Source organism: Kutzneria sp. CA-103260 (assembly GCF_018263855.1).
Classification (GTDB): domain Bacteria; phylum Actinomycetota; class Actinomycetes; order Mycobacteriales; family Pseudonocardiaceae; genus Kutzneria.
The window spans coordinates 6,473,199-6,529,674 of sequence record NZ_CP073318.1 but is presented as its reverse complement, the minus strand read 5'-3'; the positions used below and the strand labels follow the sequence as shown (position 1 = coordinate 6,529,674).

Below are 56,476 nucleotides of genomic sequence, written 5' to 3'. Positions count from 1 at the left end.
ATCCGGGCCAACTACGCGCTGGCGACGGCGCAGGAGGAGATCGCACGGCTGGCCGCCGCCGAGGAGCGGGCGCGGCTGGCCGAGGAGTTACGCGAGGACCTCGGCCACAGCCTGGCCGCGATCACCGCGCGGGCCGACGCGGTGTGCGCCGAGTTGGAGCGCGGCGGCGCACCACTGGCCCACGTGCGTGAGGTCGAGGGCCTGGCCCGCGAGGCGGTGACGCAGGTGCGAGCGACCGTTTCCGGCTACCGCACGGCTTCGCTGGCCGCCGAGGTAATCGGCGCACGGGCCGCGTTGGAGGCGGCCGGCATCACGGCCGACCTGCCGGCGGCGGTGGACCGGGTGGCCCCCGCTTACCGGGAGACCTTCGCGTACGCGCTGCGCGACGGGGTAACGGCGGTGCTGCGGCGCGCGGGCGGCGCGACGCGGTGCGAGGTCCGGCTGGGGGAATCCTGGCTGGAGGTCCGGGACAACGGCACCGCGGGCGGGCCGGTCGCGGATGGTTGCGCGATGGACAGTGGACTGGTCGAACGGGTGGCGGGCATCGGTGGTCGGATCGTCACCGGGCCGTGCGACGAAGGAGGATTCCGGTTGAGAGTGGCGGTGCCGTCGTGATCAAGGTTCTGCTCGCCGACGATCAGGCGTTGGTGCGCGGCGCGCTGGCCGCGATGCTCAGCATCGAGTCGGACATCGAGGTGGTCGCCGAAGTCGGCTCGGGCGACGAGGTGGTGCCGGCCGCGCAGCGCACCAGTCCGGATGTCGCGCTGCTGGATGTGCAGATGCCCGGCAAGGACGGGCTGACCGCGGCCGCCGAGCTGCGCAAGGCGATGCCCGGCTGCCGGGTGGTGGTGTGCACCACCTTCGGTCGGCCCGGCTACCTGGCGCGGGCGATGGCCGCTGGTGCGGCCGGCTTCGTGGTCAAGGATGCGCCGCCGGAGCAGTTGGTTGAGGCGGTCCGGCGGGTGCACGCCGGGCTTCGGGTGGTCGATCCCGCGCTCGCCGCGGAATCGCTGGCCAGCGGGGCGAGCCCGCTGACCGAACGGGAGAGGGAGGTGTTGCTCGCCGCCAGCGACGGCGGCACGGTGTCGGACGTGGCCAGGACGCTGCATCTGTCCGAGGGCACGGTGCGCAACCATTTGTCGTCGGCCATCGGCAAGACCGGGGCCAGGACCCGGGCCGAGGCGGCCCGCCTCGCGGAGGACCGCGGCTGGCTGTGACACGATGGGGCCCGTGACTGGGTCGACCGTGCGCCGGATGTTCCTGCGGGTCGTGCTGGGCGCGCTCTTGGTGGCCGGACTGGTGATCGGCGGCACCGCCGTGCGGGTCTGGCAGGTGGCGCGACTGGACGACCGCGCGCCGGTGGATGTGGCGATCGTGCTCGGCGCCGCGCAGTACGACGGCACGCCGTCGGACGCGCTCGAGGCCAGGCTGCAGCACGCGAAGACGCTGTACGACGACGGCGTGGTGAAGTACGTGCTCACCGTCGGCGGACGGCAGCCGGGCGACCACTACACCGAGGCCGAGTCTGGCCAGATGTGGTTGGCCGACAACGGGGTTCCGCAGGACCGGATTGTCTCGGTGGGCACCGGCAGCGACACGCTGGAGAGCCTGCGGGCGGTGGCCCCGGTGTACCGCAACCACGGCTGGACCTCCGCGGTGCTGGTGAGCGATCCGTGGCACTCGTTCCGGGCCCAGATCATGGCGCGGGACACCGGCATCGACGCCGGGGTGTCGCCCACGCACACCGGTCCGATGGTGCGCACCCGGGAGACCCAGTTCAGCCAGATCGTCCGGGAGACCGGGGCGCTGCTGTTCTATCGGCTGTCCAAGGCGCCCGCGGACGAGTTCGGGGCGAGCGCCAGTTGACCGGCGGCTACACCGGGCACGACACCGCGCGACTGCTGCCGGACACCCCGAAACGGGCGGCCCTTCCGGGATCGCTGGCCGAGCAGCGCAGCGCGTTCTCCCGGGACCGGGCCCGCGTGCTGCACTCGGCGGCGCTGCGCCGGCTGGCCGGCAAGACGCAGGTCGTCGGGCCGGGCGAGGGCGACGTGCCGCGGACGCGGCTGACGCACTCGCTGGAGGTCGCGCAGATCGGCCGAGGCATCGGCGCCGAGCTGGGCTGCGATCCGGACGTGGTGGACACGGCCGGGCTGGCCCACGACATCGGGCACCCGCCCTTCGGACACAACGGGGAGCGGGCGCTGCACGCGATCGCCGAGCCGTGCGGCGGCTTCGAGGGCAATGCGCAGACGCTGCGCATCCTGACCCGGCTGGAGCCGAAGGTGCTGGCCGACGGGCGTGGCTACGGGTTGAACCTGACCAGGGCGTCGCTGGACGCGGCCACCAAGTATCCGTGGCCACGGACCGCCGGCGTGGTCAAGTTCGGCGTGTACGGCGACGACCTGGCCGTCTTCGACTGGGTGCGGGAGGGCGCGCCGGAGCGTCGGCGTTGCCTTGAGGCACAGGTCATGGATTGGGCCGACGACGTCGCCTATTCGGTGCACGACGTCGAGGACGGCGTGCTGTCCGGACGCATCTCGCTCAGCGAGCTGGCCAGTCCGGTGGAGCGGGCCGCGGTGGCCGAACTGGCCGCCAAGCACTTCTCCGACGAGCCGGTCGGCGCGTTGGAGGCTGCCGCGACGGAGCTGTTGCGCCTGCCGGCCGTCGCCGAGCTGGCCGAGCACGACTACGACGGCTCGCTGGGCGCGCAGGTGGCGTTGAAGGTGCTGACCAGCGAGCTGGTCGGCCGGTTCGCCGCGGCTGCGATCACCGAGACGCGGCGGCTGCACGGCTATGGGCCGCTCAACCGGTACGCCGCCGACCTTGCCGTGCCGCCGCTGGTGGCGGCCGAGGTGGCGCTGCTCAAGGCCGTCGCGCTGCACTACGTGATGAGCGATCCGCATCGGTTGGCCTTGCAGCGGGTGCAGCGGCAGCAGCTCATCGAGCTGTCGGAGGTGCTGTCGGCGGGCGCGCCGGACGTGCTCGACCCGGCGTTCCGGCCGGCGTGGCTGGCGGCCGGCGACGACGCCGCCCGGCTGCGGGTGGTCGTCGATCAGTTGGCCTCGCTGACCGATGCTCAAGCAGTTGCCTGGTACGACCGGTTCTGCCTGGGGTGAACCGCCTGCCCGACGGGCATTTCCGATGGGACCCTCGGTCTCATGGGCATAGCTGGAGCAGTGCGACGGGGATTACGACGGGTGTTCCGCCGCCGGGTGCTGGTCGGCGGCCGTGGCCGGGGGGCGGGGGGCCAGCGGCGGGATGACGGTGGGGAGGGCGGCGGCTCGGCCGGCGTGCGTGAGCCGCGCGTGCCGCTGCCGAACGGGCCGCGCGGGGCCGGGGCACGTCCACTTCCGGAGGAATCTGCGGACGTCAAATTGCGCGACCCCCGGCGTTAGCGGCGGGTGGGTGGCAGACTCGGGACACCCCCCATCTCAGGAGGTGTCGTGGACCTGGCGTTCACCCTCGCCCTGCACCGCGCGGTCGATCCGGACCCGGACAACGACCTGTGCTGGTCGCCGTTCTCGGTGCTGAGCGCGCTTGGGCTGACCGCGGCGGGCGCCGAGGGCGCCAGCCGGGATGAGCTCGTCGGCGCGCTGCTCGGCGAGAGTCCGGCGGTGGTCGGGGGCAGCGGTGCGTTGGCGGGCGGCCTTGCGGGTGTGATCCCTGGGGACGGCCAGGCCGGCGCGGGGTTGGCGAGTGCCGGGACCGGTGACCGGGCGGACGAGGGCCGTGCTGGCTGGGATGGCCGGTTGACGGCGCAGGCGGCTCTGCTCGCGGCGGCCTCCGAGCTGGCCGACACCGGGCACGGCGAGGCGCCGGTGCTGGCGGTGTCCAACACGCTGTGGGCGGCGGAGGAGCTGCCGATCCGGCGGGAGTTCGCCAACGAGCTGGCGCGGTGGCCCAGCGGCGCGGTGAAGGGGGCGCCGTTCGGGGATGCCCCGGAGGACGCCCGGAAACTGATCAACACGGACGTGGCGGAAACGACCAGGGGACTGATCCCCGAGCTGATTCCGCCGGGCAGCATCCGGCCGACGACGGTGGCGGCGTTGGTGAACGCGCTGTACCTGAAGGTGGCGTGGCAGCATCGGTTCGCGGACAGCGGGACGACGCCGCGGCCGTTCCACGCGCCGACGGGCACGTACAAGCCGGCGACGATGCGGCAGACCGAACGTCTCGGCTATGCGCACCGGGACGGGTGGCAGATTGTGACGCTGCCGGCGGCCGGCGCGGTGGACGCGATGGTGCTGCTGCCGGACGAGCCGCTGACGGTGGCGGAGCCGGCGCTGGACGCCGGCAAGCTGCGGGAGCTGCTGGGCACGACGTCTTCCCAGCGGGTGCAGCTGACCATGCCGAAGATCAACGTCAGCACCCGGGCCAGCTTCAAGCATCCGCTGCTGGACCTGGGGGTGCGGACGCCGTTCGTGGCCGGACAGGCGGGGCTGACCCGGCTGTGCCCGGATCCGCGGCTGTACGTGGACGACGTGCTGCACGAGTCGGTGCTCAAGTTCGACGAGCAGGGCCTGGAGGGCGCCGCGGCGACGGCCGTCACGATGCGGATGATGTCCATGGCGGTGCCGTCGGACCCGGTCGTGGTGGACGTGGACCGGCCGTTCCTGGTGGTCGTGCTGCACCGGGAGACGGGTGTGCCCTACTTCGTCGCGAGGGTCGTGCACCCGTAGCCAGGTGGGTGAGCTCGTCCGCTCGGGCGGCCAGGGGCCGACACGGTGTTCCCGCGGCGCGGTCGACGGACATGCGCTGATCCTGTCGCGAGGGTGGCCGCCTACACTCGGATGTTGTGGCAGGACGCATCCGGGACAGTGACATCGCCGAGGTGCGCGACCGCAACCGGATCGACGAGGTGGTCGGCGAGTACGTCGCCCTGCGCAGGGCCGGCGGCGGCGCGCTGAAGGGGCTTTGCCCGTTCCACGACGAGAAGACCCCGTCGTTCAACGTCCGGTCGACGCACGGCACCTTCCACTGCTTCGGCTGTGGCGAGGGCGGGGACGTGATCGCCTTCGTGATGAAGATCGATCACCTCAGCTTCGTGGAGTCGGTGGAGCGGCTGGCCGAGCGGGTCGGCATCCAGCTGACCTACGAGGGCGGCGGCGCCAGCGTGCAGCGCGACCGCGGCACCCGTAGCCGGCTGCTGGACGCGCACCGTGCGGCGTCGGAGTTCTACATGGAGCAGCTGCGCACGCCGGACGCCCTCAAGGCCCGGGAGTACCTGGCGCAGCGGGACTTCGACGAGGCGACGGCGAGCACGTTCGGCTGCGGCTTCGCGCCGGCCGGCTGGGATCTGCTGACCAAGCACCTGCTGGGGCGCGGTTTCGAGCTGGAGGAGCTGTACAAGTCGGGGCTGTCCCGGGAGGGGCAGCGCGGCCCGATCGACCGGTTCCACCGGCGGCTGCTGTGGCCGCTGAAGGACCTCGGCGGCGACGTGGTCGGCTTCGGCGCGCGGCGGCTGTTCGACGACGACCGCATCGAGGCGAAGTACGTCAACACGGCGGAGACGCCGATCTTCAAGAAGTCGCAGGTGCTGTTCGGCATCGACCTGGCCAAGCGGGAGATCGCCCGGCGGCACCAGGTGGTGGTGGTCGAGGGCTACACCGACGTGATGGCCATGCACGCCGCGGGCGTGCCGACGGCCGTCGCGGCGTGCGGCACGGCGTTCGGCAGCGACCACATCTCCGTGCTGCGGCGGCTGTTGATGGACGACGACGCGTTCCGAGGCGAGGTCATCTTCACCTTCGACGGCGACGCGGCCGGGCAGAAGGCGGCGCTGAAGGCGTTCGAGGACGAGCAGAAGTTCGCGGCCCAGACCTTCGTCTGCATCGCGCCGGACGGCATGGACCCGTGTGAGTTGCGGCAGAGCAAGGGCGAGACGGCCGTGCGCGACCTGGTGGCGCGGCGGCAGCCGCTGTTCACGTTCGCCATCAAGGCCCTGATCGCCGAGCACGACCTGGACACCGCCGAGGGGCGGGTGGACGCGCTGCGCCGCGCGGTGCCGATGGTGGCGCAGATCAAGGACGTCTCGCTGCGTGACGAGTACGCGCGGCAGCTCGCCGGCTGGGTCGGTTGGGAGGACACCAACACGGTCGTGCGGCGGGTGCGGGAGTCCTCCGGCGGCGGTGGCGGTGAGCCCGCGCGGCGGGGCCGTCGGGTGCAGGCCGACCCGAGCCAGGGCGCCCTCGGACTGGACGTTTCGGGGCCGGCGCGGCCGCGTCGGGACGACCCCCTGCTGTGGGCGCAGCGTGAGGCGCTCAAGGTCGCTCTGCAGGCGCCGGCGCTGGCCGGGCCGTACTACGACTCGGTTCCCGAGGAGGCGTTTAGCGATCCCTCCTACCTTGAGGTGCACCGGGCGATCATCGCTGCGGGCGGGGCCTCCTGCGGCATCTCCGGGCCGGCATTCGTGGACGCCGTCAGTCAGCAGCTGCAGCATCAGAGCCTGCGGTCGCTGGTGACGGAGCTGGCGGTCGAGCGGGTGCAGATGAAGTCCGAACTGGACATCCGCTTCGTGCAGGTGATCGTGGCGCGGCTGCAGGAAACGTTGGTGGCCAAGCAAGTCGCCGACCTGAAGTCTCGGCTGCAGCGGCTGTCGCCGGTGACGCACGAGGCCGAGTACCGGGAGCTGTTCGGCGACCTGGTGGCGCTGGAGGAGTACAAGAAGGCGTTGCGCGAGCAGGGGATCGGTGGCTTTTGAGCTGGTTGCGCCGGCGGTTGACCGGGATGCCCGAGGGGTTCGCCGGTCCGCTCGCCGAGAACGAGAGCGTGGCGGCGAGCTGCACCTCCGGGGGTGAGCCGGTGGTGGCGACGTCGCTCGGGCTGTGGCTGCCGGGCGAGGAGCGGCTGGGCTGGCACCTGGTCAGCAAGGCCACCTGGGACGGCACCGCTCTGACCGTCATCGCCGCGGTGGAGAGCGGTAGCGCGGGGGCGGCGGTGCTGCTGACCGACCAGCCGCCGTGCCGGTATCCGCTGGAGCAGCCGGGCAAGCTGCCCGAGGCGGTGCAGCGGCGGGTCACGCAGTCGATCGTGGACCGGCACCGGCACGAGCTGCCGGGTGGCGGCGCGTGGTTCGTGCGGCGTCGGGTGCCCGGCCAGGACGGCACGATTCTCCAGGTCCGGGCCGATGCCGGCGTCGACCCGGCCGCGGTGGCGAAGCTCGCCGAGAAGGTGGCGGCCCGGCTGTCCTGAGGGGCGGCAAGGCGGTGGCGTGCCGGCCGGTTGTGGTGGCGTGATGGCCGCTGAGCTGGTGGGCGTTCGGCTGCACCATGGGGCATGGGGTCTGGCGGGGGACTCGTCTAGGCACTATAAAAGACGTACGTACGGTTTGTGTGGAGGTTGACGATGTGGGATCCCGCCAAGTACCTCGCGTTCGGCGATCACCGGGCGCGTCCGTTCCATGACCTGGTCGGCCGGGTGGCGGCTGAGAAGCCGCGCCGGGTGGTGGATCTCGGCTGCGGGCCGGGCAATCTGACCGCGACGCTGGGGCAGCGCTGGCCGGGGGCGGAGCTGGAGGCGTCGGACTCGTCGCCGGAGATGGTGGCGGCGGCGCGGGAGCGGGGAATCGACGCCGCGGTGGTCGATGTCAACGACTGGAAGCCGCAGCCCGACACCGATGTCGTGGTGACCAACGCCGTGCTCCAGTGGGTGCCGGGCCACGCGGCGCTGCTGAGCCGGTGGGCCCGCGAGCTGTCGGACGGCGCCTGGCTGGCGATGCAGGTGCCGGGCAACTTTTCGTCGCCGTCGCACACCACGATCCGCGAGGTCGCAGGCCGCCCGAGGTGGCAGCGTGAGCTGTCGGAGCTGTCGCTGCGCGAGCCGCTGGCGGTGCTCGACCCAGCCGGCTATGCGGATGTGCTTGTGGAGGCCGGCTGTGAGGTGGACGCCTGGGAGACGACCTACCTCCAGCGGCTGTCCGGACCCGACCCTGTCCTCGAATGGGTGACAGGCACCGCACTTCGCCCGATCAGGGCAGCCCTCGACGAGGGCGCGTGGCCGGAGTTCCGTGCGGAGCTGGCCGTCGAGCTGCGCAAGCAGTACCCGGCGCGGTCCGACGGCACCACCTGGTTCCCGTTCCGGCGAGTGTTCGCCGTGGCCCAGGTGCGACGTTGATCACGCCTCGGGACCGCCGAGCTTGGCTCTGACCACCCCCGCGACACCCTGCACCGCGGGGTGGTCCTTGAGTCGCCGGTAGGCTCGCACCAGCTCGTCGTACCGCTCTCGACCAGCGCGAGCGCCCAGCACGTAGCCCACCGCGACACCCAGCAGGAAAGTTTTCATGGTCGGGTCCTCCGCTTCGCCGCCCGCCGTCCTGACCCCTTGTGCGTACCCGCTGGAGGGGGGTGTGTGAAACCCCCTCGACGGCATGCGCTACAGTTATCACCAGTCGAGCGGGAGACCGCGAGACGAAGAACAACAGAACATTCCTCCATAGCTCAATTGGCAGAGCATGCGACTGTTAATCGCAGGGTTGCTGGTTCGAGTCCAGCTGGAGGAGCCAAAACCCCCGGGCCGATGGTCCGGGGGTTTTTGTTGTTACGGGTGCCGGCCGGTGCGAAAACGAATTCGCGGTGCGGCCGTGGAAGGCCCTGGCCGGGTGAGAACCGGGCCGTGTCGGACGGCGGGACCGACGTTGGCGCGGGAGAGAACGGGGCTTGGCGCGGGCCGCGTCGAGCGGGTCCGGTGGCGGTGCGTGCCGGGTCGGTGACGCGGCGGCAACCGGCGCTGAGCAGGGGTTCCCACCTTCGGGTTGAGCCAAGTAGACGTGTTCGCGCGGCAGGGCCGTGGGGCGTCATCCCAGCGTTTCAGTCCAGTGACCAGCCGGGATGCCCGGGCCGGGGGCCGGATGGGCAAGGCGTGTGACCGTCTGGGGTGACGTTCGGGTAGTCGGGCCCGCCAGCGCCGGTCAATGCCCCCCCGCACACTTTGAATCCGTTGCGGGGACGTCGATAGGTGATTGGGGCTCGACCGTGTCGGCCGGCCGGCGATCCGGGCGAACGGTCACGGAGGACGCGCACCTGCCGCGCGGAATCCGGCTGGGGAAAGGGGAACAGTCGGCCTGGGTTTGGACTCGTTGGCGGAATCGGTCCACCGGGTGATGCTCGCCGAGCCCGGCTGGGGGCCGGCCGGCCTCGCGGCGCATCTGGGCGTCACCGAGACCGAGATCCACCACGCCCTGGACACCCTGGTCGGCCTGGCCCTGATCCGGGAGTCGGTGGAGCACCCCGGCGCGCTGCGCCCGGTGGATCCGCAGTCGGCCCTGCAGTCACTTCTCCTGCGCCAGCAGCAGGACATCCAGCGGCAGCAGCAACAGATGCGCGAGAGCCGGCTGGCGTTCTCTCGGCTGGTGGCCGACGTCGCCAGACAGCAGCCGGACACGGGGTCGGACCTCGTGGAGACGGTCATCGGCCTGGACAAGGTGCACCAGCGGCCGGTGGACATGCACCACGGCCCCCCGACGGGTGGGTGCACCACGTCCGCTGAGCAGTCGACAACGCCGTCGCGGCCGGCCCGGATCTCTCACCGGGCCGCAGCGACGGCGTCGGCGGCTTGCGGCAGGCCCAGCAGGGCCAGGATCGCGTAGCTGATGTCCGGTTCGAGCGCGACCAAGCCGTCGGCCGGGTACAGCCGGAGATAGTCGGTGGCCAGGGTGTCGGCCGCGCCCATGGCGGCGGCGCAGGCGGTGGCCGGGATGGGGCGGTACTCGGGATGCCGACCGGGCAGGCTCGAATGCCAGATATGCAGCAGATCGGCGAGTTCCCGGCGACAGTCCAGCCGGCGCTCCCGGGCCTCCGGGCCGGCGCCGTATATCTCGACGAAAAAGGCCTTCGCGAACGCCGGCTCGTCGGCCACGGCCGACAGATAGGCCAGGTTCACGGCGCGCAGCTGCTCCACCGGATCGTCCAGCGGATGTTCGATGACCGCGAAGACAGCGGCCATCATCGCGTCCCGGCCCACCTGGTGAGCGGCCAGAAAACACTCCAGCTTGTCGGTGAAGTGCTGGTAGAAGGTCTTCCGGGAGACGCCGGCACGTTCGAGCACATCGGCCACGGTGGTCGTGGCGTAGCCGAGCTCGGCGGTCGCCACCATCACCCCGTACAGCAGGCGCTCGCGCTGCGACCCGCTCACCAGCTCACGGGCCAGGCCGTGCCGCCCCGCCGGCAGGCTCCACACGCTCGGCCGGAGCGGAGAGCTTGACTTCGCCTCCATGTTCAGAAACAGTACCGTTTATATCGGAAACTGTGGTGTTTATGGAGGTGTGCGGATGCCGGTCCAGGACGTCAACGCCACGCGCCGGCTCGCCGACGCCGTCACCCTGCCCTGCGGCCAGCTGCTGCCCAACCGGCTGGTCAAGTCGGCCATGAGCGAAGCTCTCGGCGGCCGCGACCACGGACCGTCCGAGCAGCTGGAACGGCTCTACCGGCGGTGGGGCGCGGGCGGCTACGGCCTGGTCGTCACCGGCAACGTGATGATCGACCGCCGGCAGCTGGGCGAACCGGGCAACGTGGTGATCGAGGACGACCGTCACCTGGACGGCCTGCGGCGCTGGGCTGGCGCCTATCGAGGCTCCCCGCTGTGGATGCAGCTCAACCACCCGGGTCGGCAGGCCAATCCGCTGGCCGGTCGCAGCCGGCCGGTGGCCCCCAGCGCCATCGCCTCCGGCATCCCTGGCATGGCCCGGCCGCGAGCCCTCGCCGAGAGCGAGATCCTGGCGATCGTCGACCGCTTCGGCACCGCCGCGGCCGTCGCCGAGGCGGCCGGCTTCGACGGCGTCCAGATCCACGGCGCGCACGGCTATCTCGTCACCCAGTTCCTCTCGCCGCGATCCAACCAGCGCACCGACGACTGGGGCGGTGATCCCGAACGCCGCCGTCGCTTCGTGCTCGAAGTCCTGCGCGCCATCCGCCGCCGGGTGTCGCCGGGCTTCGCGGTCGGTATCAAGCTCAACTCGGCCGACTTCCAGCGCGGCGGGTTCACCGAAGAGGAGTCGCGGGAGGTCGTCCGCGCTCTTGTCGCGGAGGGCATCGACCTGATCGAGATCAGCGGCGGCTCGTACGAGAAGCCGGTGATGATGGGCACCGTCCGCGAATCCACCGCAGCCCGCGAGGCCTACTTCCTCGACTACGCCCGAACTGTCATGGACTTGGCCGGTGATGTGCCCATCGCCGTCACCGGAGGCTTCCGGACCAGGCAGACGATGACGGCCGCCGTGGCCGCACGTGACTGCGACCTGGTCGGACTCGGCCGGCCGACGGTCGTCAACCCGGACGCGGCCGTCGAACTGCTCGACCGCGGCCGGGAACGCCTCGAAGCACCGCCGATCCAGTTCGGCGCCCGCTCGATCATGCGGCGCTTCGGAGAACTGTCCGCCCTCGACGGTGCCCTGAACCTCAACTGGCACACCGACCAGATGCATCGCATGGGTCGCGGACTGGAACCCGATCCGGCCCGCGGCTGGCGTCGGGCGGCCCTGGTCATGGTGGCCCGCAACGGATTCGGCGCGTTGCGACCCCGGCGAGGTCAGTGACGGAGCTGCTGGTCGCGGCGGAAGCGGGCCGGCGTGGTGCCGACCTCGGCCCGGAAGGCACGGGAGAACGCCGACTCGGACTGGTAGCCGACCTGAGCGGCGATCGTGGCCACGGTCGAGTCGCTGGTGTGCAACAGGTCGGCAGCGGCCATCACCCTGGCCCGGGCCAGGAAAGCGCCGACGGTCATGCCGGTCTGCTGCCCGAAGTGGCGCAGAAAAGTCGCCCGTGACATGACCGCCGCGCGGCTGAGCCGGTCGATGGACCAGTCAGCCCCGGGATCGGCCAACACTCCCTCAATCGTTGTGGCGATACGTGGGTCGGACGGCGCGGTCCACAGGGCAGCGGTCGCGGGGGAGGAGCGCAACACCATGGCCAGCAACACGGTGCACAACGCGGCCATGATCGCTGCGGTGCCGTCGCCCTCGCGTCTCGCCTCCCCACGCATCAAGGCGCTCAGCATCGGCAGCACTTCGCTCTGTCCAAACGAGACATGCACCGGACTGGGCAGGCTGCGGAACAGGACCGCGCCCGCGCCCGCATCGTACGAGTAGTGGCCGCAGAACAGATCGATGACCGGTTCGCCTTCGCTCCGCTTCGTCACGAAAGCGTTGCCAGGGATATCGACCGTCCCTTGTGGACGCCCCTGGCCGGGGGTGATCACCCGGTGTGGGACGCCGCTGGGGATCAGCACGACGTCCCCGGCCCGCAGGTCCAGCACCGTGCTGCCGAACTGCATCTGGCACTCGCCGTCGAGCAGGACGTGAAAGGCCGCCTCCAACTCGGGGGCGGCGGCCACGTTCATCCGGGTGGCCCCGCCCAGCAGGCAGCGCTCGTCGAGGCTGGCTCCGAGTCGGGCCATCCGCAACAGCCGGCTGATCGCATCCATGGTGAGACTCTCGGGCGGAAAAGTGAACCGAACGGGGCTGTTTGTATCAGTTGAAGCCTCGTACGTTCAAGGTATGACAACAACCGCACTCACCGCAGATGTCCTGGTCGTCGGCTTCGGCAAGGGCGGCAAGATCGCCGCGCACGCGCTCACCGACGCCGGCAAGAGGGTGATCCTGGTCGAGCGGTCGGCCGACATGTACGGCGGTACCTGCCCGAACGTCGGCTGCGTGCCGACCAAGATGCTCGTGCACTACTCGAACTCGCGGCGTGTCGAGGACGATGCCCAGGAGTTCTTCGCCAACTCCATCGAGGGCGTCCGGGCCCTGACCGCCACCTTCCGGGCCGGCAACTTCGCCTCCCTGGACGGCAAGGACACCGCCACCGTCATCACCGGCACAGCCGTCTTCGTGGACCCGCACACCGTGTCAGTCGGCGAGGGCGAGGACCGCATCACCGTGACCGCGCCGACGATCCTGATCAGTACAGGCGCCGAGCCGGTCATCCCGGCGATTCCGGGCCTGGCCGACAGCACGAACCTGGTCAGCAGCACCGAACTCATCCAGGCCGGCGACCTGCCGGAGAGCCTGGTGGTCATCGGCGGCGGCTACCTCGGGCTGGAGTTCGCCTCCATCTACCGGCACTTCGGCACGAATGTCACGGTCATCGAGGCCGCCGACCGGCTGCTGCCCCGGGAGGACGAGGACGTGGCCGAGGTGGCGACCGAGATCCTGGCCGGCGACGGCATCGGGATCGTCACCGGCGCGCGGGTGACCGAGGTGCGGGACAACGGGAACACCTCGACCGTGGTGTACACAAAGGACGGACAGCGGCACACCGTCGAGGCCTCCGCCCTGCTGCCGGCGACCGGTCGTCGTCCCGTCACCGCTGACCTCGGGCTCGACGCCGCCGGCGTGCAGACCGCGCCCAACGGCGCCATCGTGGTCGACGAGTTCCTGCGCAGCAGCCAGCCGCACATCTTCGCCCTCGGCGACGTCAACGGCGGCCCGCAGTTCACCTACATCGCCCTCGACGACTCCCGGATCGTCGTGGACCAGTTGCTGGGCCAGGGCAAGCGCACCACCACCGACCGCGTCGCCGTGCCGCACACGCTGTTCATGACGCCGCCGCTGGCCACCGTCGGCCTGACCGAGCACGAGGCCCGGGCCCGTGGGGTGAACATCAAGGTGGCACGGGAAAAGGTCGCCGACATCACCGCCATGCCCCGCGCCTACACCGTCGAGGAGACCCGTGGCGTGATGAAGTTCGTCATCGACGCCGACACCGACCTGATCCTCGGCGCCGCCCTGCTCAGCATCGACGCCCAGGAGATCATCAACACCGTGGCCCTGGCCATGCGGCACAACATCACCGCCACCGAGCTGCGCACCTCGATCTACACCCACCCCAGCTCGACCGAGGCGTTCAACGAGGTGCTGGGGAAGATCGTCTCCTGAGCGGGACCAGCGAAGGTGGTCACCATCAGGCGGGTCACCGAGGGGACAGCAGCGCCTCGCCGGCGCGTGCGTCAGTACACCGTGCCCATGGCCTGGCGCACCTCCGCGAGGGTCTGGTCGGCGATGGCGTTGGCCCGCTCGTTGCCGACCTGGATGATCTTGCGCACGTAGGTCAGGTCGGCGGCGTAGGCAGCACGGCGGGCGCGCATGGGGGCCAGGAACTCGTTGACGGCCTCGGTGACCGTGCGCTTCAAGGCCGCCGCGCCGCCGTTGCCGATCTCCGCGGCGACGTCGACCGGGTCGCGGTCCTGGCACAGGGCGGCCAGCAGCACCAGGCTGGATACCTCGGGCCGGTTGGCCGGGTCGTAGGTGATGTGTCGCTCGGCGTCGGTACGGGCACCCTTGAGCAGCCGGGCCGTCTCATCGTCAGAAGCACCAAGGGTGATCGCGTTGTTCCGACCCTTGCTCATCTTTGTGCCGTCGGTGCCGAGCAGCACCGGCGCGGCCGACAGCAAGGCGTCCGGCTCCGGGAACACCGGGCCGTAGCGCTCGGTGAACCGGCGCGCGACGAGCCGGGTGATCTCCACGTGCGGCAGCTGGTCCAGACCCGCCGGCACGAGATTTCCCTTGCAGAAAAGGATGTCTGCGGCCTGGTGCACGGGATAGGTGAACATCAGTCCGCTCACCGAGGCTTGCCGGGAGTGTGCGATCTCGTCCTTCACGGTCGGATTCCGTTGCAGCTCAGGCACGGTCACCAGACTCAGGAACGGCAGCAGCAGCTGGTTCAGCGCGGGCACGGCACTGTGCGTGAACACCGTGGCCCGCTCGGGGTCGATGCCGACGGCCAAATAGTCCAGCACCAGCCCCTCGACGGTCTCGGCCAGCCGGTCGGCCACGTCACGGTCGGTCAGCACCTGGTAGTCGGCGACGATGACGAACAGGTCCACGCCGAGGTCCTGCATCCGCACCCGGTTCTGCAACGTGCCGAACAGGTGTCCCAGATGCAGTGGTCCGGTCGGGCGGTCCCCGGTGAGCACGCGGAACCGGCCGGGGTTGGCCTGGATCTCCAGTTCCAGCTCGGCGCTGCGGGTGATGGCGTCCATGTCTTGTCTCCCAGTGGAATCGAGGTCCGGCGGACGGACCACTCACGGGGAGAGGTGACAAAGCCGTCCTTCCGGACGGCAGGCATGCGTGGCGGCCGTCCCTAAGCGGGACGCCACCAGTTCCGGCACGCGGTCGAGGTCACGGGCACATCATACCTTCAATCGGGGGAACAGCGCCTCGGAGTTGCCGCGGTCGATCGCCGCCCGCAGCGAGCTGTGCATCCGGAAGTCCTCGTACTGCTTGGTGATGAACCCGATCGCCGGGACCGGCGCGAACGGGAAGTCGCTGCCGTAGGTGATGTGGTCGGGGTCGGCCACTTCCAGCAGGCTGGGCAGCGCCGCGGGCGTCGCCGACAGGGCGACGTCGTAGTAGAACTGCCGCATCACCGCCAGCTGCTTGGGCACCTGGTGCTTCTGGTCGACCATGGTCCACAGCTGCTGCGCCTTGTTCTTGGCGTTCAGCATGGTCAGCAGGATCCGGTAGGAGATGTACGGCACGAAGCCGCCGGCGTGGGCCAGGATGAACTTGATGTCCGGGTAGCGCTGCATCGAGCCGGACAGGATCAGGCTGATCGCCGTCCGGGTGGTGTCGAGCAGGAAGTCGGCGGTGAAGGTGGGAATGCCGGGCACCTCGGGCGCGGGCAGCTCGCCGGGATGCACGAACACGGCACAGGAACGCCGGTTCAGGAACTCCAGCAGCGGCTCGAACGCGGGGTCGCCGAGGTAGCGGCCGTCGTTGTTGGCCAGCAGCACGATGCCGTCGGCGTGCAGCTCGTCCAGCGCGTAGGCCGCTTCGGCCAGCGCGCCCTCGACATCGGGCAACGTCAGCGTGGCGAAGAACCCGAACCGGTCCGGCCGTTCAGTGACTACCGAGGCGCAGAACTCGTTGACCTCGCGGGCCCAGGACCGCGCCTCGGGCACGTCGCCGAAGTACACCCCGGGCGTGGACAGCGACAGCACGCCGGTCTGGATGTCCTGGCCGTCCATGAACTTCAGCGCCGCGGACTCCGACCACGACGGCAGGTCGATGCCGCCGGGCCGGATTCCCTTGTCTCGCATCCAGTCCGCGTAGCGGGGCGGGATGACGTGCTGGTGAGTGTCGATGCGGCGGGCGCGGCTCATCGGGATTCCTTCTCGGTCGGGACGATCAGTGCGGCGAACAGCCGGGGCAGCACCTCGGTCACGTAGTGCCGGTCGTCGGTGCCGCGCAGGATCGCGCGCTTCAAGGTGGCCTCGTACAGGGCGATGATCGTGAGGACGGCGCTGTGCACGTCCACGGTCAGCCGCCGGCCCAGCCGGTCCAGCGTGGTCAGCAGGATCTCCGACAGCGCGTCCTGGAACCGGGTCTCCGCGTCGGCGGTCAGCGGGCGCAGGTCCTCCTGGCGCAGGGCCTGGGCGCTGAACTCGACGTTGAGCTGGTACCACGTGCGGTCCGAGGCGAGCGATTCCATGAACAGCTCGCCGGTCTGCCGCAGCACGTCGGTGGCCACGTCGGGGTCGGCGATGTCGGCGGCCTCGATCGCGGCGTCGACCGAGACACGCAACCGGTCGATGCGCTCCTGCGCCTGCACTTCGTGCACGGCCAGGAACAGTTGCTCCTTGCTGTCGAAGTTGGAGTAGAAGGCGCCGCGGGTGAAGCCGGCGCGCTCGCAGATCAGCTCCACCGGGGCGTCCCGGATGCCGTGTTCGGCGAACACCTCGTAGGCGGCCTCGATCAGCCGTTCCCGCGTCTGTGCCCGTCGACGGGTCACACCTGCCATGTTCTCTCACCCGATCGCGTGACTAAGGATACACGGTGCATCGGATACACCACGTATTACGATACATGACGTATCCAAGCAGACCAGGGAGCCGATCGTGTCCTCGTTCCTCTACCGCCTCGGCCGGGCTGCCGCCCGGGCCCGAGTGCTGGTGCTGGCCCTGTGGCTGGTGGTCCTGGCCGCCGCCGGCGGCGGCGCGCTGCTGCTCAACCAGGGCACCGACGACACGTTCGCCATCCCCGGCTCGGAGTCGCAGGACGCGCTCGACCACCTCAAGCGGGTCTTCCCGGAGACCGCCGGCGTCTCGGCCCAGCTGGTGGTGCTGGCCCCGGCCGGCCAGCGTGTGGACACCGCCGCGACCAAACAGGCGGTGGCCGACACGATCGACCGCATCAAGAAGGTGGACCAGGTCGCGACCGCGGTCGACCCGTTCGGAAATTCCAGCGGCGTCTCCGGCGACGGCCGGGCGGCGCTGATCGCCGTGCCGCTGACGGTGCAGCAGCCACAACTCCATCCGTCGACCAAAACCCAGCTCACCACCATCGCCGACGATCTCGCCGCCAAGACCGGCACGCACGTCTACACCGGCGGCGACGCCTTCTCCAACCGGGTGCCCAAGCTCAGCCCCACCGAGGGCATCGGCCTGGTCATCGCGCTTCTGGTGCTGGTGCTGATGTTCCGGTCGATCCTCGCCGCCGTCATGCCGCTGCTCACCGCGGTGCTGGGCGTCGGCATCTCGATCAGCCTCGTCTACGGGGCGACGCTGGTGGTGCCGATCTCCTCCACCGCCCCGATGCTGGCGGTGATGCTGGGGCTGGCCGTCGGCATCGACTACGCCCTGTTCCTGTTGTCCCGCCACCGAGATCAGCTGGCCGAAGGGCTCGATGTCGAGGAGTCCATCGCCCGCGCGACCGCCACCGCCGGCTCCGCGGTGATCTTCGCCGGGCTGACCGTGGTGATCGCCCTGATCGGGCTGGCCGTGGCCGGGATTCCGTTCCTCACCACCATGGGCATCGCCGCCGCCGTCGCGGTCGCGCTGGCCGTGTGCATCGCGATCACGTTGGTGCCGGCGCTGATGGCGTTGGCCGGCAAGCGGTTGAAGCCGCGCACTCCCCGCCGGAAGAAGCGCCGGGCCAAGCCACAGGTGGCCCGCTGGTGGGTCCGCGCCGTCACCAGGATTCCTTTGCTCACCGTGGTTCTGGTCGTCGGCGTGCTGGCCGTGGCCACGCTCCCGGCCGCCGACCTGCGGCTGGCGTTGCCCAACAACGGCACCGAGGAGTCGGGCAGCCCCGCCCGCGACACCTATGACGTGGTCAGCGAGCACTTCGGCCCCGGCTACAACGGGCCGCTGATCGTCACCGCCGACATCGTCACCAGCACCGACCCGGTCGGCCTGGTGAACAAGATCGCCGACGAGATCAAGGCCATGCCCGGCGTGGCCGCGGTGCCGCTGGCCACCCCGAATCCCAAGGGCGACACCGGAATCATCCAGGTGGTGCCGACCACCGCGCCGGACTCGCCGCAGACCGACGACCTGGTGCACCGGCTGCGCGGCCAGGAGGCCCACTTCCTCGCCGCCTACGGCACGCAGACCGCCGTCACCGGCATCACCGCGGTCGGCATCGACGTGTCGGCCCAGCTGGGCAACGCCCTGCTGCCGTTCGGCATTCTCGTGGTCGGGCTGTCGCTGATCCTGCTGGCCATGGTGTTCCGCTCGATCTGGGTCCCGATCAAGGCCACCGCCGGCTACCTGCTCTCGGTCGGCGCGGCCTTCGGCGCCACGGCTTTCGTCTTTGACCAAGGACATCTGGCCGACGCGCTGCGGGTCACCCACACCGGCAGCGTGATCAGCTTCCTGCCGATCATCCTGATGGGTGTCCTGTTCGGACTGGCCATGGACTACGAGGTGTTCCTGGTGTCCCGCATCCGCGAGCACCATGTGCACAACGGAGATCCGGACCAGGCCATCGAATTCGGCTTCATCTCGGCGTCCCGGGTGGTCGTGGCGGCGGCGGTGATCATGTTCGCGGTGTTCGCCGCGTTCGTGCCGGAGGGCAGCGCGACGATCAAGCCGATTGCCTTCAGCCTGGCTGTCGGCGTGTTCGTGGACGCCTTCGTGGTACGGATGACCTTGGTGCCAGCGGTTTTGGCGCTGCTCGGGCACCGGGCCTGGGGCCTGCCGCCGAAGCTGGACCGCGCGCTGCCGGTGTTCGACGCCGAGGGCGACTCCCTGGTGCACGAGCTGCGGCTGGCCGGCTGGCCCGGCGTGGACGAGGCGATCAGCGCGCACAGCCTTGGCGTGGACGACGATCGCGGCCGGTCCGTCTACCACGACATCGACCTGCACCTGCCGCGCGGCGGCGTGCTGGTGGCGCACGGCGCGGGCAAGACCGCTTTGCTGTACACGATCGGCGGCCGCGTCACCAAGCTCAAGGGCGATCTGAAGGTGCTCGGCCGGGTGCTGCCGCAACACGTGCACGCCTTGCGCCGCGAGGTCACGGTGATCGGTTGCCGGGACATCACCGCGCCGTCGAGCGAAGTGGCCGCCGCGCTCGCCGACGACATCGAGCTCGTGCTGGTCGACGACGCCGACCTGGTGCTGCGCACCGACGAGCGGGACGTGCTGCGCGACCTGATCGCCCGCCGCCGCACCGCTTCCGGGCGTCCGGCCACGTTCGTGCTGACCTGCCAGGACCCGGACCGCCTGGCCGACCTGCTGCCGGCCGACGCCCGCCTGTTCTCCCTCGCCCAGCCCGTTGAGGTGCACTGATGTTCAAGCCGTTCGCCAACTCCGCGCGTGCGCTGGCCACCGGGCCGCTCACCTGGAAGACCTGGACCGGGCTGATCGCCGTGCCGGTCCTGATCATGGGCCTGCTCAGCTGGGCGCTGTGGTCGCCGGACACCGACCACGGCACCGCCACCGCGGCCGTGGTCAACAACGACCAGCCGGTCAAGGTGAACGGGCAGCTGATCCCGCTGGGCCGACAGCTGACCGGCGATCTCACGCACAGCTCCGGCTCGGCCTACAAGTGGGTGCTCACCGACGCCTCCGACGCGAGTTCGGGGCTGGACGACGGAACCTACGCCGCGGTGGTGACGATCCCGTCGGACTTCTCCGCCCGCGCCACCTCCGCCGCCAGCGGCAAGCCGCTGGACGCCAGCCGGGCCGTGGTCGACATCAAGACCTCGGCCAGCTCCGGCGTCGTCGATCCGGCGCTGTCCCAACGTATCGCCGACGGCACCCAGCAGACGCTGAACAACCAGATCGTCGAGACCTACCTGGACAACATCTACGTCGGGTTCTCCACCATCCACGGCCAGATCAACCAGGCCGCCGACGGGGCCGGGCAGCTCGCGGACGGCACCCGGCAGCTCGTGCCGGGCGCGCAGCAGGTCGCCGACGGCGCGGCCAAGCTGGCCAGCGGAACTGCCCAGCTGGCCACCGGCTCGGCCCAGCTGTCCAGTGGCCTCACCGAAGCCCAGCAACAGACCGCGCAGCTGCCGGCGCTGACCAAGAAGCTGGCCGATGGGGCGGAGCAAGTCGCGCAGGGCAACGAGAAACTGGCGGGCACCATCGTGCCGCTGGCCAACCAGATCATCGCCGCCATCGACGCCCTGCCGTCGGCCTCGGCCTCGACGGCCGACGTCCAGAAACTGGCCGACCAGTGCAGCGGCGACGTCCAGTTCTGCGACAACCTGCGACAGGTGGCGGCCCGGCTCACCGCCGACGCCGGCAAGATCGACGGGGCCAAGGCCGCCATGCGGGCCCAGGCCGTGCAGGTCCGTGACGGCATCCAGGTGCTGGCCAGCGGAGCGCGGCAGGTGGCCAACGGAAACGCCCAGCTGGCCAAGCAATCCGGCACGCTCGCTGCCGGCATCGCCACCGCCGCCGATGGGGCCCGGCAGCTCAACACCGGTGTGCAGCAGGCGAATTCCGGCGCACAGCAGCTGGCCGGCGGCTCACAGCAGCTCAGCGACGGCACCGGCAAGGTGAACGACGGCGCCCAGCAGCTTTCGTCCTCATTGGACAAGGGGCGTGACCAGGTGCCCAACTACACCGACGCGGAACGCAGTCACCTCAAGACAATCGCCGCCGACCCGACCACGCTCGCCTCGGACAGCACCTCCTCCGGCGCGCTGGCGATCACACTGTTCGCGGTCATCGCTCTGTGGGCCTTGGCATTGGCCACCTATCTGGTCACGCGGGCTGTCCCCGACGCCGTGCTGACCGCCCGCGAACCCACGTGGCAGATCATCGCCCGGGCCGCCCTGCCCGGCGCGACGGCGGCGGCACTGGCCGCGGTCGCCATCACCGCGATCGCCATTCCCGCGCTGGGACTGGGAGTCGGCGGCTCTTTCGAGTTCCTTGGCGTCGCCCTGTTGGCGGCGTTCGCCTTCGTCTCGCTGAACCAGGCCGTCACCGCGATCTTCGGCCGCGCCGGCCGGCTGGCTTCCCTGGCGGTGCTGGTGCTCGGCGCGGCCACGGGCATCGTGTCCACGCTGCCGAGCCCGTTCTACGCCCTCGCCGACTTCCTGCCGACCCACGGCGCTGTGCTCGGGTTGCGGGCGGCCGTCACCGGCGATGCCGGGCTGTACACCGGAATCACCGAGCTCTTCGGCTGGCTGATCGTCGGTGTGCTGGCGGCGATCCTCGTCACCGATCGCCGCCGCTACCTGTCTACGCGCCAGCTCCGCCTAGCCTAGGGAACAGCTCGGCGGCGGTGGCGGCCAGCGGCGCTCCTTGCACCGCCGGGGATTCGCGCAGCGCTGCGGCCAGCGCGGTAACGGCTTCGCTTGGTGTGAACGGGAAATCGCTGCCGTACAGCAGTCGGTCGGGGCTGGCGACCTGGAGTAGCGCGTCGAGCGCCACCGGCAGCGGCATGCCGGCCAGGTCGTAGTACAGGCCGCCCAACACCGCCGGCATGTCCACTGCCTTGCCGGTGATCTGGCCGATGCCGGCGACGCGGTGGGCCAGCACCGGCAACACCGCGCCGGCGTGCGGCACGATCCAGCGGATGTCCGGGTGGCGGGCCAGGGTGCCGCTCATCGCCAGGTCGATGACGCAGCGGGTGGTGTCGAACAAGAACTCGATCATCGGCCGGGGATAGCCCAGGGCCGTCCGGTCCGAGCACGGCGCCGAGGTCGGGTGCAGCGTCACCACCGCGCCGCGCCGGTTCATCTCGGCCAGCACCGGCTCGAAGGCCGGGTCGGCCAGGTAGCGACCGTGGAAGTTGGTCTTCAACGCGACCGCGTCGGCGTGCAGCGTGTCGTAGCCGTAGGCCAACTCCGCCAGCGCGCCGTCCACATCAGGCAGCGGCAGCGACACCGACAGCCCGAACCGGCTCGGGTTCGCCGCGACGATCTCCGCGCCCGCCTCGTTGACGTGCCGGGCCAGATCGCGGGCCGCTGCGTCGTCGCCGAAGTGCACCCCCGGCGACGACACCGACAGCACCGCAGCACCGACCCCGGTCGCCGCCATCAACTCCAGCGCCTCGTCCACGCTCCAACTGGGCAGGCCCGTCGGCCAGCCGTCCGGCTCGGCGTGGCCGTTGGCCCGGGCCTGCTCCAGGTACCGCTCCGTCACGAAGTGGGCGTGCACGTCCAGCCACGGGTCACGTTGCGCCATGACTGATGGCCTACCAGCCATGGCGAACGTGGTCAATGACCTCAGTCGTAGACCCGTACCCAGTCCACGTGCACGATCACTTTGTCCGGTGTGGACTGATCCGGCCCCGGCAGCCACACCTTCGGCGCGTACGGACCGGGCTCCTGCTGCATCACCATGTGCATCGGCGTGTTCGGGATCACCGGCTTCTTCTTGCTGGTGGTCGTGTCATAGACCAGGGTCCGGTCCACGTAGATCCTGATGTGGTCGGGCCGCCAGTCCACCCAGTACACGTGCCAGCCGGTGAAGTCGCCGTAGACCTTGCCGCTCTCCCGGTCCCCGTTGGGCGGGTCGCCCCAGTGCACCGAAGCCAGGTCCCAGGCCCGCTGCGGGTGCACGGTCTCGATGATGTCGGTCTCGCCGTCCTGGGGCCACCGGTTGGACTGCGGCCAGAGCAGGAACGCCGGGGCGTAACCCTTGCCGGGATCCAGTTTCGCCCGGATGCCCCACAGCCCGTAGGTCCGGTTGCCGTCGCCCTTGCACCAGCACAGCGCCCCGGACTTGTTCGCGGCGCCCGTCGGATCCTTGCCCTGCCCGATGATCTGCAACTCGCCGTTGGTCACCTTGAGCTGCGAGGACGACCAGGTGGAGACCTGGTTGGTGGACTTGCTGTTGTACGGGTTCCACCGGTTCGGGTCCAGTGTCGAGCCGTTGAACTCCTCGTCGGCCACCAGGTGATGACCCTGCAACCCCTGCGGCGCTTGGGGTTCCTGCGGCGCCGCTTGGGTGGGGCCGGTGCAGGTGGTGGCCGCGAACACCGCGGCCAGTGCGGCCGCCAACGCGATCCTCATGCCGCCTCCTTGATCCACCGTGCCGGAACCCCGGCATAGGTGCCGGGCTTGTCACAGTCGTGCACGACCACCGCGCCGGCGGCGATGACCACGTCGTCCCCGATCGTCACGCCGGGAAGGATCACCGCCCGCGCACCGATCCACGCCCGGTCGCCGATCACCACCGGCCGGCCGGTAGGGCTCTTGTCCATATTGGACTTGTGGTGCGAGGTGGCGACCATCGCCTGCATGCCGAGCTGGCAGTCCCGGCCGATACGGACCGGGGCCACCAGTTCCAGAAAGCAGCCGACGTTGAGGAACGTGCCCCGGCCGACCGTCAGATTCGACGGCGGTCCGGCGAGTTGCAGGCCCGGGAACACGTTCATGGTGTCGATCCGGGCCCCGCAGAGCCGGTAGACGGCCCAGCGCAGCGGCCGCGGCACCAGGGTGCTGCCGGCGAAAGCGTTTACCAGCGCCCGTTTGGTGAGGAAGCCGATCTCCAGCCGGAGTTGTTCGAGAACCCGGTTCATGGCGTGCTCCCCACGATGTCGCTGGCGGACAGCCGGTTGCGGATCCAGGCGACCTCCTCCAGCAGCGACTCCCTGAGCGCGTCGACATGCGTGGTCAGCAAGGCCGACTCGGCCTCGCGGTTGCTGGCCAGCTCACGTACCAGCTCGATCAGCGCGGCACTGGTCACACAGTCGGTGCGCAGCGAACGTTCAACACTGCCAACGGAAGCCAGGAAGTCGGCGCACTTCGGCTGGTACTCCAGCCCGACGAGCGGAACTCCGGCCGCCGCCCCCAACACCAGCGCGTGCAGGCGTTCCGCCACCAGCACCGTGCAGTCGGCCACGCCTTCCATGTAGTCCGACACCGTGGTGGCGATCCGGATCTCGGCGTCCACACCGGCCCGCTCGACGCAGGCCGTGGCGAACGGCAGATCCTTCAGGTTGATCACCAGCAGTCGCGCCGACCAGCCGTCGCCGACGAGTTTCCGCACCAGCCAGGCGGATTCGTCGATGACGCGGTCGTGGTCGTGCCCCCACAGGTCGTCGCCGAAGCCGAGGTTCAGCCCGAGCAGCCGCTCCTTCGGCTCGACGGGACCGATCGGGGCGTGCAGCAGCGCCGGGTCGCCGACCACCTCCGAGGCGACGCCGACCGAGGCCAGCAGCTCCTGCGAACGCGGGCCCCGCACGGTGATCCGCTCGAACCAGCCGCAGATGTCCACCCACCGCCGCAGTTCCTCGCGGTCGGAGAACGAGGCCCGGCCCTGGAAGGCCGGGTCCTCGACGCCGATGCCGATCAGGTGCCACGGGCGCTTGCGGGCCAACAGGGTGCTGGTCGCGGCCAGCAGCATCCGCCAGTTCCGCCGCCCCACCACGGTTCCGCCGCCCAGCAGCACCGACCGGCGGCGCGCCCCGACGCCGGCGCCGGCCAGCAGTCGGGCGGCGAACGCCGTCGGGTCGGTCGGCACGTGCCAAGGTGCGACGTCGGGAATGTGGTGCAGGAGCGCGTCGGCGATGGCGTCGTCGCCCAGGTTGCCGCGGCCGGTCCAACCGACGTAGACGGCGGTCATCGAGTGCCTCCCAGTTCGAGCAGGACGGTGTCGCCGATGCGGAGCTTCTCCCGGTAGCCACTGGACTCCAGGCCGGCGACGGCCTGCTTGGTCCAGCCGGGATCCAGCCCCAGCAGCATGTGGCCGTAGGCGTCCTGGGCGGGATTGACGATCACGAACTCGGGCCCGAGGCTGCGCACGCACGGCGCCTCGTCCGGGCCGGGCGGGCATTTCAGCTCCAGGGACAGCTGCTGGACCTCGCCCACCCGGGCCCACTGCATCGGCAGGTAGCCGGCGAGCGCGGTGATGTGCTGCCCCGGCGAGGCTTCTCGGTACGCCTCCTGGACGGCCCTGACGTCGTCGGAGCGGAACGCCACATAGGCGTCGTTGCCGCCGCGGGCCGTCACCAGGCCCATAGCGGCGATCCCCAGGCCGATACCGGTGATCAACGCCGCCTGCAGGCGGTCGATCATGGTCGCCAGCGCGGCCCCGCCCAGCGTGCACAGCAGCGGCAGCGCGTAGAGGTAGCTGCGCAGCAGCATCTCCCCACCGTACGACTGCAGTCCGACCAGGCCGAACGGCAGCAGCGCCAACACCGCCAGCACGATCGGCCGGGTCTTCGGCAGCCGATGCCAGCCCAGCGCGGCCAGCCCGACCACCAGTATCGACAGTCCACATCGGACTGCCAGGATCACGATCCGCCCGGCGTCGCCGGAGAACCGCTGCCCCACGTTCTGCTGTACGGAGCCGGACAGGTCGCCGACCCCGCCGAACAGGTCGTTCAGGTGGCCGATCCAGTACTCCTTGGCCCCCAGGGCCAACCAGGCCAACGGGATCACCACGGCGATCACCGCCAGCCACGGCGACCGCAGCATTCTGGTCAGCGCGAGGACGATCACCAGCCCGGCCAGGGCGAACGGCGTCACCTGATGCTCGGGGGCCATCGCGCAGACCAGGACGACGAACCCGGCTACGGCCAGTCTCGTGCGGCCGTCGCTGACCACGCTCGTCTCCGTCAGGCCGCCACGGCACAGCCACCGCAGCGCGATGGTCAATACCGCCAAGTACATCAGGTACGCCAGGCCCTGCGGCGAGAAGTAGTCCTGCTCCACCCAGTTCACGACCAGGAACAGCCAGACCGCCAGCCACGCCCCGCGCCCCTTGCCGAGCACAGTCGACGCCAGGGCATGCACGCCGATTGCCGCCAGGCCGGTGAACACCGGCGGCGCCCAGGCCAGGAACACCGTCGCGTCCGTGGCCCCGGACACCTTGGTCAGCCAGGCGATGAAGCCGAAGAAGGCCGGCCAGCTGAACCTCGCGTCGAAGTTGTGCAGAATCTGGCCGTGCTGCTCGATGTACCCGCTCCAGCCGGCGTGCAGCCAGGCCACCGGCAGCCGGGCCGCCGGCTCCACCAACGACGGCAGGCCGTAGGCACAGAGCACGGCCAGGAAACAAGCCCCTGTGAGCACCCAGCTCCGCGGATTCTCCGACCGCAGTTCCAACACGAAGCCAACCGACAGCAGCGCCACACCGACCAGTACTGCCGGCGAGATCGACGCGGCCAGGCCCAGTGAGCCCAACGTGCCCGGGTCGACCGGCTGCACGGCCAGCGCCCAGACCACTGCGGCGAAGACGCAGATCGCCGGGGCGAGCCAGTCCTGCCTTGTCTTCAACGTAGTCATGACTTCACCACCATGCGGAACAGGCCCGGACCAACCACTGCCGCCACCACGACCTGCGCCGCGAGGAAGCCGACCGCCGGCCCGACCAGACCGGTCGAGCCGGGTGCCAGCAGCACCGCCGACAGCACCAGCACGGTGCTCGACGCCTGCACCACCGCCGCCGCCAGGCCGCGGCCGGCCGCCAGCCGGACGCCGACCGAGAGCGCCACGACCGTGCGAACCACCATGCCCAGCAACAGCAATCGCAACGCCTCCGTGCCCTGCGCCGCGTAGGCGTGACCGAACAGGCCCAGCAGGAACGGGGCCAGCACCGCGCCCACGATCGCCCCGCCCACCACGATCGGCAGCAGCTTGACCGCCACCATGCGCAGCGCCGCCGGCAGTTCCTCCGGCCGACGGGAACCCCGCAGCACCAGCGAGTTCACGAACCCGTTGATGGCGTAGTCGACCGCGTTCACGCCGGTCCAGATCACGAAGAACGTCGCGCCGACCGACGTGCCGTGGGTGCTCACCACCAGCAGCGGCACCGAGTTGTACAGCAGCGTCGTGCCCAGCGTGGCCAGATATGTCGGCCCCAGATAGGAAAACACCTGTTGCGGCTGCGGCAGCGTCGCCGGCCCGCGGTGTTTGACGGCCAGCCGGGTGATCGCGACGATCGCCACCAGCATCATCGCCGCCGTCGGCACGATCCACGACACCAGGACACCCAGCGCCCCCAGAACGATGCCGAGCGCCGGCAGCGCCGCCACCCGCACCACGCCGAAGGTGCCGTTGAACATCGGCACCCACCACGCCTTGCCCAGCGCCGCCAACATGTAGTCCTGCAACTGGAACAGCGCCCAGCACACCGACGCCACCACGAACAGCAGTGGCCCGCCCACGTGCAGCACGACCTTGCCGGCCGGCAGCAACAGGAAGACCACCGAGGTCACGGCGGCGACGGCGGCGACCAACAGGTAGGAGCGCAGCACGATCGGACCGGTCTGCCGGCCCGCCTGCGGCAGCCAACGCAGAGCCCCCAGGCCGACGTTCAGCTGCGCGATACCGGCCACCAGCATGAAGCCCGACACGAACGCCGAGGACGCCCCGACCGCCGCCTGCGGCAGCGTTGCCGCGGCGACCAGCCAACAGAACAGGCCCACCACGCCCGTGATCACCGCGCTGGTGGACAGCGCCGCGCCGTCGGTCAACGCCGCCCGGCCCGGCCGGGTTGACACCTCGGTCATGCCGGCCTCACCACCTGTACGGCCAGGAGCCCGGCGCTCACCGCGAGCAGCGCGCCGAAGGCCCACATCGGATGCCAGCCAAGCAGCAACATCGCCTGTGCCACCAACACATCCACCGCCACGCTGACGCCGATCGCCAGCGCCCAGGTGACCGAGGTCCAGGCTGGCCGGGCCAACGCCACCGCCGCCAGCCCGGGGACCAGCAGGAAGAAGCCGACCGTCAGCACTATCCTGGCTGGGCTGTCCATATTGGATACAGCGAGCGCCGCAACGGCCAGCGTGACGAGCAGCAGCACCGTCGCCGGAAGCCGGCTCACCGACGCCACCTCTTGACCAACTCCGCGGTCAGCCGCCACGGTGCCAGCGTCATGCCGTACAGCTCGTCGAACACCAGCTTGCGCGGAAAGTCCGGTCCCCGCTGGGCGTTCTTGCTGGAGTCGGCGGCGAACAGCAGTCGCAGGCCGAGCCGCAGCCGCTGCGCGATCTGGCGGCCGCCGCCGGGACGCATGGCGTGCAACAGGAACGTCGCCGCCAGGCCCGTGCCGTAGCCGCGCAGCTGCTTGCGCAGTTCCGGCAGAGTCTCCCGATGTTCGTGCCACACCAGGGCGTTCGGCGTGTAGTCGAGCCGGCCGTCGGCGGTGATCAGCCGCAGGTAGAGATCCAGGTCCTCACCGGCCTTGGTCGCTCGGCCGGGGCCGAGCCGTTCGTCGAAACCGCCCAGCCTCCGGAACGAGTCCCGCCGCCACACCATGTTGTTGCCTGAGCCGAAGATGCCGGGGGAGAGCGGGTAGAGCGCGTCCGGCACCGGCTCGTCCGGCCCGAACCGCCGCCGCTCGAAACCCTTGCCGAAGCCGCCGAACGCCTCGAACCACTGCTGGGCCTGGGTGTCCAGGCTCTTCGGCAGCACCAGGCCGGTGACGCAGTCCGCGCCACCGGCCTCGATCTCCGCCACCGCCTCGGCCAGCCATCGCTCGTCGACCACCGCGTCGTCATCGGTGAACGCCAGCACCTCGCCCCTGGCCGCCGCCGCGCCCGCGTTGCGGGCCCGGCTCGCCCCGGGCACCGCCTCCCGCAGGTACCGAACGCGCTGATCCATCTCGGCCAGCCGGGCCAGGTCCCGGTTGGCCTGGCCATGGTTGTCGACGATCACGATCTCCAGATCCGGATACCGCGTGTCGAGAACACTTCGCACGCACCGCTCGGCATGGTCGACCCGGCCCGCGGTCGCGATGACCACACTCACCGACGGCCACTGCGCCGGCTCGGGCGGTGCATCCTCGGTGCGGTCCGGCTTGGCCGGCGCGGCGACCGGGATTTCCCTGGTCAGCTTGGACATCTTGCCCTTCAGGTAGCCCACACCGGCCGCGAACGGGGTCAGCAGCAACGCGCCGAAGGCGGGCCGCCCGACCTCTCGGAGCAGCGCCTTCGGAATCGTCACGCGCACGTACGACTGCTCCGTGGACAGCGCGTCCTGGGCCCCGACCAGTTGCGAGATCGCCGCTTTCGACAGGCCCTCCGCCCAGCTCCGCCGGGCCAGATACCGCCAGGTCGTGCGGTCCGCGGTCACCCGGTGACGAACCGTGGCGTCCGGCCGTAGCAGCACCTTCCGGCCCGGGAACCGCTGCCGGAGTCGGATGCACAGCTCCGTTTCCTCGCAGCCCAACGGGGTCGTGCCGATCCGCCCGATCCACTCCGCGAAACCGCCCAGCTCCAGCACGAGGTCGCGGCGGAACGACATCGCGCAGCCCATCACGTTGCGCACCTCGGCCGGCTCGGTCGGCTGGCCGGTGAACGAGCAGCCCACCACCCAGCCCAGCTCCGGCGGCAGCATGCTCGGAGCCGTGCCGTCCGGCCACACCGGATACGCCTTGCCGCCGACCGCCGCGACCGCTGGGTCGGCGTAGGGCTCCAGCATTCGTTGCAGCCACTGCGGATCGGCCCGGGCATCGTCGTCAAGGAACGCGACCACCTCGCCGACGGCGTGGTCGACCCCGGTGTTGCGGGCGCCGGACAAGCCGCGACTTCGTTTGTTGGCCAAGACCTTCACCGCGTCGAAGGCACCCTCCGCGCGGCGCTTGAGGTCCTCGTTGTGGTCGACGACCAGCAGCACCTCGTGCGGCGCCACGGTCTGCTCGGTCAGCGACTTCACCGCGTCGACGATGTCGTCCCAGCGGCGCTCGGTGTAGCAGCAGATCACCACCGACGACGTGATCATTCGACCACCGGGTCCAGCTCGGCGTCCGTGTAGACCGGGGTGACCCGCTTGCTCCGGCGGTGCTCGGCGACAATCGTGCGCAGCACCCGCAGCCCGTCCCGCCAGGTGTCCAGATTGGACACTCCGTGGATCCGGTTGCGCTCGAAGCTGGGCACCTCGTCGACGCGCAGGCCGGCCGCCGCGACCCGGCAGTTGATCAGCGTCTCGACCTCGAAGCCGTCGCCCCACTGGCGGTCGGTCCGGTCCGGGGCGGGCAGGTCCAGCACCCCCAGGATGCGGGTCCAGAAGGCGTTGTAGCCGTAGCAGAGGTCGGTGAAGCGAGTCCGCATCAGGCGGTTGGTCACCAGGTTCAGGGCCGCGTTGCCGGCGCGGCGTAAGACCGTGATGTCCTCGCTGCCGCCGCCGGGGCGGAACCGGCTGCCCTTGGCGAAGTCCGCGCCCCCGGTCAGGGCCGCGACGAAGCGGGGGATCTCGTCCGGGTCGGCCGAGCCGTCGGCGTCGAACATCACCGTGATGTCGCCCGTGACCCGGGCGAAACCGCAGGCCAGGGCGTTGCCCTTGCCGGTGCGGGTCTGCGTGACGGTCTCGATGCCCGGCATCAGGCGGCGGGCCGTCTGGACCGAGCCGTCGACCGAGTGGCCGTCCACCAGCACCACCTGGTGCACGGCGGGGAGTCGGGGGAGCACGAGCTCCAGATTGCGCGCCTCGTTGCGCACCGGAATGACGATGGAAACGCGGGGGTGGGACACAGGCATGGGGGAACCCTCTGTGGTCAGGGCGGTGCCCGGCGGCGCACCGGATCAGTGGGTAGCTCGCGTGGACGGCGGATGCGCGTCGGTCTTCGACGAAAAGCTCGGCCCAACGGTGAATTCCTTTCGTTACCATGCCGTGAATAGGCATGTCGGAACGGAAAACGCGTGGCCAAACGCCCCGCCGGCTTCAGGCGGGGTGCTTATGGCAGGTGAAGGCGGCCCCGGCGCGGCGCGCCGGCGGCATCATGCCTGGTGAAAGGCCGATCCGCGCAGTGGGCGGATCCCCTCCTCATCTTCTCGGCAGCGGCACCCGCACGCGCACGCCAACCAGGGCGGCGATGTCGTCGGGGTGGGAGAACGGAAGGTGTGGGCCTTGGTGCATCAGCAGTCCGAGTCGTGTGAGAATTCAGTGAAGGCGTATGCGCTGACCGGCCCATCGTCACTCAGGTATCGGAACTTGTCAACGCAATGTCCGAATGAATTTCGTTCACCCTGACCTGGCGTTATCAGATTTCCACCGTCGGGGACACCTCCGATAGTAGGGTCCCGGAACCGGTTTCAGGAGAGCAGGCGGGACAGTTCCTCACCGCCGTGCCGGATCAGCGTCTCCAGCTGCCGGCGCCGCTTCGCGAAGTCCTTCACCGGCACCGACAGCGCCACCGCCGCCGTCGTGCGACCCTCCGCGTCCTTCACCGGCGTGGCCAGACAGGCCAGCCCCGGCTGGAACTCCTCGATCTCCGCCGCGATGCCCGTCCTGCGGACCATCGCCAGCTCCCGGTCCAGATCCTCCAGCCGCGTGATCGTCCGGTTCGTCAGCCGGGTCAGGCCCGCCCCCGCCAGATAGTGCCTTCGAGCCGTCGGCGACATCGCCGCCAACAGCACCTTGCCGAAGCTCGTCGCGTGCGCCGATCTGTCGAACCCCAGATCCAGCGGCTCCGCCTTCCGATGCTCCGGCGAGTCGGCCACCTCCGCCACCACCAGCTCGTCGTCGCGGACCACCGCGTAGTACATCGCCGCCTTCGCCCGCTTGTGCAGGTCTCTCAGCGTGTAGGCGATCTCTGGCGTGACCGACAGCTGCTCCTTCAGGCTGCCGTGCAACTCCGGCAGCTTGTAGCCCAGGCCGAAGCCCCTGGCGTTCTTCAGCCGGACTAGATAGCCCTCGTGCACCAATGTGTTCAACAGGTGATACGTCGTCGACAGCTTGAACCCCGTGCGCCGGGCCACCGCCTTCGCCGTGATCCCGTCGCCCCCGTCCGCCACCGTCTCCAACACCCGGAGCGCTCGCTGCACCGACCCGATCAGCCCACTCGGCGGCTTCGGCTGAGCGTCGGGCATTGGTCCTCCGGTCGCAAGGGTGTCCCGCCGCCGGCAGCAGCCAGCGGCGGCATGGTGTCGAGCTACCGCTGACGCCGATGATCATTGAAGCCGCAACCAGGTGGGTCAAGGCGGAACTTTTCACATGCCGGCAAGAGCCCCGGCACATGCGGACACCCACCCAGATCCCACCCCGCCGGTAGGGCTCCAGCAGCTCCACACCGTCGCCGTCCTGGATCCCCACCCGCCCGTGCACCCCGCCGCTCATGCTCCGCACGGCAGACCCGATCACCCGCCGCTCCTCGGAACGCTCCAGCCGCCTCGTCCCGTGCTTCCGGCGGCCCTGATCACCCATGGGTTCCTGGATCTCTCTCCCGCGCCAGGCCTGATCACCACCGCCGCTCGTCCCACCAGGGGACCGCCCGCCACCCGCCCACCGTCCGCCGGTAGTCTCCCCTCCACGCGCGCCATCCCCGGCGCCCTGGGGCGGTAGCTCAGCTGGTTAGAGCAGCAGACTCATAATCTGTCAGGTCGTGGGTTCGAGCCCCACCCGCCCTACCACCTCGACCTGGGGATCTCCTCGGTTTCAAGATCCGCAACCACGATCTTCGGCCATGTTGCTGTCCTTGAACAGGCTTCTAACCTGGGCTTATGGCTGACTCCGGGGAGCAACGGCGGAGGCGCGGCAGCGTCCGCCAGCGTGGCAACTCACTACAGGTCCGGGTGTTCTCGGGCGTCGATCCGGTGACCGGCAAGGACGTGTACCTGACGGAGACGGTCAAGGGCACTGACAGGGCAGCGGAGAAGGCCGCAGAGAAGGTGATGACGCGCCTGCTGAGTCAGGTCGACCAGCAGCGCTCGGCAACTTCGTCTGTGGCGTTCGGCTACGTGCTTGATGAGTGGCTGCGTACAGCCGAGTTGGACGAGGACACTCGTGACATGTATCGGGGTTACGCCGACCGCAATATTCGGCCCGTGCTCGGTGACGAGCCTGTACGCAAGGTCTCCACCCGGATGCTCGAAACGCTCTACGCCGAGCTGCGCCGCTGCCGCGTCCGCTGCGACGGCAAGCCATTCATTGTGCACCGCGTGGACGGGGACCATGACTGCGTGAAGAAGAGGTGCAAGCCACACGAGTGCAAGCCGCTGGCTGCATCGACAGTCCGGCAGCTCCACTCAATCATGAGCGGCGCGTTGAGCGCGGCTGAGCGTTGGGAGTGGATCGACGCCAATCCCGCTCGAATCGCCAAGCGTCCCAAGCAGCCTCAGCCGCAGCCCACGCCGCCGTCACCTTCCGAGGCGGCGCAGCTAGTCGATGCGGCTTTCGCGATGGATGGCGAGATCGATGACTGGGGCACGCTCGTCTGGCTCGTCATGACGACCGGCATCCGGCGCGGCGAGGTCTGCGCTTTGAAGTGGTCTCGGGTCGATCTTGAGCAGGGGATCATCGAGGTTCGGAGCAGCTACGTCCTCCGTAAGGGCGTTGGCCGCGTCAAGGACACCAAGACGCACCAGATGCGTCGTATTGCGCTCGACACGGAGACGACCGTCCTGCTCCGCGAGCACAAGGACCGAAGCCGTCAGCGGCTCGCTGAGCTGAACGTCAAGCTGACCGACGACATGTATGTGTTCTCAGGCGTGCGGAAGTTCGATCCTACGCAGCCCTACTCACCGCACGCAGTGTCCAGTCGCTACAAGGACATGGCTGAGCGCCTCGGCATCGACACCCACATTCATGCGTTGCGCCACTACTCGGCCACTGAGCTACTGGCAGCGGGAATCGACCTCCGTACTGTCGCTGGCCGCCTCGGTCATGGCGGAGGAGGCGCTACTACGCTGCGCGTTTATGCCGCATGGGTAGCTGCCTCCGATCGGAAGGCCGCGGAGATCCTTGGCTCTCGTATGTCGAAGCCAAAACCGGGCCAAAAATGATCTAACCCGCAGCTGCAAATTGCAACAGGCCGACAAGGAAGGCTGATGAGCCAGCGAATGCGCCACTGCCTACCATGACTGATTTTGGCATGCTGGTGCCACTCAGATAGGAGAGGGTGGTTGCGCAGATTCCAGTGATCAGGCCAATCGTTAGCGCTAGTGCCAGCCATAACAGACGCATTGATGTGTTGTGCAACATATTCTTCTCCGCTTTAACTGTGGAATGCGACCGCAGTCGGGGTTGGGTAACCTACGCGAGTAAGGTCACCACTAAAGCGGGCTTCGTGTCTAGCTGGGGGTGTCCACCTTGGGTGGACGTCTTCCGTTTGGGGCGCTTCCTGAGCTGCTGTAAAATTCTTTACGTGGAAGATGACAATATGGTCAATGGCGAAGAGATTCGCATCGGCGACGATGGTGTTTTGTACGATCGATCACCATGGGCTGGTGTCAGTTGCACTTCTTACCTATGGCCATACGCGGGCAGTCGTGAGCACTTTGAAGTGCGGCGTGCCATAGCCAATATGACGCACGGACTTCGCTATGTTAATCGACCGAAGTCATATTCGTTCTTGGCAGACGATGTGGATCTTGCTGACATCCTGCAAGTTGTGAAGGCGGCAAGTTTGGTGCTTAATGCCGCTGACTCTGCGTTAGATGAAGTTGTGGCTGAAGCTATCGCGTGTGGTGCGACATGGAAACAGGTTGGCGACGCTCTCGGTGTCCAGCGCACTGCTGCTCATAAGAGATTTCACAACGGCCTCTCGGTAAAAAGAAAGACGGAGATTAGTCACGATAGCAGTATGGTCGGTGTCGTCAGCTGCTACTGGCTGGAACAACTGTCAGAGTCTACGCTCGGATTTGACGAGTCGGACTGGGAGGCTGTCTCGCTTGAGATGGCGATAGACCATGCGATTAGGAATATTGTGGGCGCTTTTCGTCGCATCGAGCTGTGGATTTCGACCGATCCGGATCAGTTTGTCAGCGACAAGGAATGGCGGGATTCGCTATTTGGAATCTATGATGTAGTAAGAAAGTCATTTCATGTGCTCACGCTAAAGAGGAGCATGCAAAAGTTTTCCGAGTACGTTAGAAAGTATCCTCTCGGGTCGCCCTGGGCTGAGCATAGTGCTGAAGTGTACTTTTCGCACGGAGTTGCCAGGCTGGCGTCCACCTTTCATCATTTCACTAAGCTTTGGGAGGTTTTTGCTGTCGATGATGACGACCAATTTAGCCGCCAGCTTGCCTATGTTTACCACGGCTTGATGGAGGTTCAGGATGACTTTGCTCGGCCTGAAATCGTTCACACGCTCGCGCACATTGAACAATATGTGGTTGAATCTGGCGATTCGGTATTCTTGACTGGAGATCGCAACGAAGACGTATCTAGTGCTACGCAGCAAGAGTTGTTTGATGCGTTCTGGAAAAAAGATAAGCGGAAAATGGCTGAATTTCTGGGAGTTGATAAGGTTGATGACGCTCCGTCTCTTGATGAAATACTGAAGCGGTTTGAATGACGATAGCTGTAAGTGATGTGCCGATACTGACCTTTTCGCCGCTGCTAGTCAATGCTTGAGGTTACTTGTAGCTTTCGGAGTCGGTTGAGTTATAGCTATTGCTTAGTCAAGACGATCCCGTAGGATTTCCCTCGTGACGGAGGAGCGCGGAGCGTGGAAGACCTACGGTGAGCGACTGGTCTATGACAACAGGTGGGTGAAGGTTGGGCTAGCGGACGTCGAGGCCCCGAACGGCGAGCGGTGGGAGTATCACGTTGTCCACCTTGGACGCATCGCGATTGCGCTGATCGTCGATGACCAGGATCGGGCGCTCATGCTGTGGCGCTACCGGTTCGCCACGGATCAGTGGGGCTACGAACTGCTCGGCGGCCTGGTCGACGACGGCGAGGAGTCCGCGGGCACGGCTGCTCGTGAAGCCGCCGAGGAGAGCGGCTGGGAACCGGTCGGAGAGCCGGAGCATCTGATCAGCTTTGAGCCCCTTCCAGGGCAGACGACAGCGCCCATGGACATCTACCTGTGGCGCAACGCCAAGCACATTGGCGAGCCGACCGACACGGAGGAACAGGGGCGTGTCGAGTGGGTGCCATTGAGCCGCGTACAGGAGTTGGCGCAGCGCAAGGAACTTCTCGGCGCTGGCACTCTCGTAGCGCTGCTCTACTACCTCGCCTCACGCAACACCGGGGACGCTCCCCGGCAGGATGAGGCCACCGAGTCGCCGTAGCTGTCGGTCGGACTTGATCTGCGAACCGAGACGCCGCGCCTGGCGAGAGTGCTCTAGCGCGGCGTCTCGGTCGCCAAGGGCGGCGTAGGCGAACGCGAGATCCACCAGCATCCCCGTCTTCGCACGGATGAACGCCGCTGGCAGTCGCGGCAGTGCCTCGCTGAGTTGGTCGATCGCGTCCGGCTCGCCGAGGCGAGCGAGCGCATGTCCGCGCCACCTGTCGAGATGTGCACCGCCGAGGAACAGGAACGGTAGGGCGGGGTCGACGGGATCGGACGGCAGCAGCGCACCGGCAGCGTCGAAGGCGCGTAGAGCCTCGGCCCGTTGCCCGGTAGCGGCGAGTCCTTCGCCGTGCGCAGCCGCAAGCCAGGCCCGGAGCAGAGGTGGTGTCTTGTGCTCGGCGAGCGCGCGAGCATCGGCGAACTGTTCGACCGCTTGCATGGTCTCGCCGAGGTCGATCAGTACGAACGCCTGCTCTGCGGTGGCGTGTGCGAGCAGAGCAGGCGCACCTGCCTCCCGTGCGGCAGTCTTCGCCCGTTCGTAGTGCGCCCATGACTGTCCGACCGCGTTCCGGTCGAGCGCTTCCCAACCGGCCAAGGTGGATGCCTCCGTGAGCACGCCGGCGAGCGGCTCGCGCAGGCCCCTCGGTGCGCCGTACATGAGAAGGTCCTCGACCTGCTTGATGCTGCCGCGCAGTTGGTCGAGCAGCGTGACGGCCCCGAACCGACGGTCAACGTGCCGGGCGTCGTCGACCTGCCGGCGGAACAACTCGACCATGTCGGCATCCACGGTCCGGGCCGCGGCCAGCCGCGACCGCAGCTCGGTGGCTTCGCTGTCTTCCTGCTCGGGCGGGAAGCCGAGTTCCTCGTTCGTACGGCCGTAGACGTCCCGAAACAGCCGCCAGTAGAGGTCGCTGACCGACTCGTGGCCGTTCTCCCACACGGACAGCTTCGTTTTTAGGCTCGTCGGCGACATGATGGCGAGCCCGAGCGTCGACGCGCGCTGCTGAAGCAACCGGATCACTTCGGCGGAGGAGTATCCAAGTTGGTCCCGTACCGCCCGGAGCCTGGTCTTCGCCATCACTCATCCCTTGCCCGGATAACCGCCCTGACCTGCGAAGTTAATTGAGGTTAATGGGATTCGGGTTAACCGGTGCCAACTGTAGAACGGCGCCGAACTGCCGTTCTCTGTAGGCATGGACGCAACACGGAACTTCCCGGCGACCGAGCCGAAGCCTCGGTCACCGCAATCGGCGAAGCCGCTACCGACGGCCGTCGTCGGTATCACCGAATGCCGCCGTGAAGCTGGCGTTCAGGTCGTCAAGCCGTTGCGTGATCTCGGCCAAGCGGTACTCGATGACGGCAAGGCGGGCGGGCACGTCGTCGTCCGACCTGACGGCAGGTTCTCCCAGGCCGGGCGGCCTGCGGCCGGCAAGGATGGCGGCCAGGTGGCCCGGATGCCAGTCCAGCGCGAGCGAGAGCGCTTCGAGGGTGCGGGCGCTGCGTCGGCGCTGCACCGTGTTGTTCTGAATCTCGCTGACGATGGCCTTCGAGACGTGCGAGCGCTTGATGAGTTCTCGCTGACTCAGACCCAGTTCAGTCGAGCGTTGATTGATCGCTCGCGCGACTGCTGCCCAGTCTTCCGTCACGTATCCCTCCGCGCTCCGCCGCTGCACCGAGCGTAGCGCGAGGGCAATTCCGCGGACCGGCTTGCGGGTTGGTTCCCGCGGTTTGCACCCCGTTCGCGGCTAGTCGGGATGAAATCATCCCGAATTTTGGATTGAAATCAGACTTCGGCTCGAACTTAGGGACAAACCGCAATGAACAACGACAGCGAGAACGCCCTACCGGCGTTCTACACCGTGCGGGAGGCGGCGCGAATCCTTCGCGTCGATCCTGCAACCCTCTACCGGGCGATCAGGGAAGACGCGTTCCCGGCCGTCCGAGTTCGTACCCGCTACGTCGTGCCGGCCGTTGCGCTGGACAAGCTGATCACCGAGGCCGCCGAGTCTGGTGGATGCGTGGATGTCGCCCGGATCGCGACCGAGCGCCGTACGGCGCGTGAAGTCGCACGGCTGACCAGTGGTGCGTCGTGGTGAACCGTGACGAGTTTCGTGACAACTACTTCGAGGTGGTAGCAGCGGACCTGGACCGCTACGCCACCGTGCCCGACGACGTGCTGTTGGAGATCGTCACCACCGACGGCACGTGCATGTGGCTGGTCGCCAACGACGACGATCCTGAGTGGGCCGACGAGGAGTTGAACGACCGTGAGCTGGCCGCGCGGCTGTGCGCGGGCTGCCCAGTTCAGCGGGAGTGCCTTGAACACGAACTGCGCACCGCCGGGGAATCGACGGTCGGAGTTTGGGGAGCGCTGTCCGAAGAGGACCGGCGCGAGGTCTACCGCGTGTGGCTGGCTCGCCGACAGGGCGGAGGGCCGCAGGCATGACGGTCAACCTGCCGATGATGCCGCTGCTCGCCGGTCTGGGCGTGCTGGTTGGTCTCCTCCTGGTGTGGCGTGCTGGACGCCGTAGCGCGAAGGCTGCCGCCGAGGCGGCACGCACAGGCGTCCGGTTGTTCTCGCTCGCCGGCCGGGTGCTGCTCGGGGGCGCGACACTCCTCGGCGTTCAGTGGCTCGTGATCACTTACGGCGGGGACACGACGTTGCGACTGGTGGTGCTCGGGCTGCCGGACCTGTTCGCGGCCTACGTGTTGACCCGTGCCCTCACCGTGAGCACGGCCGACACACCGACTCGGCGAAAAGGCGGTCAGCGATGATCAACTCCGTCGGGTCCAACCGGAAGGAGAAGGGAGCGGTGGCCGCCCACGGGCGGCCACCCGGCCCTTCCACCAACCAAGCCGAGAAGCTCGCGCGGGAGGCTGCCGAGGCCGCCCAACGGCGGGCCTACCAGACCCATCCGGACGTGGTGGCGCTGCGGGTCGAGCACGTGCGCACCCAGGTCGACCGGCTGTGCTGGGCCGGCATCACGCTCGGCCTCGGCTTCACCATGACCAACGTGCAGGCGTTCGCTGCGGCCGGCGCGGCGACGTGGTCGCTTCCATGGCTGGCAGCGTGGCTGTTGGATCCAACGGTGTCGCTCGTGCTGCTGGCGATCCTGCGAGCCGAGCAAGTTACGGCTCGCTACCAGGTCCAGACCGGACCATGGGTGCGTCGCGCGAAGTGGCTCACGGTCGCAGCCACGTACGTGATGAACACGTGGGCGTCCTATGCAGCGGGGTCCCTGGCGGGGATCGTGCTGCATTCGGTTCCGCCGCTGGTGGTGTTCGTGGCCGCCGAGGCGGTCACTGATCTCCGCGACAAGTTGACCGAAGCAGTCACCGCAGCGTTCACGAACGCCTCGGCGGTGAACGCTCCCGCGCCTGTTCAGCAGCAGAAGGCCGAGCGACCGAGGCGCAAGAGCAACCGTCGCCGGAAGCTGTTCGGGGACTACCTCGCCGAGGCGCGCACCGCATGGTCGCCTGGTGTCGAGATCACACCCGCATGGGTCCGGTCGGTAACGAACTGCGCGCGTGGGCTGTCACCTCGGTTGGCCGTCGAGCTCAAGTCCGAAGTGGAGCGATCTCCTGCCAACGATGCGAACGAAGACGGCAAAGCGACGCCGGAAAGCGAGGCGCAGCAATGACTTCCCGTGAGTACGAAGTTGTTCGTGCCGATCCGGTGTACGACGCCGAGTTGGTAGACGAGACCGCAGCGCAGACCTCACAGCCGTCGGCTCGACGCGTGTTCGCGTCGTGGTGGCAGCGTTCACCAAGGGTTCCGCTGTCGCTCAAGAGTCGCCAGGCGGCCAAGCAGGCAGCCAAGGATCTAGTGGTGCGTGTGCTGCGTTCACCGTTCCGGCTCGTCGGCGCAGTAGTCCGCGGCTTGATGGCGGCCGCGCGATGGTGGCGGAAGTGGGTCACCGTTCACGACTACCGCGGCGCAGCTGAGCAGTCAGAGAAGTTGGCCGACAAGTTCGCCGAGATTCGCGCGCTGACGCTGTTTCGGTGGAAGGTCACCGGTGCCGTAACCGTCGCGAGTGCCATCGTCGTGCTGGTGGCTCAGCTCGTGTACGGCACGATGGCTCTGTGGATCGCTGGCGCGGCTGCGTCTGTCGCGCTGGCCATCCTCGGCCGGCGCAAGGAAGGTAGCCCTGGACGCAAGCCGGTCCTTGCCGGTCCGCGCTCGCTGACCTGGACCATGGACCCACAGGTGTTGGTGGACGCGTTCCGTGACGCTAAGTTGATCGGCAAGGACGAGACGCTGCGGCTCGTGGAACGCGCCACTCGGCAGGGCGACGGGTGGGCAATCACGGTCGACCTGCCAGCCACCCGCAAGGCTGCCGATGTCGTGAAAAACCGTGAAGCGCTCGCCTCGGCGTTGGCGGTGGACGAAGTGCAACTGATCGTGGAGCGGGTGCGAGGCAACAGCGGCCACGCCGGACGTGTCTCGCTGTGGGTTGCCGACGAAGACCCGTATGCGGCGCCGCCGCTGCGGACGCCGCTGCTGAACGTTGAGCACTGGGACGCCTGGCGCCCGGTCCCATTTGGACATGATGCCCGTGCTCGGAAGGTGAACCTGCCGCTCGTGTGGACGTCGCTGCTGATCGGTGCGATTCCCAGGCAGGGCAAGACATTCGCCGAACGGCTGGCAGCCGCGGGGCTGATCTTGGACCCCTACGCGCGGTTGTACGTGGCGGACTTCAAGGGAGGCAAGGACTGGGACGCGTGCGAGCCGTGCGCGCACCGGTTCTTCTCCGGCGACGACGACAGGCACCTACTGGAGTTCAAGGCGTGGCTTGAGGAGTTGGTGTCGGAGACACAAGGTCGGTACGGGCGGATGCGGGAGCTGGATGACGAGGCGTGCCCCGAGTCGAAGATCACCCCAGCCATTTCACGAGACAAGTCGCTGAACATGCCGATCACGGCTGTGGTCGTCGACGAGGCGCACATCCCACTGGAGTCCCGCATCCCGGTCGAGACCGAGGGGAAGAAGGTCCCACTCGGCAAGTACCTCGGCGAGCTACTCACGTGGTTGGCGAAGAAGGGGCCGGCGGCCGGCATCGTGGTCATCCTGGCCACGCAACGGCCGGACGGTAGCTCGTTACCGACGTCGCTGCGGGCAGTGCTCGGGTCGCGATTCGCGCTGCGGGTGATGGACTGGCGGGACTCCAACATCATCCTCGGCGAGCAGATGAACACCCGTGGCTACGACTCGTCCAAGCTGCTGGCGTCGCACAAGGGAGTAGGCATCCTGCGGCCTGACGGAGAGACCGAGGCAGGCGCGGACGTGCTGGCCATGACGGTCCGGACGTACTACATGCCAAACCCCGACTGGAAGACCGTCTGTCAGCGTGGCCGGGCACTGCGGGAGGCCGCCGGGACGTTGAGCGGGCACGCGATCGGCGCTGACCCGACGCCGATGCTCGACCGGGCTGCGGTTGCCAAGGCGATTGGAAGCGCGAGCGCTCCGGCCGACGATGCCGAACTGGTCGAGCTGCCGGAACCGTTGGCGTCCGTTGTGGAATATCTCGGAGAGGACCTCAACGAGCAAGACGGCCGCGTGTTCGTGCCGACAGCCGAACTGGTCGAGGTGCTCGGGGTCGAGCCGACGACGTTCGGCACCCAGATGAACGATCTCGGCTGTCGGTCGAAGCGCGACCGGATCCCGATGGCGGATGGCAACGTGCGGCAGGTACGCGGCTACTTCACCGCCGACATCCGCGCCGCCGTCAAGGCGGCTGGCAGCGACGTGGTGGGCGACGATGCGGAGGACTGATACGCGTCACAGCGGCCGTCACGCACGTGTTACCCCGTCACAGCCGCCGTGACGGGTAGGTATGGCGTTCTACCAGCGCAAACGGCGAATGTGACGGGTGGGACGGGGTACCAGGTACCCCGTCCCACCCGTCACCTACGCCGCTGGCTTTGGTGAAACCAGGTGGGGCTGCGCCATCACGAGCTTGAACGCCTTCCAGGCGTCCACCGTGTCAATCCGATCGAACGGTGGCGACGCGCTCAGGGATGCCCGTCGCAGAATCACCGTCGCCGCCGCCCAGTCGGCTGCTCCCTCGATGGTGACCGTGACGCTGTCCGCACCGTCACGCGTCGCTGTGAACACATCGCCGGGCAGACCTGCCAATGGGTGTACCAACGCGGTGGCGACCTGAGCGGCAGTGCGGCCACCGCACCACTCCACACGAATGCAGGTGGGACCGTCTTCCCGGACGGTCAACCACACCGTCGTACCCAGAACACGGAGACGGCGGAACAACGCACTAGCCAACCACGCCGGCCCAGGAACGCAGCCTGCCGCAATTGCGCCACGTTCGGGGGCGCTCAACGGGTCCTCAAAGACCGGTGGCCACTCGTGGCCGGTCAGCACGCCAGCGAAGGCAAGCATGGCGCTCCATTGCCGAAAGCTCGTGCCAGCCAACGCGACGGACACGGACTCGCCGCTGTCGGCAAGGCACAGTCGCACGTGCCGGCGACGCAGGCTCACGCGCAGCCCTGGCATCCCATGTACACGGCCGTTGACAGCGTGAGGGAGAAGCTCCGCCAGCATCGGCGCTGCGGCGGCCGGGCGCAGATGCAACACCGTCCGCATGTCCTTGATGTCGGGGTGGACCATCGTGCATACGGGCATCGGCGCTACCACACTGGTTGCCGGCCACCGGTAGGGCGCAGTCCGGCCCAACGCGAACAGGACTGCGGCTTCGAGTTGTTGCTGCGCGGGGTCGGTGGCGTCGGACAGCACCGCGCACCGCATCCGATCATCCACCGGTGGAAGGGAATTCTCACCGAGCAGGCGGGTCTCGAAGCCAGTGTCGAGAACGTCGCGGATCGTCGTTCGGGACTGGTCGGTAAGTGATGCGATGCCTGTGGTGACGGCGGGCCACAAGGTGGAGTCGGTCTCGGCAGTGTAGAGCCGACGAAGTTCTCCGAGCCTGCGGACCAGTGAGAGGCGGTGAGCCATGGATAAGTGCTCCGGGTCAACACGGATCAGGGGAGGTAAGCAACAGCCGCGAAGGCCAGCGACTCGGCGGGGTTGCCGACGTCGGCCCAGTGTTCGGGTCGCCACTCGGGCGTGTAGACGACGCCAGGGAACACCAGGTGTTCGAACGGGGCGAGCATCGCTGTCGTCTCGGCACGTGACCGTAGGTGTGCGGTGTTCTGCGTCTGCTGGTAGATCTCGATCACGCGGGCGAGTCGCTCGGGATAGTCGGTGGCGGTGGCGTGTGAGAGGGCGAGGTAGCTGCCCGAGGCCAGTGCGTCCGAATAGCCACGGACGATCTCGGCGGGGTGGCGCTCGGCCGAGACGAAATGCAGCACCGCGCACATCAGCACCATCAGCGGCTGCGAGAAGTCGATCAGACGTGTGGTCTCCGGATGGTGTAGGACGCTGTTGGGCCGCAAGATGTCTTCCTGGATGCACGTGGCGTAGGGGTTGTTCCTGAGTAGATCGATGCTGTGAGTGACGGCGACGGGTTCGTTGTCGACGTAGACCACGCGAGCGTCCGGCACGGTGCGCTGAGCGATCTCGTGCACGTTGCCGGCGGTGGGTAGACCAGAACCAAGGTCGAGGAACTGGCGAACGCCATGTCGGACGCCGTACTCCACGGCCCGGCGCAGAAAGCTTCGGTTCTGCCGGGCGAAGGTGCGGGCCTCGGGAAGCACTTGCAAGACTTCCTTGGCCTTGACGCGGTCGACCTCGAAGTTGTGTGAGCCGCCAAGGTAGTAGTCGTACATGCGAGCGGCGCTGGCGCGCTTGGTGTCGACTTCGGACGGTCGCCAGTCCGCGTTGCGGCTCCACTCGGCCGGGTCGTGGCCGTCGGCCATGCCCATGGTGTGCTCCCTGTAGTGGTGGAACGGCTGTCGGGATCGCGTCGCGTTCAGGCGGACCTTCGCTTACGCGGACGCGATGCCGCCGGTGGCGTTTCGGGGGCTGCACCTTGATGGACGGCAAGTCCTGCAAGCGAAACGTGGGTGCACTTCTTGGCCTCGTTCCAACAGTCGAGGCAAGTCGGCCACGTCCACTCCGTCGGCCCGAGTCGCTGCGTCGGTACCGTCACGCGCTCGCCAACTAGCGTCGCGATCTCGTCCCCCGGCACGACTCGGCCACCTGGCACGGCGTGCCGCTTGCCGTCGGCAGGTAGCCATCGATAAGTACGGGTCCCAACCCCAGCCATTTCTTCTCACCTCCGACGGTCGGCTACGGCGGGAGCCGCGTCGGGGACCGGCCCCCGCCGTAGTGGGGTTGTCCGGCGTGTGCGGAGCGGTGCACGTGACGGAATCGCCGGACGGCCTGCTGACCACCTACGAGCGGCCGTGGCAGACTGAAATCAGACTGTCGTCATCCCGTGTCGAGGTCCATGACACGAGCACGACATAGCCACGACATGTCCGGAGAGGGGGCTGCAGGATGTCCCAGCACGACACGTCGGGCCGGCCGCCGCGAACGGTGCTTGAGCAGAGGATCAGGGAGCGCCGCCAGACCTTCGAGGAGTTCGCGCGGTTCGCCGAGCAGTTCGCAGTCGAACATGGCGAGCCAGGGACGCTCAGCGTTCGTCATCTTCAGAGGCTCGCCACCGGTCGTCACCCGGACGGCCGTCCGATTAGCAAGGTGCGTCCTGCGACTGCTCGCCTGCTCGAACGGATCTTCGGTGTGAGCATCGATGACCTACTGTCTACGCCCGTCGCCAGTGAGGCAGTTGCCGACCCGGACCGCGAGCTCCACCTAATGCTCAGCGTCTCCCAGCGAGTCGACAGCGCAGTAATCGGGCTGCTGACGGAGCAACTCAACGCCATCCGCCGGCTTGATCGTCAGTTGGGTGCGATCGTCGCTCATGAAGAGGTGAAGACGAAGGCTCGACAGGTGGAACGACTGATGTCGTACAGCTTGTCCCCAGCCGTGCGAAGCCAACTCGCAGGCCTGCTCTCGGAGTTGCACACTCTGGCAGGCTGGCAAGCCTTGGACATAGGTAGCGTCTCGGATTCCTGGCAGCACTATGAACAGGCGAAGTCGGCTGCGGCTGAATCTGGAACCCCGTCATTCGAGACGCACTCTCTCGCTGAACAAGCCTTTGTCTTGCTTGATATTGGCAGGTCTAGTGATGCTGTCGATGTGGTGGGTTACGCTCGAAGGCGAGCAGCTGGCTCGTATTCGCGACTGTTTCAAGCGTGGCTTGCTGCCGCTCACGGGGAAGCGTTGGCGGCGATGGGTATGCGCAGCGAAAGTCTGTGTGCCTTCGATGAAGCGGCGACTCTGCTGCCCATAGACTCAGCAAGTGTCGACGGACCTTATGTCGTCCTTGATGCGACCCATCTTGCGCGATGGCGCGGCCATGCGCTTGCCCGGTTCGGTGATGCGTCAGCCGCTGGCGTGCTTTCCGGTGCCCTCGACCGCCTCGATCCGTCGTTTACGCGTGCCGCAACCGCGCTGCATGTCGATCTTGTGGTGGCGCTTGCCGCTGCCGGCGAACATGCCGAGGCTCGGCTGCAAGCCCGCCGCGCTGTTCAGCTTGCGGATCAGATAGGCTCGAAACGTCAGCAGCGACGTCTACGGCTGCTCGATGGTCTGTAACGTAGTAACGTCGTAAGTGGTTACCTGTTGTCTGACGCGCGTCGCTGGACATCTACGAGGGCGGTTGTGTCTGCCCCTCTAGTGTTGAATCGTGGATACTCGCTAGGCTGACAGTTGATGTAAGGGGTACGATGCGTCTCGCTGGCAACGCTTACCAGATCGGATGCAGCCTTGGTTAACCTACTCGACCCGCTCAGTAACGATCAGTTGCTGCTTCTGCAAACCATGGCTGGCCCGTATCTGGCTGACGGAGAGTGGCCGATCTGGGACTACGTTGAGGGCGCACTTGCTCGTCGGGATCTCGATGCACGGGAGCTTATCCGTTCGCTGCCCCGAGTTGGTTCGCAGTCGGCGGTCGGGCCGTCCTATGGTCTGGCTTGGTTTGACCGGCATGGTCTGGCTGATCAGGATCGGCCTGCGCTTACGGTTGCGGCAAGTTACCATCTGCCCGAATTGGGTACTGTACTTGCAAACCCGTTCTTGAATGTCCTTAGGATCATGGTGGAACTCCAGGTAGGGGCGCCATCTTCACCGAACCAAGTCAGTCGACCGACTATCACCCCCGCCCTTATTAAGCAGACGCTGCCGTCGATCAGTGACAGTGCGCTCAAGCGGTTGCCAGAGATTCTTCTTCACGAGCCGCCTACCAGGGGTGGCTCTTACAGTCATGATCCGAACGATCCGCTCAAGTGGCAACGGCAGCTTACTCGGGAACTGCTTAAGTATCGCAACGTTCAGGACATAAAGACCTATATTGAGCGTGTTTCAAGCTTCATGCCCTCTGCCGTGGAGCCTAAGGATCCTGTTATTATTGTTAACGGTCTCGATTTGTCAACTGACACTTTTCTCTCAATTCCCGAAGGGGTTGCCGCTTCGCCGCCGGAAGGTTACGTGTCGAGCAAGCTGGTGGTTGAACTCGAACAAAAAAAGTCCGCTCTGTGGAGTGTGGATAAGCTGATTCAGCTTGTAAAGGAACTAAATAGTAACTTTCGGGATGATCGTTGGTATTCTTGCCATGCGCTTCTGCGGGCGATTCTCGATCACACGCCGCCGGTGTTTGGTTGCAAGACATTCGATCAGGTGGTTAGTAACCATTCTTGGGGTCGAACCGATCAGAAGCATTTGAAGCGCCTTCAAGCGTTCCGAAACGCGGCGGATGACGTGCTTCATCGTCAGATTCGCAAGAGTGCGGACGTTATCTCGCTGGACGACCTGCCTGAGCGGGCTGCTGTAAACGCTTTTCTGCGCGAGTGTGTCGATCTGTTGTAGGCGATGGGTGTGGTCGGAGCTTACTGGTTCGGCCGCTCCGCGACTGTCGAAAAGGGGTGCGAGTTTCGGAGAAGTTGGGGATGGATTCGTCTATGGTGTTGCGCTCGCCGCCTCGCGCTGCATGCTGTGTCACGAGATGCTGTGAAACTCCAGAATTGGTGGCCGTAGCTCTCGGGTTGGGTGTACCACGGCTACTGTGTCGAAGTTGCCATTCTCGGTGTCGATGGTTGGAGCAACGGGTGGCAATGCAGTTAGTGAGATGGTCCTGACACCAGTGTGAGGTGGCCGGCAGGGGGTAGGGCGAGCGTGATGTAGCATGGTCAGGGGTCATCCACAGTGGACTTGTCTGTCCATGAGGCTGTCCACGAACTCGGTTGGGTGAGTGCTTCTGTGGCGATACTTTCTGCCTCAACTATCGGTGAACTGCCTGTTCAGCTACTCCTGTCGGGTGAACTTGGACACTCATAATCTGTCAGGTCGTGGGTTCGAGCCCCACCCGCCCTACAGAAACGCCTGGTCAGCGGGTTGCCGGCCAGGCGTCTCAAGATCAGGCCCATACGAAACCGGCTCTTTGCGGTGTGGGCCGCCTTGGCTGCTTTAGCCCGTCCGGGCCCGACGACTGTTCAACTTGACGTCACTCCTGAACTGGGGTGGGCCAGTACTGCTTCCTTACCTCCCGCAGATTTTCCACCGCCCCCTTGGGGAGCTCTCCATCTGCAACAAAGCGTTCGACGATGTTCATGCCGAGCTCGCGGGCCCTGGTCTCACTCTCCCCGACGTAGGAAACGTACAACTTGTCGCTATCCTCGTCGTTGACGATGAACGGTTCCCCGTCGTACTCGCACCTCCACTCGACAAGCGAGAGTGATTCCAGTTCCTCCAAGCGGACGGGCAGCTTGTACGAGCCGGAAACGGTTTCCGTAAACCGAGGATCTGGCGGGCTGGAACCCGACCATCGCAGGTTCACAACGGTCGGATCTTGGGTGCGGGTGGCCCGGTAGGTGCGCCCGTCCATGACGGCCTCGTAGTGCGGCTTGGTAATCATTTCGCTCCCGGTTCAGGAATCCAAAAGCCGTCGTCGAGCGTAGCGACAAGTTGCTCGCTGCCATCGCGGCCGACACGAAAGATCTGATCGCCGTCGGAGAGCGGGCCGGGAGCGCGCTCCCACTCGGGCACTAGATGCGCGTTCGATCCAGTGAAGCCGTTCCCTGTGAACGGGTCGCTCCAGTCTTTTGTTCCTTCGATGTTCGAGCGGCCTGTGGCGGTTGGGCCACCGAAGGGAACACTGTAGTTTTCCGGCGCGTCGACGTGTGTGCGCAGGACGTGAACCGAATCCAGACCCGCCGGAAACGTGTGGTCGTCGTAGTCCAGGCGTAGGCCTTCGCGATAGTCTGCAGGGGTTTTCATGCTTTGTGCGTCGGACATGCGCGCGAAGCATCCTTGTGCCTGGTCGGCTTGGAATCCACCCTTGATGTGTACGTTTTTCAGATAGTTGTCAGCTGTGGCGGGACTGAGAACCTTCTGGACCGATGTGCCGGCGTCAAGCGGAATTCCTTCGCGAATGCCGCGCCACTTCATGGCTTCCTCGTGGGAGACGTTCGCAGTGCCGTCGGGCTGGTTCATTCGGTGGCGCATGGAGTTGAACTCCTCCTGCGTCACGTTGTGCTCACTGAGCAGTTCGGGAAGATGAGCCTCGGCAGAGTCGGGGTGAGGGAGTCGGCCCTCGATGCGGGCGGGTTCGCCACCGCCGCCGGGGATGGTAGGCGCCTTGTGATCCTTGCCGCCACTTGGGGAGCCGATCTTCTCGGCGCTGCCGGCACCGCCGCCGGGGACGCGTTTGGGCTTCTTGCCGGAGCCGGTGCCGCCCTTGCCTACAGGCGAGCCGGAACGCGCCGATCCGCCGGGAGGGGCGACCTTGCCCTTGGCGGAAGGGTGGTGCTTGCGGAGTTTGTCGGCAGCGGTGGTGTCGGCCTCCTCATAGAGGTCGGCGGTCTTGCCAAGGCGATCGCCGGCGGAGCCGGCGACCCGGCCGCCCTCCTTGAACGTCTTACCGGCGATCTCGGTGGCCCTGCCAGTGAACTTCGCGACGACCGCACCGACACCTGACCGGTCGCCAGAGGCGTGAGAAACCAGCTTCTGTCCGGTCTCCTCGAGCTTCTGACCGGTCTCCTCGACGGTGCCGCCGAACTTCTTGAGGTTGCCGCCCGACTTCCGCAGATGGTCAGGATGGATCTTGGCCTTGCTCACGTCGCCCCCAGGTGACGATCGGCGCGTCTCAACCCAACGGGCAGGATACGGCAAGCCGAGTGGGCATTCTCGAAAACTACACAGTCGAGCGACGAGCACTCGGGTCAGTCGCAGAGTTGACCAGCTTCGTCCAGGCGGTGCAGGGCTTGCGCCGGTTACATCAGGACGTCGATGTCACCGCACTGGCCCGTGGTCACGGGATCGCACGACCGCCTGCCAGTATCTGGTGCGCCGATAAGACGTCAAACAACCGTGCTCCTGTTGTGGCGATCCCGTTGTTTGGTGTGTTTCGTTTGATTGCGGCCCTGAAGAGATATTGGGCTACTGTGCAGCCGTCTGTTCCTTGCCGTCCGGTGTGAAGAAATAGTTAGGGCTGCTGGATTGTTGCTGCTGTGGAGTCGCGGCTATGTGAAGCCCGTCACCGCACCTCCCGAGCCGCGGCGCATTGTCGCTCAGCAGTTGACGATGCCTCTCTTCGCTTGTGTACGGATCTCGCTCCGGGCGTATGGAAAGCGGCAACCGCCGATGCGGCCGACCGTCTGTGCCTGCCTGAGGTTGACGAACGAGCGCTGGCCGGCTTGAAGTTCAGCGAGGCGTTGCCGCAGCACCTTCCTGTTGCCAGCCTGGCGGCACGGCTCGCCGACCTTGAAGGCGCGGTTCGTGTTCTCGCCGAGCAGGCCCGGGTGCTCCTGGCGGACAACTGAGCTGCACCGAACTCCGCGCTGCTCAGAGCCGCGGATCGCGCTAACGGTAGCGACCGAACGTTGACGGTGAATATGTCAACGGCTGACCACCGGGCTGGCGGTCGCAAACACGTCCGAGTGACGCCTGGTCGTGTGGTATTGCTAACCGCTTGACTGTCCGTCACTGGGGAGCGCGGTTGAGTCAGGTGGTCAGCGGCAGCGTCGCGGAGCTGCGGCAAAGGATGGACGACGGCACGTTGATCCGCGATCTCGTGCGAGCGACGGGCTCATGGCAGCCGGTGAACGCGGAGACTGGCGAGGTGGGCGCCTGGCGGAACAGCCTCCCGATTCTCCTGGACGTGATGCAGCGGGCCGGTATGACGAACGTGCAGGTCGTCCTCGAGCACCGGCTGCCGTACAGCCCCAAGCGGGTGGACGCGGTTCTCTGCGGCCTGTGTCCCGGGACCAGTGAGCCGTCGTACTTGTTGGTCGAGCTCAAGCAGTGGTCGGGGCCGGTCGTCTCGGAGGCCGGTGGCTTCCGGGTCAACGGCTTGAAGAGCCTGCAGCTGCATCCGTCCGAACAGGTCTTCCGGTACGGCCGACAGCTGCTGGACTTTCATCCTGATCTCGCCCGCAACCCGCACCGGATCCGCGGCGTCGCATACCTGCACAACGCGGAGGATGAGGAGTGCGCGGCGCTGGACCGTGCCAAGTTCACCGCGCAGGACTATCTGGTCACACGCAGCAGAACACCTGTTCTCGAGAACCTCTTACGAAAGGTGCTGGACGCCTCTGTGGACCATGCCACGAACCACCAAGTGGCGAAGGACCTGATGGACGCCAGGGCGGCGCCGGCGAAGACATTGCTGACGACAGCGGCCGGCATGTTCGAGAACCGCGACGACTTCGTGCTGCTCGACGAGCAGAAGCTGGCCTACAACATGGTGATGGACGCGGTCGGGGCGACCCAGCGAGGGGACAGTCGCAAGAGGGTTGTCATCGTGCTCGGTGGCCCAGGATCCGGCAAGAGTGCCATCGCGATGTCCCTGTTGGCGAAGCTAGCCCGCACCAACCGGAAGGCTGTGCACGCCACCGGGTCCAGGGCCTTTACCCAGACCTTGTGGCGGCGGGTGGCTCGCGGTGACAGCGGCGTGAAGGCCCTGTTCGTGTACTTCCGCGACTTCAGCAAACACCGGAAGAACGAGCTCGATGTCGTGATCTGCGACGAGGCTCATCGGATTCGGGACAAGCGGTCGACCGGCAGTGGCAACAGACTGCAGGTCGAGGAACTGATCGACGTGGCGAAGGTGCCGGTGTTCCTGCTCGACGAACACCAGGTCGTGCGGCCGAACGAGGTCGGGACCCAGGAGTACATCGAGGGGACCGCGGTGGCGCGGGGGTGCGACGTCAAGGTGGTCCGGCTGGAGGGTCAGTTCAGGTGCGGCGGTTCCGTCCTGTACGACGAGTGGGTGCGCCGCCTGCTCGGCCTCTCCGAGAAGCCGCCGATCGTCTGGTCGGACCTGGTCGCTGGGACGGGTGACGAATACGTCGTGCGCACCGAGGGTTCCCCCGCGAGCCTTGAGGAATGGCTCTTGGGCCGCATGCGAGGGACCGATCACACGGCGCGGATCGCGGCGGGCTTCTGCTGGCCCTGGAGCGAGCCGAAGCCGAACGGCCGGGGCGGCCTCCGCCTAGTGGAGGACGTGGCCATCGGAAACTGGAAGCGGCCGTGGAACACGCCGGACGGCAAGAAGGTCGACGACGCGCCGCCGGCAGCGCTGTGGGCGTCCGATCCCAAGGGCTTCAACCAGGTCGGATGCATCTACACCGCCCAGGGGTTCGAGTACGACTGGGCGGGCGTGATCTTCGGCGAAGACCTCGTCATCCGGGACGACCAGTGGGTCGCCCAGATGGATAAATCCCGGGACAGCGCCGTCAAACGGGATGAGGCCCGGTTCGACGAACTGGTTCGTAACACCTACAAGGTGCTGCTCACCCGCGGCATGCATGGCGTCTGTCTGCACTCGGTGGACGAGAAGACGAATGAGTTCCTGTGCACGTACTCTCGTTGAGAGCTGGCGCGGTGGAAGTGGAGGGCGCAGTGAGTCGGACCGCCTACATCTACGTTCCCAAGAACAAGATCTCGGTCAGAAACCTGGGGATCGGCCTGGCTCGACGGGTGTGGGGTTGGGAGAACGACGCGCTGTCCAAGGCGGACGGTTTGGGAATGGCACGTTCGCTGGAGCCCGGCGATTCTGTGGTGTTCGGACACCTTGGACCGAGCAGTCGCGTCCAGCCAGAGGGATGGAAGGACGCTCGGCTGGGCAAGGTCGTGTTCGCCAAGGTCACGCGGTCGCTCTACCAGTCCGGCGAGTGGGTGTGGCCGGACAAGCCGTATCCCTGGCGCATCGACCTTGAGTACGTGGGCGAGGAGGAGCAGGTCCATGGCCTGGCGCTCGGCGCGACTGGTATGGAAGCGCTGCGGCTTTCGGCCAACAAGCAGGGCCAGCCGGTCGTCAGGGACGTGGCGGACGCCTTCGAGAAGGTGGTGGGACCGGCGGCGGCCGTGCCCGATGAGGAGGATGAGAGCCGGTTCGACGGACCGGTGGACGGCAAGCGGTTGATGGCGTACCGGCGAGAGCAGCGTTGGTTGAAGAAGCTGAAGTTCGGCGACGCCGAGGAGGTCACCTGTGATCTCTGCGGACGTGAGCTGCCGAGGCGGTTCGTTCGGGCCGCGCACATCAAGCGGCGGGCCGACTGCGAGTACCCGGAGCAGCTCAAGCCGGAGAACATCATGGCGGCTTGTGCGCTCGGCTGTGACGAGGTCTTCGAACACGGCTACATCTACGTCGACGACGACGGGAAGATCCAGCCCGGTCCGCGTTGCGACGTGTTCCCGGCGGTGCGGGAGTTCGTCAAGTTTGCCTTTACCGATAGGGAATGCGGTGCCTACGGCGTGAAGAGCAAGCCGTTCTTCGAGTACCACCGAGGCCAGGCGCTCAGGGATTGAGCGTTACACGGGTTCGTCCAGGTCGACGGTGATCACCACACCGGAGGTGGAGGAAACGGTCAGTGTGTTGCCAGTGAGCGCCAACTGGTCGAACGGGTTCGACTCGGACAGGTAGCACACCCAGACCAGCCTTTTGTCGCCGTCGAGCCGTGCGAAGAAGCCCTCGGACCCGTGGGAGCCTTCGCCGGCGCAGACGAAACCGCCCGGTGCGGGCGCCTCGCGGGTGATGTCGATCGAGGTGAGCCATTCCGGGTCCTCGGCGAGGTCCACTTGCCCAACCACGTGCAAGGCGGAGTCGGCGACATCGACCGCGTACGAGCGCCCGTCCACGAAGAACACCCCGTCCACGATCGGAAGCCGTCCGTCCTGCCATATTCTCTCGATCTGGCTGAGATCGCGGCCTGACCGGCGCTCCGGTGCCTGGCCTGCCGGGAGCGGATCAGCGACCGCGGACAGCAGCGTTGTCCCGGTTTCGGGATCGACGATCGCCGCTACGGTGTCCGTGCAGAAGAAGTCGATCTCGATGCCTTCGGCCGGCGGGCTGAAATTGGTTGTCACGTGCGCGTATTCGTCGCCGATGTCGTATCCCCAGGCGATGTTGAGCACAGTCAACGTGTTTCCGTCGCGGAGTACGACCTCGGTCGGGACGCCGTCGCGCCGCTGAAGCAGTTCGATGACGTCGTCATCGCCGGGTGCCGGCTGGTCGAAGGTCACGGCGGCAAGCATGGCATCCGACGTCGGCCGGACACCTCTCCGTTCCGGACGGCGCAGGCACGGTGGCTGATGACCGCCAGCGTTGGACGGTGGCGGGGCGCAGGCTTGGCGGGTGAGCGAATTCGATGTGGTGGATCGGTATGTGTTGGCCAGCGCGGAGTTCGGGCGTCGGCTCAGGTCGGTGGGGGACTGGTCGGCGGCGACGCCGTGCACGGAGTGGAATGTGCGGCAGCTGGTCAATCACATGGTGAGGGGGAACCTGAACTATGTGGCGCTGCTTCATGGGGGCACGGGGGCGGAATTCCTGCGGATGCGGGACGTGGACGCGCTTGGGGAGGATCCGGTGGATGCCTACGAGCGGTCGATGGAGGCGTTCGCCAATGCGTTCCGTGAGCCGGGGGCACTGGGACGGAGGGTGGATTACCCGCTGGGGGAGATCAAGGGAGACCAGGCCCTGGCGATTCGGACGGCGGACACGGTGATCCACACGTGGGATCTGGCGAGGGCGGTCGGAGGGGACGAGGAGTTGAACGCGGAACTGGTGGAGTGGATGGAAGAGAACCTGGGTGCGATCTACGAAGGGCTTGAGGGCGTGGAGCGGTTCTTCGCGCCGCGGCAAGGGACAACAGGTGGAACGAGGCAGGAGCGGTTGCTGAGGCGGGTGGGGAGGTGAGCTGGTCCGAGGTGGCGGTGAATCAAGCCTGAAGGAGTGAGGTGGCGGTGACTTAGGCCTGTACGAGGGCTGCGGCGGCGGTGGCGAGGACGGACTGGGCGGTGGCGGCGAGGGCGGGGGAGTGGAGTTTCCACTGCTGCCAGAAGAGGGGGACGTCCATGTGGCGGGTGGGGGCGAGGTTGACGAGGGTGCCGGCGGCAAAACACGGCGAGGCGTGGGAGACGGGGATGAGGCCCCAGCCCATGCCGGCGAGGACGGCGTCGAGGTAGGCGGCGGAGGAGGGCATGTGGTGGCGGAAAGGACTGGCGCCGGCGGCGAAGCGGTCCTGGAGGAGGTCGGAGCGGTCGAAGAAGATGACGGGGGAGGTGGAGAAGGACTCGAAGGGGAAAGAGGGGGAAGCGCAGGCCAGGTAGCGCAAACTTCCGAGGGGGCGCACGGAGCAGCCCTGGACGGGGTCGGGGGTGGAGGTGACGGCGGCCATCACGAGGCCCTCGCGGAGGAGTTGGGTGGTGTGACCCTCGTCCTCGCGGTGGAGGTCGAAGCAGACGTCAGGGACCTGCGCCAGAGCGGGGAGGAACCAGGTGGCGAGGGAGTCGGCGTTGACGGCGATGGAGAGACGGGTGGGCTGCCCGGCAGTGGTGAGACCGAGTTCGGCCTGGGCGTCGAGGGAGAGCTGGGCGAGCTGGCGGGCGAAGCGGACGACGACCTGGCCGGAATCGGTGAGCTGGACAGGTTTGGTGCGCATGAGCAGGACCCGGCCGGTGCGCTGTTCTAGGGCCTTGATGCGCTGGCTGACGGCGGAGGGGGTGACGTGCAGGGCAGCGGCGGCGGCGTCGAAGGTGCCGGCGTCGACCACGGCGAGCAGGGTGCGAACGTGGTCGGAGGGGAGATCAGCCATCACGAGAGCTAATGATACGTAAGAATCATTAGCTGGACTGTTGACAAGGGCAAACATAGCGTCGAAGGCATGACCAACGTGATGCTCGCGCTGGCGGCGGGCTTCGGCACCTCGCTGTCCCTGATCATGGCTATCGGCGCGCAGAACGCTTTTGTGCTGCGACAGGGGATTCGACGGGACGCGGTGCTGACGGTGGTGGCGATCTGCGGCGTGTCTGACGCGGTGCTGATCAGCCTGGGCGTTGGGGGTGTGGGGGTGCTGGTGCAGGCCTGGCCGACGGCGGTGACGGCGGTGGCCGTGGTCGGGGGGATCTTCCTGCTGTGCTACGGATTTCTGGCCGCGAAGCGGGCGATGAAGCCGTCGAGCATGTCAACCGACGGTACGACGACGGGCTCCCGCAAGCGGGCGGCGCTGACCTGCCTGGCGATGACCTGGCTGAACCCGCACGTCTACTTGGACACGGTCCTGCTGCTGGGCTCGATCGCGGCCGGCTATGGCGCGTTGCGCTGGGATTTCGCCCTCGGCGCGGTGCTGGCCAGCGTCTCCTGGTTCACGGCGGTCGGCTTCGGCGCCCGCCTGCTGAGCACCCTGTTCACGAAGCCGGCGTCGTGGCGCGTGCTGGACGGGGTGGTGGCGGCGACGATGGCGGTGGTGGGGGTCAGCCTGCTTGTGGGAGCGTGAGTGGGGTAGGTAAGTCTGGCCGTTCTGAGGGAAAGGCGGTTCGCGGACCGCCTTTCCCTTCACTCCGCCAGGCTGCCCGACTTGCGCGGGAACTCCTGCTTCTCCACCAGCTTCTCGGCGTTCTCGTTCGCCTCTTCGCCGTGCTCGTTGGCCTCGTGGCTCTGCCGGCCCAGCTCGGTCGCGCCGGCCGGGAAGCTGTTGTGCTCCTCGCCGGTGGTGAACTGCTCGCCGACCGCGCCCTTGGCGGTGTCCTTGGCGAACCCGCCGACGGACTGGCCGTCGTCGACCGACTTGACGACGCTCTCGCCGGCATGGGCCCGCAGGAACGTGTTGGCGTCCTTGCCGAACTGCGAGGGGGTGTTCTGCCACGCCTTGCTGGTGGCCTTGGCCTTGCCGGCGAACTGCCCGGCGTCCTTGGCGAAGCCCTTGAGCTTCTGGGCCAGCGCCTCGACGGCGTGGCCGAGCTTGCCGAACTTGCCCATCAGCTGGGCCAGCTGGTCGAGCACCTTGGAGATGCGGGAGGCGCACTTGCCGGCGACGATGCTGCCCTCGGCGACCGCGTCGGCGATGAAGGCGGCGACCGAGGCGCCGAAGGTGCACCAGGAGCTGGCCAGCGCGATGATCGCGCGTTCGATCATCT

General features: G+C 67.6%; 54 protein-coding genes and 2 tRNA genes (2 of these 56 only partly in view). 30 read left to right on the top strand and 26 right to left on the bottom strand.

Features of this window, described 5'->3' with window-relative positions:
* The 8 genes from JJ691_RS28615 to JJ691_RS28580 form a co-directional block, all read left to right on the top strand.
* A protein-coding gene (locus JJ691_RS28615; protein ID WP_211762711.1) for a sensor histidine kinase crosses the window boundary here: on the top strand, positions 1-615 show its 3' portion. 462 nt of this gene lie to the left of the window's left edge; the window shows 615 of its 1,077 coding nt (coding positions 463-1,077); its start codon lies beyond the left edge, outside the window; it ends in the stop codon at positions 613-615.
* Positions 612-1,217 (top strand): response regulator transcription factor, encoded by a 606-nt coding sequence (locus tag JJ691_RS28610; protein WP_211762710.1) that lies wholly within the window; start codon positions 612-614, stop codon positions 1,215-1,217. The genes JJ691_RS28615 and JJ691_RS28610 overlap by 4 nt, the downstream gene beginning before the upstream one ends.
* A gap of 4 nt (positions 1,218-1,221) precedes the next feature.
* A complete protein-coding gene (locus JJ691_RS28605; RefSeq protein WP_211762709.1) occupies positions 1,222-1,866 on the top strand; it encodes a YdcF family protein in 645 nt (214 codons plus the stop codon).
* A complete protein-coding gene (locus JJ691_RS28600; protein ID WP_211762708.1) occupies positions 1,863-3,119 on the top strand; it encodes a deoxyguanosinetriphosphate triphosphohydrolase in 1,257 nt (418 codons plus the stop codon). The genes JJ691_RS28605 and JJ691_RS28600 overlap by 4 nt, the downstream gene beginning before the upstream one ends.
* A gap of 327 nt (positions 3,120-3,446) precedes the next feature.
* Positions 3,447-4,682: a serpin family protein gene (locus JJ691_RS28595; protein WP_211762707.1), complete on the top strand. Its 1,236-nt coding sequence runs from the start codon at positions 3,447-3,449 to the stop codon at positions 4,680-4,682.
* Between the two features lie 116 nt (positions 4,683-4,798).
* A complete protein-coding gene (gene dnaG, locus JJ691_RS28590) occupies positions 4,799-6,703 on the top strand; it encodes a DNA primase (RefSeq protein ID WP_211762706.1) in 1,905 nt (634 codons plus the stop codon).
* A gap of 26 nt (positions 6,704-6,729) precedes the next feature.
* Positions 6,730-7,194 carry a hypothetical protein gene (locus JJ691_RS28585; RefSeq protein WP_211762705.1) on the top strand — a complete coding sequence of 155 codons (465 nt, stop codon included), beginning with the start codon at positions 6,730-6,732 and terminating at the stop codon, positions 7,192-7,194.
* Between the two features lie 153 nt (positions 7,195-7,347).
* Positions 7,348-8,115: a trans-aconitate 2-methyltransferase gene (locus JJ691_RS28580; RefSeq protein ID WP_211762704.1), complete on the top strand. Its 768-nt coding sequence runs from the start codon at positions 7,348-7,350 to the stop codon at positions 8,113-8,115.
* Here JJ691_RS28580 and JJ691_RS28575 read toward each other — a convergent pair whose 3' ends face one another.
* On the bottom strand, positions 8,116-8,283 hold the full coding sequence (locus JJ691_RS28575; RefSeq protein WP_211762703.1) for a hypothetical protein: 168 nt from the start codon (positions 8,281-8,283) through the stop codon (positions 8,116-8,118).
* A gap of 144 nt (positions 8,284-8,427) precedes the next feature.
* Between JJ691_RS28575 and JJ691_RS28570 the strand changes: the two genes are divergently transcribed.
* Positions 8,428-8,503: transfer RNA gene (locus tag JJ691_RS28570), tRNA-Asn, on the top strand.
* Positions 8,504-9,076: 573 nt separating this feature from the next.
* On the top strand, positions 9,077-9,586 hold the full coding sequence (locus tag JJ691_RS28565; protein ID WP_211762702.1) for a hypothetical protein: 510 nt from the start codon (positions 9,077-9,079) through the stop codon (positions 9,584-9,586).
* Here JJ691_RS28565 and JJ691_RS28560 read toward each other — a convergent pair.
* On the bottom strand, positions 9,523-10,212 hold the full coding sequence (locus JJ691_RS28560) for a TetR/AcrR family transcriptional regulator (protein ID WP_211762701.1): 690 nt from the start codon (positions 10,210-10,212) through the stop codon (positions 9,523-9,525). The genes JJ691_RS28565 and JJ691_RS28560 overlap by 64 nt on opposite strands.
* 55 nt (positions 10,213-10,267) lie before the next feature.
* On the opposite strand from JJ691_RS28560, the gene JJ691_RS28555 reads away from it, so the two are divergent.
* A complete protein-coding gene (locus JJ691_RS28555) occupies positions 10,268-11,530 on the top strand; it encodes an NADH:flavin oxidoreductase/NADH oxidase family protein (protein ID WP_211762700.1) in 1,263 nt (420 codons plus the stop codon).
* Here the strand turns inward: JJ691_RS28555 and JJ691_RS28550 are convergent.
* Positions 11,524-12,417, bottom strand: coding sequence for an AraC family transcriptional regulator (locus tag JJ691_RS28550; RefSeq protein WP_211762699.1), 894 nt, complete (start codon positions 12,415-12,417; stop codon positions 11,524-11,526). The genes JJ691_RS28555 and JJ691_RS28550 overlap by 7 nt on opposite strands.
* A 73-nt stretch (positions 12,418-12,490) precedes the next feature.
* On the opposite strand from JJ691_RS28550, the gene JJ691_RS28545 reads away from it, so the two are divergent.
* Positions 12,491-13,873 (top strand): dihydrolipoyl dehydrogenase family protein, encoded by a 1,383-nt coding sequence (locus JJ691_RS28545; RefSeq protein ID WP_211762698.1) that lies wholly within the window; start codon positions 12,491-12,493, stop codon positions 13,871-13,873.
* A 71-nt stretch (positions 13,874-13,944) separates the two neighbouring features.
* Here the strand turns inward: JJ691_RS28545 and trpS are convergent, their stop codons facing one another.
* The 3 genes from trpS to JJ691_RS28530 form a co-directional block, all read right to left on the bottom strand.
* A complete protein-coding gene (trpS, locus tag JJ691_RS28540; protein WP_211762697.1) occupies positions 13,945-14,976 on the bottom strand; it encodes a tryptophan--tRNA ligase in 1,032 nt (343 codons plus the stop codon).
* A gap of 150 nt (positions 14,977-15,126) precedes the next feature.
* On the bottom strand, positions 15,127-16,098 hold the full coding sequence (locus JJ691_RS28535) for an amidohydrolase family protein (RefSeq protein ID WP_211762696.1): 972 nt from the start codon (positions 16,096-16,098) through the stop codon (positions 15,127-15,129).
* A complete protein-coding gene (locus JJ691_RS28530) occupies positions 16,095-16,736 on the bottom strand; it encodes a TetR/AcrR family transcriptional regulator (RefSeq protein ID WP_211762695.1) in 642 nt (213 codons plus the stop codon). Before JJ691_RS28530 ends, JJ691_RS28535 begins: the two co-directional genes overlap by 4 nt.
* A gap of 97 nt (positions 16,737-16,833) precedes the next feature.
* Here JJ691_RS28530 and JJ691_RS28525 point away from each other — a divergent pair, with 97 nt between their 5' ends.
* Together JJ691_RS28525 and JJ691_RS28520 are read left to right on the top strand one after the other, a co-directional pair.
* Positions 16,834-19,506, top strand: coding sequence for an MMPL family transporter (locus tag JJ691_RS28525; protein ID WP_211762694.1), 2,673 nt, complete (start codon positions 16,834-16,836; stop codon positions 19,504-19,506).
* Positions 19,506-21,440: a YhgE/Pip domain-containing protein gene (locus JJ691_RS28520; RefSeq protein WP_211762693.1), complete on the top strand. Its 1,935-nt coding sequence runs from the start codon at positions 19,506-19,508 to the stop codon at positions 21,438-21,440. Before JJ691_RS28525 ends, JJ691_RS28520 begins: the two co-directional genes overlap by 1 nt.
* Here the strand turns inward: JJ691_RS28520 and JJ691_RS28515 are convergent.
* The 10 genes from JJ691_RS28515 to JJ691_RS28470 all read right to left on the bottom strand — a co-directional run bounded on the left by JJ691_RS28515 (position 21,415) and on the right by JJ691_RS28470 (position 31,936).
* Positions 21,415-22,362, bottom strand: a complete 948-nt coding sequence (locus JJ691_RS28515) for an amidohydrolase family protein (RefSeq protein WP_211762692.1) — start codon at positions 22,360-22,362, stop codon at positions 21,415-21,417. The two genes, JJ691_RS28520 and JJ691_RS28515, sit on opposite strands and share 26 nt — an antisense overlap.
* 41 nt (positions 22,363-22,403) lie before the next feature.
* Positions 22,404-23,192, bottom strand: a complete 789-nt coding sequence (locus JJ691_RS28510) for a glycoside hydrolase family 16 protein (protein ID WP_211762691.1) — start codon at positions 23,190-23,192, stop codon at positions 22,404-22,406.
* The gene (locus JJ691_RS53085) at positions 23,189-23,701 is read right to left on the bottom strand and encodes an acyltransferase (protein ID WP_211762690.1); all 513 of its coding nucleotides are present in this window, start codon (positions 23,699-23,701) and stop codon (positions 23,189-23,191) included. The genes JJ691_RS28510 and JJ691_RS53085 overlap by 4 nt, the downstream gene beginning before the upstream one ends.
* Positions 23,698-24,747 carry a polysaccharide pyruvyl transferase family protein gene (locus JJ691_RS28500; RefSeq protein WP_211762689.1) on the bottom strand — a complete coding sequence of 350 codons (1,050 nt, stop codon included), beginning with the start codon at positions 24,745-24,747 and terminating at the stop codon, positions 23,698-23,700. Before JJ691_RS28500 ends, JJ691_RS53085 begins: the two co-directional genes overlap by 4 nt.
* Complete coding sequence (locus tag JJ691_RS28495; RefSeq protein ID WP_211762688.1) at positions 24,744-26,408, bottom strand: hypothetical protein; 1,665 nt, start codon at positions 26,406-26,408, stop codon at positions 24,744-24,746. The genes JJ691_RS28500 and JJ691_RS28495 overlap by 4 nt, the downstream gene beginning before the upstream one ends.
* Complete coding sequence (locus JJ691_RS28490) at positions 26,405-27,634, bottom strand: hypothetical protein (RefSeq protein WP_211762687.1); 1,230 nt, start codon at positions 27,632-27,634, stop codon at positions 26,405-26,407. The genes JJ691_RS28495 and JJ691_RS28490 overlap by 4 nt, the downstream gene beginning before the upstream one ends.
* The gene (locus JJ691_RS28485) at positions 27,631-27,951 is read right to left on the bottom strand and encodes a hypothetical protein (protein ID WP_211762686.1); all 321 of its coding nucleotides are present in this window, start codon (positions 27,949-27,951) and stop codon (positions 27,631-27,633) included. Before JJ691_RS28485 ends, JJ691_RS28490 begins: the two co-directional genes overlap by 4 nt.
* On the bottom strand, positions 27,948-29,849 hold the full coding sequence (locus JJ691_RS28480) for a glycosyltransferase family 2 protein (protein ID WP_211762685.1): 1,902 nt from the start codon (positions 29,847-29,849) through the stop codon (positions 27,948-27,950). Before JJ691_RS28480 ends, JJ691_RS28485 begins: the two co-directional genes overlap by 4 nt.
* The gene (locus JJ691_RS28475; RefSeq protein ID WP_211762684.1) at positions 29,846-30,604 is read right to left on the bottom strand and encodes a glycosyltransferase family 2 protein; all 759 of its coding nucleotides are present in this window, start codon (positions 30,602-30,604) and stop codon (positions 29,846-29,848) included. The genes JJ691_RS28480 and JJ691_RS28475 overlap by 4 nt, the downstream gene beginning before the upstream one ends.
* Positions 30,605-31,159: 555 nt before the next feature.
* Entirely contained in the window at positions 31,160-31,936 is a 777-nt protein-coding gene (locus JJ691_RS28470) for an IclR family transcriptional regulator (protein ID WP_211762683.1), read from the bottom strand.
* Between the two features lie 462 nt (positions 31,937-32,398).
* Between JJ691_RS28470 and JJ691_RS28465 the strand changes: the two genes are divergently transcribed.
* The 4 genes from JJ691_RS28465 to JJ691_RS28450 all read left to right on the top strand — a co-directional run bounded on the left by JJ691_RS28465 (position 32,399) and on the right by JJ691_RS28450 (position 36,082).
* Positions 32,399-32,476: transfer RNA gene (locus JJ691_RS28465), tRNA-Ile, on the top strand.
* 90 nt (positions 32,477-32,566) lie between these two features.
* Positions 32,567-33,847, top strand: coding sequence for a tyrosine-type recombinase/integrase (locus tag JJ691_RS28460; protein ID WP_211762682.1), 1,281 nt, complete (start codon positions 32,567-32,569; stop codon positions 33,845-33,847).
* Positions 33,848-34,209: 362 nt separating this feature from the next.
* Positions 34,210-35,361, top strand: a complete 1,152-nt coding sequence (locus JJ691_RS28455; protein WP_211762681.1) for a hypothetical protein — start codon at positions 34,210-34,212, stop codon at positions 35,359-35,361.
* A gap of 133 nt (positions 35,362-35,494) precedes the next feature.
* Entirely contained in the window at positions 35,495-36,082 is a 588-nt protein-coding gene (locus tag JJ691_RS28450; RefSeq protein WP_211762680.1) for an NUDIX hydrolase, read from the top strand.
* Here the strand turns inward: JJ691_RS28450 and JJ691_RS28445 are convergent.
* Both JJ691_RS28445 and JJ691_RS28440 read right to left on the bottom strand, forming a co-directional pair.
* Positions 36,029-37,162 carry a tetratricopeptide repeat protein gene (locus JJ691_RS28445; RefSeq protein ID WP_211762679.1) on the bottom strand — a complete coding sequence of 378 codons (1,134 nt, stop codon included), beginning with the start codon at positions 37,160-37,162 and terminating at the stop codon, positions 36,029-36,031. The genes JJ691_RS28450 and JJ691_RS28445 overlap by 54 nt on opposite strands.
* A gap of 181 nt (positions 37,163-37,343) precedes the next feature.
* A complete protein-coding gene (locus JJ691_RS28440) occupies positions 37,344-37,730 on the bottom strand; it encodes a helix-turn-helix domain-containing protein (RefSeq protein ID WP_211762678.1) in 387 nt (128 codons plus the stop codon).
* Between the two features lie 171 nt (positions 37,731-37,901).
* Between JJ691_RS28440 and JJ691_RS28435 the strand changes: the two genes are divergently transcribed.
* The 5 genes from JJ691_RS28435 to JJ691_RS28415 are packed head-to-tail and all read left to right on the top strand — an operon-like array spanning position 37,902 to position 41,857.
* Positions 37,902-38,180: a helix-turn-helix domain-containing protein gene (locus JJ691_RS28435; protein WP_211762677.1), complete on the top strand. Its 279-nt coding sequence runs from the start codon at positions 37,902-37,904 to the stop codon at positions 38,178-38,180.
* Positions 38,177-38,530 carry a WhiB family transcriptional regulator gene (locus JJ691_RS28430; RefSeq protein ID WP_249227073.1) on the top strand — a complete coding sequence of 118 codons (354 nt, stop codon included), beginning with the start codon at positions 38,177-38,179 and terminating at the stop codon, positions 38,528-38,530. Before JJ691_RS28435 ends, JJ691_RS28430 begins: the two co-directional genes overlap by 4 nt.
* Positions 38,527-38,859 carry a hypothetical protein gene (locus tag JJ691_RS28425; protein WP_211762676.1) on the top strand — a complete coding sequence of 111 codons (333 nt, stop codon included), beginning with the start codon at positions 38,527-38,529 and terminating at the stop codon, positions 38,857-38,859. The genes JJ691_RS28430 and JJ691_RS28425 overlap by 4 nt, the downstream gene beginning before the upstream one ends.
* The gene (locus JJ691_RS28420; RefSeq protein ID WP_249227072.1) at positions 38,856-39,725 is read left to right on the top strand and encodes a hypothetical protein; all 870 of its coding nucleotides are present in this window, start codon (positions 38,856-38,858) and stop codon (positions 39,723-39,725) included. The genes JJ691_RS28425 and JJ691_RS28420 overlap by 4 nt, the downstream gene beginning before the upstream one ends.
* Entirely contained in the window at positions 39,722-41,857 is a 2,136-nt protein-coding gene (locus JJ691_RS28415) for a cell division protein FtsK (protein WP_211762675.1), read from the top strand. Before JJ691_RS28420 ends, JJ691_RS28415 begins: the two co-directional genes overlap by 4 nt.
* A gap of 135 nt (positions 41,858-41,992) precedes the next feature.
* Here JJ691_RS28415 and JJ691_RS28410 read toward each other — a convergent pair whose 3' ends face one another.
* The 3 genes from JJ691_RS28410 to JJ691_RS53425 are packed head-to-tail and all read right to left on the bottom strand — an operon-like array spanning position 41,993 to position 44,267.
* Positions 41,993-43,054 (bottom strand): hypothetical protein, encoded by a 1,062-nt coding sequence (locus tag JJ691_RS28410; RefSeq protein ID WP_211762674.1) that lies wholly within the window; start codon positions 43,052-43,054, stop codon positions 41,993-41,995.
* Positions 43,055-43,080: 26 nt separating this feature from the next.
* Positions 43,081-43,923, bottom strand: a complete 843-nt coding sequence (locus JJ691_RS28405; RefSeq protein ID WP_249227071.1) for an SAM-dependent methyltransferase — start codon at positions 43,921-43,923, stop codon at positions 43,081-43,083.
* Positions 43,924-43,970: 47 nt separating this feature from the next.
* Positions 43,971-44,267 carry a zinc finger protein gene (locus JJ691_RS53425; protein ID WP_211762673.1) on the bottom strand — a complete coding sequence of 99 codons (297 nt, stop codon included), beginning with the start codon at positions 44,265-44,267 and terminating at the stop codon, positions 43,971-43,973.
* A gap of 233 nt (positions 44,268-44,500) precedes the next feature.
* On the opposite strand from JJ691_RS53425, the gene JJ691_RS28395 reads away from it, so the two are divergent.
* Both JJ691_RS28395 and JJ691_RS28390 read left to right on the top strand, forming a co-directional pair.
* A complete protein-coding gene (locus JJ691_RS28395; RefSeq protein WP_211762672.1) occupies positions 44,501-45,661 on the top strand; it encodes a hypothetical protein in 1,161 nt (386 codons plus the stop codon).
* A 171-nt stretch (positions 45,662-45,832) separates the two neighbouring features.
* Complete coding sequence (locus JJ691_RS28390) at positions 45,833-46,930, top strand: hypothetical protein (protein WP_211762671.1); 1,098 nt, start codon at positions 45,833-45,835, stop codon at positions 46,928-46,930.
* 634 nt (positions 46,931-47,564) lie between these two features.
* Here the strand turns inward: JJ691_RS28390 and JJ691_RS28385 are convergent.
* Complete coding sequence (locus tag JJ691_RS28385) at positions 47,565-47,975, bottom strand: hypothetical protein (RefSeq protein ID WP_211762670.1); 411 nt, start codon at positions 47,973-47,975, stop codon at positions 47,565-47,567.
* A complete protein-coding gene (locus JJ691_RS28380; RefSeq protein ID WP_211762669.1) occupies positions 47,972-49,177 on the bottom strand; it encodes a hypothetical protein in 1,206 nt (401 codons plus the stop codon). Before JJ691_RS28380 ends, JJ691_RS28385 begins: the two co-directional genes overlap by 4 nt.
* Positions 49,178-49,755: 578 nt before the next feature.
* On the opposite strand from JJ691_RS28380, the gene JJ691_RS52960 reads away from it, so the two are divergent.
* The 3 genes from JJ691_RS52960 to JJ691_RS28370 all read left to right on the top strand — a co-directional run bounded on the left by JJ691_RS52960 (position 49,756) and on the right by JJ691_RS28370 (position 52,870).
* On the top strand, positions 49,756-49,881 hold the full coding sequence (locus tag JJ691_RS52960) for a hypothetical protein (protein ID WP_256449309.1): 126 nt from the start codon (positions 49,756-49,758) through the stop codon (positions 49,879-49,881).
* Positions 49,882-50,066: 185 nt separating this feature from the next.
* Positions 50,067-51,932: a DUF2075 domain-containing protein gene (locus JJ691_RS28375; protein WP_249228285.1), complete on the top strand. Its 1,866-nt coding sequence runs from the start codon at positions 50,067-50,069 to the stop codon at positions 51,930-51,932.
* Between the two features lie 11 nt (positions 51,933-51,943).
* Positions 51,944-52,870: a hypothetical protein gene (locus tag JJ691_RS28370; RefSeq protein WP_211762668.1), complete on the top strand. Its 927-nt coding sequence runs from the start codon at positions 51,944-51,946 to the stop codon at positions 52,868-52,870.
* A gap of 3 nt (positions 52,871-52,873) precedes the next feature.
* On the opposite strand, the gene JJ691_RS28365 is transcribed toward JJ691_RS28370, so the two are convergent.
* Positions 52,874-53,584: a hypothetical protein gene (locus JJ691_RS28365; protein ID WP_211762667.1), complete on the bottom strand. Its 711-nt coding sequence runs from the start codon at positions 53,582-53,584 to the stop codon at positions 52,874-52,876.
* A gap of 112 nt (positions 53,585-53,696) precedes the next feature.
* Between JJ691_RS28365 and JJ691_RS28360 the strand changes: the two genes are divergently transcribed.
* Positions 53,697-54,257, top strand: a complete 561-nt coding sequence (locus JJ691_RS28360) for a TIGR03086 family metal-binding protein (RefSeq protein WP_249227070.1) — start codon at positions 53,697-53,699, stop codon at positions 54,255-54,257.
* A gap of 52 nt (positions 54,258-54,309) precedes the next feature.
* On the opposite strand, the gene JJ691_RS28355 is transcribed toward JJ691_RS28360, so the two are convergent.
* On the bottom strand, positions 54,310-55,155 hold the full coding sequence (locus JJ691_RS28355) for a LysR family transcriptional regulator ArgP (protein WP_211762666.1): 846 nt from the start codon (positions 55,153-55,155) through the stop codon (positions 54,310-54,312).
* Between the two features lie 69 nt (positions 55,156-55,224).
* Here JJ691_RS28355 and JJ691_RS28350 point away from each other — a divergent pair, with 69 nt between their 5' ends.
* The gene (locus JJ691_RS28350; protein ID WP_211762665.1) at positions 55,225-55,836 is read left to right on the top strand and encodes a LysE/ArgO family amino acid transporter; all 612 of its coding nucleotides are present in this window, start codon (positions 55,225-55,227) and stop codon (positions 55,834-55,836) included.
* A gap of 59 nt (positions 55,837-55,895) precedes the next feature.
* Here the strand turns inward: JJ691_RS28350 and JJ691_RS28345 are convergent, their stop codons facing one another.
* Positions 55,896-56,476 carry the 3' portion of a hypothetical protein gene (locus JJ691_RS28345; protein WP_211762664.1) on the bottom strand. Its footprint extends 556 nt past the window's final position, so only the last 581 of its 1,137 coding nucleotides appear in the window; its start codon lies beyond the right edge, outside the window; its stop codon occupies positions 55,896-55,898.

Excerpts from the sequence above, each read along its gene's own strand:
- JJ691_RS28605 (WP_211762709.1), top strand. The coding sequence starts at position 1,222 with ATGGGGCCCGTGACTGGGTCGACCGTGCGCCGGATGTTCCTGCGGGTC.
- JJ691_RS28585 (WP_211762705.1), top strand. The coding sequence starts at position 6,730 with ATGCCCGAGGGGTTCGCCGGTCCGCTCGCCGAGAACGAGAGCGTGGCG.
- JJ691_RS28580 (WP_211762704.1), top strand. The coding sequence starts at position 7,348 with ATGTGGGATCCCGCCAAGTACCTCGCGTTCGGCGATCACCGGGCGCGT.
- JJ691_RS28575 (WP_211762703.1), bottom strand. The coding sequence starts at position 8,283 with ATGAAAACTTTCCTGCTGGGTGTCGCGGTGGGCTACGTGCTGGGCGCT.
- JJ691_RS28560 (WP_211762701.1), bottom strand. The coding sequence starts at position 10,212 with ATGGAGGCGAAGTCAAGCTCTCCGCTCCGGCCGAGCGTGTGGAGCCTG.
- JJ691_RS28555 (WP_211762700.1), top strand. The coding sequence starts at position 10,268 with ATGCCGGTCCAGGACGTCAACGCCACGCGCCGGCTCGCCGACGCCGTC.
- JJ691_RS28550 (WP_211762699.1), bottom strand. The coding sequence starts at position 12,417 with ATGGATGCGATCAGCCGGCTGTTGCGGATGGCCCGACTCGGAGCCAGC.
- JJ691_RS28545 (WP_211762698.1), top strand. The coding sequence starts at position 12,491 with ATGACAACAACCGCACTCACCGCAGATGTCCTGGTCGTCGGCTTCGGC.
- trpS (WP_211762697.1), bottom strand. The coding sequence starts at position 14,976 with ATGGACGCCATCACCCGCAGCGCCGAGCTGGAACTGGAGATCCAGGCC.
- JJ691_RS28535 (WP_211762696.1), bottom strand. The coding sequence starts at position 16,098 with ATGAGCCGCGCCCGCCGCATCGACACTCACCAGCACGTCATCCCGCCC.
- JJ691_RS28530 (WP_211762695.1), bottom strand. The coding sequence starts at position 16,736 with ATGGCAGGTGTGACCCGTCGACGGGCACAGACGCGGGAACGGCTGATC.
- JJ691_RS28520 (WP_211762693.1), top strand. The coding sequence starts at position 19,506 with ATGTTCAAGCCGTTCGCCAACTCCGCGCGTGCGCTGGCCACCGGGCCG.
- JJ691_RS28515 (WP_211762692.1), bottom strand. The coding sequence starts at position 22,362 with ATGGCGCAACGTGACCCGTGGCTGGACGTGCACGCCCACTTCGTGACG.
- JJ691_RS28510 (WP_211762691.1), bottom strand. The coding sequence starts at position 23,192 with ATGAGGATCGCGTTGGCGGCCGCACTGGCCGCGGTGTTCGCGGCCACC.
- JJ691_RS53085 (WP_211762690.1), bottom strand. The coding sequence starts at position 23,701 with ATGAACCGGGTTCTCGAACAACTCCGGCTGGAGATCGGCTTCCTCACC.
- JJ691_RS28500 (WP_211762689.1), bottom strand. The coding sequence starts at position 24,747 with ATGACCGCCGTCTACGTCGGTTGGACCGGCCGCGGCAACCTGGGCGAC.
- JJ691_RS28495 (WP_211762688.1), bottom strand. The coding sequence starts at position 26,408 with ATGACTACGTTGAAGACAAGGCAGGACTGGCTCGCCCCGGCGATCTGC.
- JJ691_RS28490 (WP_211762687.1), bottom strand. The coding sequence starts at position 27,634 with ATGACCGAGGTGTCAACCCGGCCGGGCCGGGCGGCGTTGACCGACGGC.
- JJ691_RS28480 (WP_211762685.1), bottom strand. The coding sequence starts at position 29,849 with ATGATCACGTCGTCGGTGGTGATCTGCTGCTACACCGAGCGCCGCTGG.
- JJ691_RS28475 (WP_211762684.1), bottom strand. The coding sequence starts at position 30,604 with ATGCCTGTGTCCCACCCCCGCGTTTCCATCGTCATTCCGGTGCGCAAC.
- JJ691_RS28470 (WP_211762683.1), bottom strand. The coding sequence starts at position 31,936 with ATGCCCGACGCTCAGCCGAAGCCGCCGAGTGGGCTGATCGGGTCGGTG.
- JJ691_RS28460 (WP_211762682.1), top strand. The coding sequence starts at position 32,567 with ATGGCTGACTCCGGGGAGCAACGGCGGAGGCGCGGCAGCGTCCGCCAG.
- JJ691_RS28445 (WP_211762679.1), bottom strand. The coding sequence starts at position 37,162 with ATGGCGAAGACCAGGCTCCGGGCGGTACGGGACCAACTTGGATACTCC.
- JJ691_RS28435 (WP_211762677.1), top strand. The coding sequence starts at position 37,902 with ATGAACAACGACAGCGAGAACGCCCTACCGGCGTTCTACACCGTGCGG.
- JJ691_RS28425 (WP_211762676.1), top strand. The coding sequence starts at position 38,527 with ATGACGGTCAACCTGCCGATGATGCCGCTGCTCGCCGGTCTGGGCGTG.
- JJ691_RS28420 (WP_249227072.1), top strand. The coding sequence starts at position 38,856 with ATGATCAACTCCGTCGGGTCCAACCGGAAGGAGAAGGGAGCGGTGGCC.
- JJ691_RS28415 (WP_211762675.1), top strand. The coding sequence starts at position 39,722 with ATGACTTCCCGTGAGTACGAAGTTGTTCGTGCCGATCCGGTGTACGAC.
- JJ691_RS28410 (WP_211762674.1), bottom strand. The coding sequence starts at position 43,054 with ATGGCTCACCGCCTCTCACTGGTCCGCAGGCTCGGAGAACTTCGTCGG.
- JJ691_RS28405 (WP_249227071.1), bottom strand. The coding sequence starts at position 43,923 with ATGGGCATGGCCGACGGCCACGACCCGGCCGAGTGGAGCCGCAACGCG.
- JJ691_RS53425 (WP_211762673.1), bottom strand. The coding sequence starts at position 44,267 with ATGGCTGGGGTTGGGACCCGTACTTATCGATGGCTACCTGCCGACGGC.
- JJ691_RS28395 (WP_211762672.1), top strand. The coding sequence starts at position 44,501 with ATGTCCCAGCACGACACGTCGGGCCGGCCGCCGCGAACGGTGCTTGAG.
- JJ691_RS28385 (WP_211762670.1), bottom strand. The coding sequence starts at position 47,975 with ATGATTACCAAGCCGCACTACGAGGCCGTCATGGACGGGCGCACCTAC.
- JJ691_RS28355 (WP_211762666.1), bottom strand. The coding sequence starts at position 55,155 with ATGGCTGATCTCCCCTCCGACCACGTTCGCACCCTGCTCGCCGTGGTC.
- JJ691_RS28350 (WP_211762665.1), top strand. The coding sequence starts at position 55,225 with ATGACCAACGTGATGCTCGCGCTGGCGGCGGGCTTCGGCACCTCGCTG.